We start from the raw sequence: 56,402 nt of genomic DNA, 5'->3' as shown, positions 1-56,402 counted from the left end.
CCGAGAACGTCGCGCTCGGCGACGACGATCCCGACACCACCACCGTCGCACGGGCCCTCGCGCTCGCGTGCGCCGAGGACATCTCCCCCGAGCGGATGCTGGGGGTGCAGGGGGCGGGACTCTCCGGCGGCCAAGCGCAGCGCGTCGCCGTCGCCCGGGCCGTGTACCGGCTCCTCCGCGGGCGCGCACGCGTGCTGGCACTGGATGAACCGAGCGCGGCGCTGGATGCCGAGACGGAGGCGCGCCTCTGGTCCGCCGTCCGCGCGCTCGCCGATGACGGCGCGTGCGTTCTGCTCATCTCCCACCGCACCAGCGCCCACGCGATCGCCGACCAGGTCGTCCGCCTGCACGCCGACGACGACGCCACCGCTACCGCCGCCGGCGCGCGAGAGGTGACCGCATGACCGCGCGCTCCCGCATCGCCGCGCCGACGAACACCCCCGCCGGTGTCCTCCGCGGCGCCGTCCCGCCCGCCCCGCGCCTGGTGCCCGCCCTCGCCTCCGGGTTCGCCTCCGAGGCTTCGGCGGTGGCGCTCCTCGCCGTGAGCGCCTGGCTGATCGTCCGGGCCAGCGAGCAGCCCCCGGTGCTCTTCCTCACCGCCGCTGTCGTGGGCGTCCGCTTCTTCGCGATCTCGCGCGCGGTCTTCCGCTACCTCGAGCGCCTCACCGGCCACGACGCCGCGCTCCGGCAGCTCGCAGCGACCCGCTCCGCGCTCATCCGACGCCTCGTGCCGCTCGCCCCCGACGGCCTGACCCGCTCGCGTCGCGGGTCGATGCTCGGGGCGCTCGTCGACGACGTCGACGAGCTCCAGAACCTCCCCTTGCGCGTCATCCAGCCGCTCGCCGCCTCCGCCACCGTCGCCCTCGGCGCGGTGATCCTCGTGAGCATCGTGTGGTGGCCCGCGGGCCTCACGCTGCTGGCCTGCCTCCTCGCCGCCGGGTTCGCCGCCACCGCCTGGGGATGGGCCTCCGGCGCGCGGGCGGAGCGCGCGATCGCGCCGTTGCGCGCAGAGCTGTCGGATGCCGTCCTCGACCAGCTCGGAAGCCTCGACGTCCTCTCGGCCTACGGTGCGGAAGCGGCCGGGCGCGACCGCATCGCCCGCGCGGACCGGGCGCTCCGTCGCGCGATCCTCCGCCGCGCGAGCGCGCAGGCCGGCACCGCGGCGATGGTGTCGCTCCTCGCCGGTGCCGCCAGCCTCGCCGCGGTCCTCGTGACCGCCGGGCCCGTCGCCGCCGGCACCGTCTCAGCCCCGGCCCTGGCCGTGGTGATCCTCGTCCCGATGGCCGTCTTCGAGGTGTTCGCCGCGGTCCCGCTCGCGGCCGCGGCGTGGCGTCAGGTGCGCGCGAGCGCCGAGCGTGTCGCGGAAGCGGTCCCCGCAGACATCCCGTCGGGACTCGTCGCCGAGGACCCGGAACCCACCGGACTCGGTCCCGCGCTCGGCGACGGCATCCGCCTGCGCGGTGTCTCCGCCCGCTGGCCGGGCGCCTCCGCGCCCGCCCTGCACGACGTCGACCTGCACGTCGCGCCGGGCGAACGCCTTCTCGTCGTGGGCTCCAGCGGCGCGGGGAAGTCGACGCTCGCCCACGCACTCGTGCGCTTCCTCGACGTCACCGGCGAGTACACGATCGGGGGTGTCCCGGTCGAGACGCTGGCCACGGACGATGTCCGTCGCACCGTGGGCCTGTGCGAACAGAGCCCGATGCTCTTCGACGAGGACATTCGGCAGAATCTCCTGTTCGCGCGCGACACCGCCACGGATGCCGATCTCGAGGCCGCCCTCGAACGCGTCGGTCTCGGACCCTGGCTCCGCGAGCGCGGCGGCCTGGATGCGCGTGTCGGCGAGCGCGGTGCCCTCGTCTCGGGCGGACAAGCGCAGCGGCTCGCCCTTGCGCGGGCGCTGCTCCGCGGGTTCCCCGTCCTGGTCCTCGACGAACCGACCGCGGGAGTGGATCCCGCGGCCTCCGACGCGCTGCTCCGCGATCTACTGGAGGCGGTCGGCGATGATCAGGCGGTGGTGCTCATCTCCCACGTGACCGTACCGGAGGGCCTCATCGACCGCACCGTGCACGTGCGTGCGGGCACGCTCGTCAGCGCGTGACGGTCACCGGCTGCGCCGACGCCTCGACATCCATCTCGGCGGTGGCGGCGATGCGACTCGCCATCCCCGAGAAGATGAAGCCGTGGAAAGGCAGCACCGCCAGCCAGTAGAGGCGGCCGGCAAGCCCCAGCGGGAAGAACACCGCGCGCTGCTCGTAGCGGGAGCCGTTCTCCTCCGCCACGGCGCGGAGCTCGAGCCACGCGAGCCCCGGCACTTTCATCTCGGCCCGGAGCCGCAGGAATGAACCCGGCTCGAGGGCCTCCACGCGCCAGAAGTCCAGCGCGTCGCCGACCTGGAGACGCTCGCGGCTGCGGCGACCGCGCGCCAGACCGATGCCGCCGACGAGACGGTCCATCCAGCCGCGGATCGCCCACAGGATGGGTGAGGAGTACCACCCGTTGGCGCCGCCGATCCCCTCGATGACGCGCCAGAGGGCCGCCTGCGGCGCCGAGGTGTGCGCCGATCGGGCGTCGACGAACACGGTGCGCCCGGCCCAGTCGGGGTCGCTCGGCAGCGGATCGCTCGGGACGCCGAGCACTTCGGCATCCAACCAGCTCGTCTCCACGCGGTCCTCCTGCTCGCGGCCGAGCGCGAGGCGGACGGCGTGCCGATAGCTGGTGAGACCGTCCTCGGGCGGCGGGATCAGGTCGTCGATGTCGTGGTCCTTCATCACGCATTCGTTCTGCAGCGACTCCACGAGCGGCCGCGCGATCGAGCGGGGAATGGGCGTGACGAGGTTCACCCAGTGCGAGGCGAGCCGCGGCGTGAGGACGGGAAGCGCCGCGATCGCGCGCTGCGGCAGACCCGCCACGACGGCGTAGCCGTTCATCATCTGGCCGTAGCGGAGGACGTCGGGCCCGCCGATGTCGACGGCGCGGTTCACGTCGGGAGCGATCTTCGCCGCTCCGAGCAAGTAGTGCAGGACGTCGCGGACCGCGATCGGCTGAATGTGGTTGCGGACCCAGCGCGGGGCCGGCATGTAGGGCAGCACCTCGGTGAGATGGCGGACCATCTCGAAGGATGCCGAGCCCGACCCGATGACGACGCCCGCCTGCAGGACGAGGGTCGGCACGCCCGAGGCGAGGAAGACCTCCCCGACCTCCACGCGCGAGCGCAGGTGCGCCGACAGGGGCGCGTCCTCGGGGTGGAGACCGCCGAGATAGACGATGCGCGACACTCCGGCGCCCGCCGCCGCGTCGGCGACGGTGCGCGCGGCACGGCGGTCGGCGTCCTCGAACGCCGCGCCCGCGGACATCGAGTGCACGAGGTAGTAGAGGACGTCGACGTCCGCGGTCGCCTCCGCCATCGCCTCGGCATCGGTGGCGTCGCCCTGCACGGACTCGACGTCGGCTCCCCACGTGAACGCGCCGAGCCGCGATGTGTCGCGCGCGAGGACCCGCACGCGGTAGCCCGCGGCGAGGAGGCGGGGGACGAGACGACCGCCGATGTAGCCGGTGGCGCCGAGCACGAGGACACGCGGGGGCGTGCCGTCCTCGGCGGGGACGGCCACCAGGGCCGCTTCTCGTCCGGTCGGTGTGGAGAGATCATCCATGACGGAAGGCTACGCGCGCGGTCGGTCCTGCGGACCCGTTTGACCCGAATCCGCCTCGCCGTCGAACCGGTGCGCCGCGGCGACCGCGGCCGCGAAGCGGGAGCGCGGGGCGGCGAGCACCTCGGCGACGGCGCCCTCCTGCACGAGGGCACCGTCCTCGACGATCACGAGACGCTCGGCGATCCCGACCGCGTCCGCCGCATCGTGCGAGACGACGACCGAGGTCACCCCGGTCGTGGCGAGCTGTGCCCGCAGGAGCACGCGGATCTCGGCGGCGGTCGCGACGTCCAGAGAGGTGAGCGGCTCGTCGAGGAGCAGCAGTCGCGGTTCGACGGCGAGCGCCCGCGCGAGCGCGACCCGCTGCTGCTGTCCGCTCGACAGGGCGTCGGGGGCGAGCTCGCCGGTGCCCGCGAGCCCCACGCGCTCGAGCCAGACCTCGGCGTCCGCGCGGGCCGCGCGAGCGGCCACCCCGCGGGCCCGCGGACCGAAGGCGATGTTCTCCCGCACGCTCAGGTGCGGGAAGAGGCGGGGATCCTGCCCGAGAAGGGAGATCCCGCGCGCGGCGGGATCGCGGTGCACCCCCGACGGCCCGCCGGCGAGGAGGTCGCCGCCGAGCCGGATCGCTCCGGCGTCCAGTCGGACGAGTCCGGCGAGGGCCTGGAGGAGCGTGGACTTGCCGGCCCCGCTCGGACCCATGACGGCCAGGGTGCCGCCCGCGGGCACCTCGAGTTCCACGTCCACGGTGAATCGACTCCGCGCGACGACGACGTGCGCGTCCAGCGCCGCCGCCGTCATGACGGCACCCCCTGTCCGGTCGGACGCCAGGCCCGCACGAGGAGGAGCACCCCGACCGCGGTGAACAGCAGCAGCAGCGACAGGGCGATCGCCGTCCCCTGTGTGACGCCCGCCCCGTTGAAAGCGGTGTAGATCGCCAGCGGCATGGTCTGGGTGACGCCCGGTGCGTTTCCGGCGAACAGGGCGGTGGCCCCGAACTCGCCGATGGCCCGTGCGAAGCAGAGGACGACACCTGCCACGATCCCGGGAGCGGCGAGGGGAAGGGTGATGCGCCGGAGGATCGTCCAGCGGCCGGCGCCGAGTCCGGCGGCAGCCTGCTCGTAGCCGACCCCGGTCGCGCGGAGGGATCCCTCGACGGCGAGGACGAGGAAGGGCAGCGCGACGAAGGTCTGCGCGATCACCACCGCGGGCGTGGAGAACGGCAGGCGGATGCCGAGGTCGGCGAGAACGCCGCCGAGCCACCCCGTTCTGCCGAACAGGTACAGGAGCGCAACGCCGCCCACCATCGGGGGCAGGACGAGCGGCACCGTGACGAGCGCGCGGAGGAGTCCCGCGGTGCGTGCGGAGCTCCGCGCGATCACGATCGCGAGCGGGATGCCGAGGATCGTGCACACCCCGGTGGCGACGATCCCGGTCGAGAGCGACAGCCCCAGTGCGGACAGCGCCTGCGGGGAGGTGACGTCGGCGACGAGCGACGACCACTGCACCCGGGCGACGAGCGCGACGAGCGGGACGAGGAGGAGCGCGAGCGCCACGACAGCGGGGAGGACGAGGATGCGCGGGACGAAGCCCGCAGCCTGTCGGGATCCGGGCCGACGTCGGCTCACGGCGATCCGAACCCGTCCTCGGCGAGGACCGACCGGCCGCCCTCGCCGAGGACGAAGGCCACGAACGCCGCGGCGACCTCGGGATCGGCGGCGTCCTCGAGCGCGACGATCGGGTAGCGGTTGACGACATCCGCGGCACCCTCCGGGATGATCACCTCGACATCGTCGCGCCCGGCGACGTCGGTGGCGTAGACGAGTCCGGCGTCGGCCTCGCCCGCCGCGACCTTCGTCAGCACCGCGGTGACGTTCTGCTCGGAGCTGGCCGGGATGACGCGGACGCCCCGATCGGCGAGCAGGATCTGCGACGCCGCACCGCACGGCACCTCGGGCGCGCAGAGCACGACGCGCGCCGCGGGATCGGAGAGATCGGCGAGACCCGTGATCTGTGCGGGGTTCCCCGCCGGCACCGCGATGACGAGGGTGTTGGCGGCGAACAGCGCCGGTTCCGCGGCGAGGCCCGCCTCGACGACGCTCGCCATGGTCTCCTCATCGGCCGAGGCGAAGACGTCGGCGGGTGCGCCCTCGACGATCTGGGTGGCGAGCGTGCTCGATCCGTCGTAGGAGATCGGGCGGACGTCCACGCCCGGGTAGGCCTGCTCGAACTGTGCGGCGATCTCATCGAAGGCGACGGCGAGGGACGCCGCGGCGAAGATCGTGACCTCTCCGGTCAGCGCGTCGGCACCGCCGCCGGGCGTCTCCCCCGCCTGCGGATCCTCCGTCGGAGACGAGGCGCACCCGCCGAGCAGAAGCACGCACGCGGCAAGCGCGGAAAGGAGAGGAAGCGAGCGGGAGCGCGGCACGTCAGTCCTTCGGGGTCTCGACGATGACGGTGGTGGCCTTGACGACGGCCACGGCGAGCGACCCGACTTCGAGGCCGAGGGCATCCACCGCCTCGGCGGACATCAGCGACACCACGCGGTGCGGGCCGGACTGGATGTCGACCTGCGCCATCACCGTGTCCCGCACGATGCGGGTCACGAGCCCCGTGAAGCGGTTGCGCGCGCTGGAGAGGACGTCGGTCGGGTCGTCCGGCCGCGCCGCGAGGGCGACCGCGCGCTCGGCGAGGGCCGCCCCGGGAATCTCCGCGGGGCTCGCGCCGGTCGTCGGGAGGGTTCCGGCATCCACCCACCGCCGCACGGTGTCGTCGCTCACGCCCAGGAGACGCGCGGCGTCCGCGATCTTGTAGGCGGTCATCGCGTCACGATATCACCGTGGATGCGGTGGAGAGGCGGTGAATTCTCCGCACCTGCGGATCCCGGCATCCGACCGGTGCTCGCGTCGTAGCCTGAGGGGGTGCCCCTTCCCCCGCTGGTCGCGCCCGTGGACGCCCTCGATCCCGCCGAGGCCTCCCGCACCGCCCGCCACGCGGTCCTCGCGGGATTCGGCGAGATCGGTCAGCGCCGCCTCGCCGCCGCCCACGTCGCGGTGATCGGAGCGGGCGGTCTGGGGTCGCCCGTGATCCTCGCCCTCGCCGCAGCCGGTGTCGGCCGCCTCACCGTCATCGACGACGACGTCGTGGAGGTCTCCAACCTGCAGCGCCAGGTGCTGCACCGCCACCGCGACGCCGGCCGCCCGAAAACGGCGTCGGCGATCCGGGCGGCGGCCGATCTCTCCCCCGGCACCCGCGTCGACGCCGTGACCGAGCGGATCGCACCCGGCAACGCCGCCGCGCTCCTCGCGGACGCCGACGTCGTGATCGACGGCAGCGACACCTTCGCGACGCGTCGCGCGGTCGCGGACGCCTGCGAGAGCCTCGGCATCCCCCTCGTCTGGGGCGTGGTGCAGGAGTTCCACGCCCAGGTGACGATCTTCTGGACGCCGACGGATGCCGCGCTCCCGGCCGTCCGCCTCGCCGACCTCTACCCGGAGGGCAGCGAGGGCGATGTCCCCACGTGCGCCGCGGTGGGGGTGCTCGGATCGCTCTGCATCCAGGTCGGCGGCATCCTCGCCACCGAGACCGTCAAGCTGCTCACGGGGATCGGGGAGCCCCTCCTCGGCCGCGTCCTGGTGGTGGACGCGCTCCGCGGGCGCACGTCCGAGGTGCCGCTGCGGCCGAGCCGGATGCCTGTTCCGGTCGTCTCGCCGGCGCCCCCGCCGACGCACGCCCCGGCACCCGCACCGGCCCCGGTGCCGGACGTCGACCTGGAAGCGGCGCTGTCGGCCTCCCGCGCGGGCGCGCTGCTCCTCGACGTCCGCGAGCCGGCCGAAACCGCCACCGGGACGATCCCGGGGTCCATGACCATCCCGCTCGCCGACCTGCTCGCCGAACCGGCCCGGGTGACGGCATCCTCCGTCGTGGTGATCTGCCACGCGGGCGGTCGTGCCCGCCGCGCCGCCGAGGTGCTCCGCTCCCGCGGCATCGATGCCGCGGTACTCACCGGCGGGCTCTCGGCGTGGCCGCACGCGACGGACCCTTCGCCAGCGCCGAGCACGATCGCCGAGGAGACCTCCGCGTGACCGATGACCTGATCGACCTCGACGCCCACCGCGCGACCGTACTCGCCGCGGCGCCCCTCCTCGCCTCCGAGGTCCTGCCGCTCGCGGCGGCTCTCGGACGCACCCTCCGGAACTCCGTGCACGCGGCCGTCGACCTCCCCGTCTTCGACAACTCCGCGATGGACGGTTTCGCCGTCCGCGGCGAGGACGTCGCCGGCGCGAGCGACGACCGCCCCGCCCGACTGCGCGTCGTCGCCGACATCCCCGCCGGATCGGGCGAGGACCCTCCCCTCGGCCCGGGCGAGGCGGCCCGCATCATGACCGGAGCGCCGATGCCGAGCGGCGCCGACACGATCGTCCCGTTCGAGAGCACCGCCGGCGGGCTCGCCGATTCGCTCGGGGAGGTGCTGGTGGTCGCCGCTCCCGCGCCGGGGGTCCACGTGCGTCGCCGGGGCGAGGACTGCGTCGCCGGAGCCGAGGTCCTCGCCGTCGGAACCGCACTCGGCCCGCTCCACCTGGCCTCCGCCGCGGCGGCCGGGGTGGCCGCGGTGACGGTCTCCCGCCGTCCGCGCGTCGCGGTGGTGTCCACCGGCACCGAGCTGGTCGCGCCGGGGACGCCGCTCCGCCGCGGCGAGATCCCCGAGTCCAACGGCATCCTGCTGGAGATGCTCGCGCGCGAGGCCGGCGCCGAGATCGTCGTCCGCGAGGTCGTCGACGACACCGTCGGCGGCCCGCTCGGGGCGATCGCGCGCGCCGAGGACGCGGGCGCGGACCTCGTGATCTTCTCGGGCGGGGTGAGCGCCGGCGCCTACGAAGTGGTCAAGTCGACCCTCGGCGCGTGGATGACCTTCTCGAAGGTGCGGATGCAGCCCGGCAAGCCGCAGGGGTTCGGGGTCTCCCCCGCCGGAACGCTGCTGTTCGGGCTTCCGGGGAACCCCGTCAGCGCCGCGGTGTCGTTCGAGGCCTTCGTCCGCCCGGCGCTCCTCGCGATGCAGGGACGGAGCGACCTCGCCCGCCCCGTCGTGACCCTCCCCGCCGCGCGCGGGTGGCGGACGCCCCCGGGACGCGCGCAGTTCCTCCCGGTCCGGATCGATCGCGCCGATCCGGCGCAGTGGCGCGCGGTCCCGGCCACGAGCGGCGGGTCGCACCTGGCGGGCGGACTCGCCCGCGCGGAGGCGTACGCGATCGTGCCCGCCGAGGTGGCCGCGGTCGAGGCGGGCGATCTCGTCGATGTCATGCTGATCCCATGAGTTTCACCCACCTGGATGCCGCCGGCCACGCCCGCATGGTCGATGTCACCGAGAAGGTCCCCACCGTCCGCTCCGCCACCGCACGGGGTCTCGTGCGGTGCGCCCCCGAGGTCGTCGCCGCGCTCCGGGACGGCACCGTCCCCAAGGGCGACGTCCTCGCGGTCGCCCGCATCTCGGGGATCCAGGCCGCCAAGCGCATGCCGGAGCTGCTCCCGCTCGCGCACGTAATCGGCGTCCACGGCGCAACGGTGGACCTCGTGATCACGGACGCCGGCGTCGAGATCGAGGCCACGGTCCGCACCGCCGATCGCACGGGCGTCGAGATGGAGGCCCTCACCGCGGTGACCGTCGCCGGTCTCGCCGTGATCGACATGGTGAAGGCGCTCGACAAGGGCACGTCCCTCGAATCGGTGCGCATCACCCGGAAGACCGGCGGGAAGAGCGGCGACTGGGTCCGACCCGAGGAATCGTGAGCGCCGGGCCGCGCCTCGGCGCCATCGTTCTCGCCGGCGGCCGCGCCACGCGCCTGGACGGAGCCGAGAAACCGCTGCTGGACGTCGGCGGTCGCTCTCTCCTCGCTCGGGCGGCGGATGCCGCGGTCGCCGTCGGCGCCGCCGATCTCACCGTCGTCGGCCCCGAGTCCCCGCTCGACGCGGTGGGAACTCCCGTGCGCTGGGTGCGCGAGGATCCTCCCTTCGGCGGTCCCGCCGCCGCGATCGTCGCCGCCCTCGCCGCGACCGCCGCGGCGGAGGCGCCCGAGTGGACCCTCGTCCTCGCCGGCGACCTCCCGCACGCGGACGAGGCCGCGCGCCTGCTCGTGGCCGATCTGGACCTCTTCCCCGCCGACACCGACGGCGTGTGCCTCGCCGACGCATCGGGACGACCGCAGTGGCTCACCGGGGTCTACCGCACCCGGGCGCTGCGGGAGGCGGCATCCGCTCTCCCCGATCGGGGTCGCGACGCCGCCGTCCGCGCCCTCCTCGACGATCTCGCCGTCGCCGTCCTCCGCGCCCCGGCGCACGTGACCGACGACGTGGACACGTGGGAGGATCTTCACCGGGCGCGGCGCCGGTTCGCCTCCGCGCCGTCCCCGTCCACCGCCGAGGAGGCGCCGCGATGACCGAACGCACCCTTCCCCCCGAGGCGCTGGACGCGTGGGCGACGGTTCTCCGCGATCACTTCGCGCTCGCCCCCGACGACGTCCCGATCGCCCTGGTACTCGACCTCGCCCGCGACGTCGCGCCCGACGTGGCCCGCCCCGCGGCCCCTCTCAGCGCCTTCGTGGCCGGCCTCGTCGCCGGGCGCGCCGGCGGATCCGCCGACGACATCGCCGCCGCCGTCGCGGCGATCACCGGACTCGCCCGCGCGCACGCGCAGGACGCCGCGGGAGGGACGCCGTGACCCGCGTCCGGTTCTTCGCCGCCGCGCAGGAGGCCGTCGGCACCGACGCGGCGGACTACGACGTCGCCACGATCGGCGCCCTGCGCGCCGAGCTCACCGCCGCGCACCCCGCGCTCGCCGGCATCCTGCCGCGCTGCGCGGTGCTCGTCGACGGCGCGCGCGTGGGCGACGACACCCCGCTCACCGGCGCGCAGACCGTCGACGTGCTGCCGCCCTTCGCGGGCGGGTGACGCGGGCGGGTGACGTTCAGCCGCCGAGGCCGAGCCAGGTCGCGGTGCCGTCGACCTCGACCTGCTTCTTCCACACCGGGAGGTCGGTCTTGATCGCCTCGATGAGGGTGCGGCAGACCTCGAACGCGGTCGCGCGGTGGGGGCTCGCGACTGCGATGACGACCGCGATGTCCCCGACTCCGAGCGTCCCCACCCGGTGACTCACGGCGACCCGGGCCTCGGTCTCCCCCGCGGCCGCGGTCGCGATCCGCTCGAGCGCGGCGGCGGCGTCCGGGTGCGCGGAGTACTCCAGCGCCGCGACCTCCCGCGCGGCATCCGGGTCGTGATCGCGCACCCGCCCGACGAAGGTCGTCTCGGCGCCCATCGCCGGGTCGGCCACGGCGTCCAGGTGTGCGGAGAGATCGAGGGGCGCGTCGCTGATGTCGGCGCGGACGACGACGGCCATCAGTGGTCCCCGCCGGCGACCTGCTCGATGACGTGGGCGGCGATCGAGACGATGACCGGCATGCCGTCCCGGACACCGCCGGGCGACCCCGGGAGGTTCACGACGAGGGCGCCGTGCGGATCGACCACTCCCGCGACGGCACGCGAGATCATGCCCGTGGGCATCTGCGCGGTGCCGATGCGCCGCAGCTCCTCCGCGATCCCGGGGATCGGGCGCGTGAGGACGCGGGAGGTCCCCTCGGGGGTCTCGTCCCGCGGACCGAGACCGGTGCCCCCCGTCGTGACGATGAGGCGCACGCCCGCGAGGACCTGCGCGGTGATCGCCCGCTCGACGCTGTCGGCGCCGTCCGGGATGATCAGCGCCTCGTCGCAGGAGAAGCCCGCGTCCCGCAGCGCCGCGACGGCGACGGGCCCGCTGCGGTCCTCGCGCGTTCCGGCGGCGGATCGGTCGGACACCGTCAGGACGGCTGCGCGGATCATCCCCTCAGCCTAGGGCTGCGCCGTCACCGCCGGTCGGAGCGGGCCGATCAGGACCAGGAATCGATCGTCCCGGCATCCGCGGAGCCGGCCGACGCACGGCGGGCACGCGCGGCGAGGGCGAGAGCCTCCGGGCGATCGAGGGCGTGCAGCGCCGACGGCCCGATCCGCCGGTCCCACAGGGCTGCGAAGGCCTCGGCATCCGCGCGGCGCCGACCGATGAGCGCCGGCACCGGCAGGTAGCGGGCGTCCTCCTCCGCGCCGGCACCCCCCAGCAGACGTCGGACGATCCACGTCCGCCCGCCGCGACCGACCTCCATCACGTACCGGGGCGTGCGGACCGCGCCGAACAGCTCCGCGAGCGCCTCGGCGAGGAGCCGCTGGTCGGCGAGGGTGGCCTCCGGGAAGCCGATCGACACGTCGATGCGGTCCGGGGACCCGCGGTCCTCGACCACCGACGGTGCGCCGACCGCGCCCCGGGTGCGGCCCGCGGCCTCCAGACTCGCGCCGACGACCGCGGCGATCCGCGTGTACAGCTCGACACCGTCGCCGCGACTCGCCCGCCACGCCGACACGAGGGGCGGCAGCGCCCACAGGCCCGCGCCGCCGAGGACGATGGCGCCCACGATCGCCGCGAGCGGTCCGGCCGTCGCGGCCGCCGCGATCCCCGCCGCGACCAGCGTCGCGATGCCGCCGATGGCCCCGCCGAGCACGCGCGAGGTCCGTCGCCGAGTGCGGAACACGGGCGTCCCCGGCCGACGGGCGAGGAGGGCGCCGGCCGCCTCGCGATCGACGTATGGTTCGCCGACACGCCATTCCGCCCGCGTGGCGGCACGGTCGCCCAGGTCGGACGCGGCGTTGAGGGCGGACACCGGAACGTCCCGCCGGTGCTCCACGAGGTCGGTGAGCAGGGTGCGCTGCCGCTCCGGCGCCGCGGCGGCGAGTCCTCGCACCACGCGGGACCGGTCGTCGCGGTCGAGCCCCCACAGCCGCGCGTGCTTGCGCCGCAGCCGATCCACATCCGGTGCCGCGCGCAGGGGCACGCCGGCGGGGAGGACCGCGGTGACGGTCCAGTTGTGCGCCACTTTGTCGGGCCACGCCGGATCGCACCGGAGGGTCCGGCCGCGCAGCTGCTGCACCGCGGATGCCGTGGCCACCGCGGACAGGTCGATGAGGGTGTTCACCGCGGGGCAGTCCCACCCCTCGCCGAACAGCCCCCGCGTGCCGACGACGACCCGGACCGGGCCGTCGGAAAGCAGCGCGGAGACGGCGCGCACCATCCCCGCCGCGCCGACACCCGGTGCGTGCACGCGCGACACGACGCCGCCCTCGAGGGGGGCCGCGGCCACCGGCACCCCGAGCGCGCTCTCGAGGGCGGGGAGGAGCACGTCCTCGTCCCGCGTGGCGATGTGGGTGCGGGAGCCGGTGACGAGCACCGGATACAGGCCGCGGACGGCGACGTCTGCGGCCACGACGTCGAAGGTCCGCAGGGCGCCCGCGGCCGAGACGAGCCCGCCGTGACGGTTGCCGTGGCGTTCGAAATCGGCGACCACCAGCGCCCGAAGCCGGTCGTCGCCGATCTCCCCGCGTTCGATCCGCAGGATGTCGCACACCGCGTGGTCCTTCGCCAGCGACGAGGCCAGCAGCGTGTCGATCGGATCGCGCGAGCGTCGCACGCCGCGATCGGTGAGGCTGTAGCCGAAGTCCGCGAGCGCCCGACGGATCCGCTCCCACTGCTCGGAGCGGGCGGGGTCGGGGAGGATCCGCTCCACCGCGTGGCGGCCGAGCAGCCGGAGCGCCTCCTCCGTGGTGGGCGGTCGCCGCGCGGCGTACGGCAGCAGATCCACCAGCGGATGCTGTGGCGCGACGGTGCAGAGCATGGCGGCCGCGGCCTCCGCGCCGGCGAAGTCCGCCCCGAAGGCGGCCGCCAGACGGGCATCCGCCTCCCCGTCGACATCGGCGGGCTGCAGGGCGTCCACGAGGTGCGCGAGGCCGGCATCCCGCGAGAACGTCGACCGCAGGAGCACGTCGAGTCCCTCGGCGTGGGAGCCCAGGAACGCCAGCTCCTGTTCGGTGGGTTCGACGAACCGGACGAGGTCGCGGAAGGGGGCGAGGTTGCCCTCGCGGACGACCGCGGGCACGGGCACCTCGTAATCGACGTCGCCGAGGAGCGAGGTGTAGTTGTCGTACTCGTCGGCGTCGTCGGGCGACGGCAGGGTCGCCGTCAGCCCGATGACCAGCGGCCGCCGGCCGGCGTCGCGCAGGCGGGCGACGAGGGCGGCGACCACGAGCGCCCAGTGGTCGAGCAGGTGATGGCACTCGTCGAGGACGATCGTGTCGATCCCGTGCGCGACGAGGCGGTCCAGCAGATCGCGCGCCCGGGGATGGAGGGCGGCGACGAGGAAATCGGCGTCCTCGCGGGCGAGGCGTCGGCGCAGACGCCGGGAACGCCGCGCGATGCCCGAGCGGTAGGCATCCGGGTTGGTCCGGGCGAGGTCGGCCACCCAGGCCGCGGCTGCCTCCACCGACCGCCCCTCGGCCTCGAGCTCCTCGCACCAGCGGGTGCGGGCGAGCCCGGCCAGCGGGTTCGCCGTGTCGAGGACGCTCAGGACCTGGTAGGTCAGGGCCGTCAGGTCCGCGAGAACGTCGGGGTCCTCGGAGACCTGAGCGGGATCGGGACTGAGCGCGGTCGCGGCGTCCGCCCACTGTCGCCGCACCGTGAGCGTCGGGGCGAGGACCAGGGTGCGCGCGCCGCGCTCCACCGCGAGGAGCAGACCCAGGAGGGTCTTCCCCGACCCCGGCGGCGCGACGATGTGGAGCGGATCCTCCGTCCGCACCGACACCCGATCCAGGACGTCCGCTTGATAGTGGCGGAGCTCCCCGGAGAACGTCCACCCCGCGAGCGCCGCCCGTGCCGCCGGCATCCGCTCAGCGCGCGCCGGTCGCGGCCGGGCTGCGCGCCGGCTCGAGCCGGATCACGACCGACTTCGACGTCGGGGTGCCCGAGACGTCGGCGACCGAGTCCAGCGGCACCAGCACGTTCGTCTCCGGGTAATAGGCCGCGGCGTTCCGGCGCGGGGTGTCGTACGCGACGAGGCGGAACGACGGAGCACGCCGCTCCTGGAGCCCGTCGGGCCCCTGCCACTCCGACACGAGATCGACCAGGTCGCCGTCGGCGAAGCCCTGCTCGCGGATGTCGTCGATGTGGGCGAGGACGACGCGACGGCCCCCGTGGATACCGCGGTAACGATCGTCCTTGCCGTAGATCGTGGTGTTGTACTGATCGTGCGAGCGGAGGGTCTGCAGCAGCAGACGACCCTCCGGGATCCGTGGGTACTCCAACGGATTGACGGTGAACCGCGCCCGCCCGTCGACGGTGTCGAAGCGGCGCTCGTCGCGCGGCGGATTGGGCAGGAAGAACGTGCGGCCCTTCGCGATGCGCTGCTCGTAGTCTTCGAAGCCCGGCACCACACGGGAGATGTGCTGACGGATGCCGGCGTAATCACCCTCGAGCGAGGTCCAGTCCGCGCGCGGGCCGGTGGCGCCGTCGAAGAGGAGGGCGCACAGCCGTGCCACGATCGCCACCTCGCTGAGCAGTCCCTCCTCCGGCGGTGCCAGGCGCCCGCGCGAGGCGTGGACGGCCCCCATCGAATCCTCCACCGTCACGCGCTGCTCGGCTCCGCCCCGCCGATCGCGGTCGGTCCGTCCGAGGGTGGGGAGGATGATCGCCCGCCGACCGGTGACGACGTGCGAGCGATTGAGCTTCGTCGACACCTGCACGCTGAGGTCGACCCGCGCCATGGCCGCTTCCACGACCGCGGTGTCGGGGGTCGCCGAGACGAAGTTGCCGCCCATCCCGAAGAACACCCGCACAGCGCCGTCGCGCATGGCGCGGATCGCCTGGACAGTGTCGAACCCGTGTTCCCGCGGCGGCGCGAAGGAGAACTCCGCCGCCAGGGCGTCGAGGAACGCCGTCGACGGCTTCTCGTAGATCCCCACGGTGCGGTCGCCCTGGACGTTGGAGTGCCCGCGCACGGGGCACACCCCCGCCCCCGGTCGGCCGATGTCGCCGCGGAGCAGCAGCACGTTCACGACCTCGCGGAGCGTGGGCACGGAGTGCTTGTGCTGGGTGAGTCCCATCGCCCAGCAGACGATCGTGGCCGACGATCCGGCCACGACGTCGCCGAGCGCGCGGATGCGGTCCTCGGTGAGCCCGGTGGCGGTGACGAGGTCGTCCCAGGCGAGGGCCGACAGCGCGTCGCGGTAGGCGGCGAACCCGCTCGTGTAGGTCTCGATGAAGGCGCCGTCGAGGATCGCGGCATCCGTCTCGGCCCGCTCGAGGAGATGCTTGCCGATGCCCTGGAAGAGCGCCTGGTCGCCGCCGAGGCGGATCTGCACGAAGTCGTCGGCGAGCGCGGTGCCTCCGAAGGCGATGCCCCGGGGCGTCTGCGGATTCTCGAACCGAAGGAGCCCGGCCTCCGGCAGCGGGTTGACCGCGATGATCCGGGCTCCGCGCTGCTTCGCCTTCTCGAGGGCCGAGAGCATGCGGGGGTGATTCGTTCCCGGGTTCTGCCCCGCGACGATGAGCAGGTCGGCGGCGTGGATGTCGTCGATGGACACCGTGCCCTTGCCGATCCCGATCGTCTCGGACAGGGCCGCGCCGCTGGATTCGTGGCACATGTTCGAGCAGTCGGGGAGGTTGTTCGTCCCGAGCCCCCGCACCAGCAGCTGATAGAGGAACGCCGCCTCGTTGGACGTGCGCCCCGAGGTGTAGAACACCGCCTCGTCCGGATCGTCGAGGGCGGACAGCGCTCCGGCGATCTCCCGGAGCGCGTCGTCCCAGGCGATCGGACGATAGTGCGAGGCCCCCTCGTCGAGGATCACCGGGTGGGTGAGGCGTCCCTGCTGCCCGAGCCACCAGTCGTCGTGGGCGGCGAGGTCGGCGATGCTGTGCCGGGCGAAGAAGTCCGGACCGACGCGGCGCAGCGTCGCCTCCTCGGCGACGGCCTTGGCGCCGTTCTCGCAGAACTCGGCGACGTGCCGCTTGTCCTCCTCCGGCCACGCGCACCCGGGGCAGTCGAACCCGTCCTTCTGGTTCACGCGCAGGAGCGTCTGCGCCGTCCGCGCAACACCCATCTGCTGCTGCGCGATCTGCAGCGCGTGGACGACGGCGGGGACTCCCACGGCAACCGTCTTGGGGGCGCGGACGGACAGGTCGGACTCGTCGATGTTCTCCCGCGGTGCCTTCGTCGCCATCGCCCCAGGCTAGCCGCCCGGGTCGCGACCTTGCGTGCGGGCGCGTCTCACGCGTCGTCACAGATTCGAAACACAGGAGAAGGCCCGGGGCAATCCGGTACCGGTAACGTCACGCGTGTTCGCGCCGGCCCCCGACGGCGCGCAATTGGAGGACGCGATGAGCGCAGCAGCCGTCGAACGTCTCCCCGAGCGAGGACTCGGGTTGGCGCTGGACATCCTTGAGCAGGTCGCCCGCAGCGGCGGCGGTCTCAGCGCGGCGGAGATCGCCCGGCACGTGCGAGCCGCCCGCGCCACGGTGTACCGCGTGGTCAACGCCCTCGCCCGCGACGGCTACCTGATGCGTCTCGACGACGTGTCGGGGTTCGTCCTCGGCCCACGCGCCCTGGATCTCGCCGATGCGATGGACGAGAGTCGCCTCCGCGTGCTCCCCCGCCCCCTGACGGAGGACGTCTGACCAGAGCGGCGAGGGCTCAGCGGCGACCGATGCCGAAGACCCCGCGGATGACGCCGTCGAGGATCTTCCCCGTCGCCGGAGACCCGAGGATCTCCTCGAGCGGCGAGGACGACCGCGACGTCCGTCGGGTCCGCGAGGTCCCGGCGGTCTTCTTCAGCAGACGCTCGTACTCGCGCTGCGCCTTCTTCTCGGCATCCTCCGCCTTCTTGCGCTCGGCCGCCTCCGCCTTCTCGATCGCCGCGCGCTGACGGGCGATTTCCGCGTCCGTCTTCGCCTGCTCGCGCGCGGCTTCGTCGGCGGCGGCGCGGGCGTCGGCGGCCCGCATCTTCGCGGTCAGGATCTCCCGCGCGGACTCGCGGTCCACCGCCGTTCCGTAGGTGGGCAGGAGCGGGGATGCGGCGACGGCCGCGACGATCTGCGGCTCCGGCGTCGGCGACATCGAGCCCCGCGGGGCCTGCAGCCTCGTCCAGGCGACCGGCGACGGCGCGCCCTTCTCGTTCATGACGGTGACGATCGCCTCGCCGGTGCCCAGCTCCTGCAGCACCCGCTCGAGGTCGTAGCCCGACGTGGGGTAGGTGCCGACGGTCGCGCGCAGCGCCTTGGCGTCGTCCGGGGTGAAGGCGCGCAGCGCGTGCTGCACGCGCGAACCGAGCTGCGCCAGGACGTCGGCGGGGACGTCCTTCGGCGTCTGCGTGACGAAGAACACCCCGACGCCCTTCGAGCGGATCAGGCGCACGGTCTGGACGATCGCGGCGAGGAAGTCCTTCGACGCGTCGCGGAAGAGCAGGTGCGCCTCGTCGAAGAAGAACACCAGCTTCGGCTTGTCGATGTCGCCGACCTCGGGCAGCACCTCGAACAGCTCGGCGAGGAGGTACATCAGGAACGTCGAGAAGAGCGCCGGCTTGTCCATGACGCCGGGCACCTCGAGCAGGCTGATGATGCCGCGACCGTCCGCGGCGGTGCGCAGGAACTCGCGCACGTCCAGCTCGGGCTCGCCGAAGAAGACATCCGCCCCCTGGTCGGCGAACGTGATGAGCTGGCGGAGGATGACCCCCGCTGTCGCGGCCGAGAGCCCGCCGAGGGCCTTCAGTTCACCCTTGCCCTCGTCGCCGGTGAGGAAGGTGAGCACCGCCCGGAGGTCGGAGAGGTCGACGAGCGCGAGCCCCTCGCGGTCGGCGTAGTGGAAGACGAGGCCGAGGCTGGATTCCTGCGTGGCGTTGAGCCCCAGGACCTTGCTCAGAAGGAGCGGCCCGAACCCCGACACGGTCGCGCGGACCGGGATGCCGTGCCCGACGCCGCCGAGCGCGAAGTACTCCGTGGCGGATGCCGCAGGCTGCCAGTCCTGGCCGATACCGCGCGTGCGGGCGAGGAGCTTCTCGCTCGCCTCGCCCGGGGTCGCGACCCCGGAAAGGTCGCCCTTGATGTCGGCGGCGAAGACCGGCACGCCGTGGGCGGCGAGCTGCTCGGCCAGGCCCTGCAGCGTGCGGGTCTTGCCGGTGCCGGTCGCCCCCGCGACCAGGCCGTGCCGGTTCATCATGGCCAGCGGGATGCGCACCTGCGCCTCGGGCACGGGATCGCCGTTCACGAGGGCGCCGACGGCGATCGCCGGACCCTCGAAGGCGTACCCGCGGACGATCGCGGCGACCTCGTCGCTCGTGAGGGGACCGGCGTCGTCACTGGGGAGGGGACCCGCGTCGTCACGGGCGGGGGCACTGGCCTCGGCGGGTGCGGCAGGCGCGGCAGGCTCTTCGGGCGCGGCAGGCTCGTCGGGCGTCGCCGGCGCAGGCGGCGCGACCTGTCCCGCCGACGCCACGCCCGCTCGCGCCCGTGCCGCCTCGACCTCCGCGGCCGCCAGGGCGGCCTTCGCCGCAGCCGCCTTCGCCGCCGCCTCCGCGGCCTCCGCCTCGGCCCGGAGCCGCGCGAGTTCGGCCTCGGCGAGGGCGGCGTCAGACGAGTCGGGCGCGGTCATGGCGCTCAGCCTAGCGAGCGCGCTCCGTCGCACCACCGGATCCGGCGCCGGCGTCGGCATCCGGCTCGTCCTCCGGGATCTCCCGGGCCAGCGGTCGGGCCATCGCGCCCGCGAGGACCAGGACGACACCGACACCGACGAGGATGCCGGCGAGGGTGTCCGACAGCCAGTGCGCGTGGACGGCCGTGCGGCTGAACGCCATGAGCAGCACCCAGGCGGCGCCGACGAGGATGACCCACAGGCGGGGGAAGAGCACGAGTGCGACGGCGGCGATCGTCGCGGCGTTGGCGACGTGCCCGGACGGGAACGATCCGTAGTCGGCCACGACGAGGATCTGCTCGGGACGCTCACGTCCGAAGGTCTGCTTGAGCAGCTGCACCGTTCCCGCGGAGAGGATCGAGGCCGCGAGGAAGAACACCGCCCCCCACCGCCGTCCGAAGAACCACAGGGCCACCGCGCCGCCGATGGGGACGACGAACACGCCGAACCAGCCGCCGCCGAGGAAGTCCATCGCCTGGGACACCGCGACGAAGACCGGAGAGGCGAGGGCGACGAGGAGGTCGTTCCACCACAGGTCGATGGCGAAGGGCGCGTTCCCGCGCGCGAAGGTCCACGCGCCGAGGCCGACCGCCGCCGCGACCATCACCGCCCCGAGGATGATCCAGCTCACGCGCGCCCGCGCGGCGACGCGTTCCGCTTCGACGTTGACCTCGCCGTCCTTCGACCCGTTGCTCATCGGGCCATTCTGCCCCGGATCAGGGAGTGAGCTGCTCGACACGGCGGGGCTGGACGATCGCCCACAGCGCCACGACCCCGATCACCGCGCAGCCGACCATCACCGTGGCCATCGTCGTGGCGGTGATGCCCGTGCCGACGGCGAGCGCGCCGACGAGCGGGGAGACCACGCCGGCGACGCCGAAGTTCGCCGCGCCGATGATCGACTGGGCGGTGCCCGCGGCCTTGCCGTGCCGGTCGAGGGCGAGCACCTGCGCGCACGGGAACGTGAACCCGCACGAGGTCATGAACAGGAACAGCGGCACGATCGTGCCCCACATCCCGAGGCCGAGCTGGTCGCCGACGATGATGAGGGCCGCGGAGACCAGCAGCGCGCCCGTCGACCAGGCCAGGACCCACTGCGGTCCGTACCGGGCGGCCAGGCGCGATGCGATCTGGACGCCGACGACGAGGCCGACCGAGTTGACGGCGAACAGGATGCCGTACTGCTGAGGGGTGAAGGCGTACTCGCCCTGGAAGAGGAACGGCGAGGCGGAGAGGTAGGAGAACAGGCCGCTGAACGCCATCGCCCCGATGATCAGGACGCCGATGAAGACGCGGTCGCTGAAGACGGACCGGTACCGCTGCCAGATGGTCGTGGTGCCCTGCGCGTGGCGGCGAGCCGGCGGCAGCGTCTCGGGGATGAGGAAGAACGCGGAGAGGAGCATGACCGCACCGTAGATCGCCAGGACGATGAAGATGCCGCGCCACGGCATGACCAGGAGCAGGACCGATCCGATCAGCGGCGCGACGACCGGCGCGGCTCCCGAGACGAGCGCCAGACGCGACAGCATCACCACGAGGCGACGTCCGCCGAACAGGTCGCGCACGATCGCCGCAGCGACGACGCCGCCGGCGGCGGCTCCGGCCCCCTGGAAGACGCGCGTGATCGACAGCAGCTCGAGCGTCGGCGCGACGGCCGCCGCGACGCTCGCGACGACGTGGAGGGCCGTCACCGCGAGGAGCGGGACGCGTCGCCCGACCTTGTCGCTCAGCGGGCCGACGATGAGCTGACCGAGGGCGAAGCCGAGCATCGTGCCCGTCAGCGTCAGCTGGATCGCGGCCGCCGTGGTCTGGAAGTCGGCCTCCAGGACGGGGAAGGCGGGGAGGTAGAGGTCGATCGTGAACGGGCCGAGGGCCGTGAGGGCGCCCAGCAGGATGATGTACAGCACCCGACGCCGCGGCGGGATCGAATCCCCCGGGTGGAGCATAATCGGCGCCGTGGCGGGGTTCGACCCGAGCGTGCGGATGGCGCCGGTGGAGCGGTCCACCCCGGTCCGGTGGGTGGCGGTGGGGTGCGAGCCGGTCTGCGGCGCGGTGGGGACGGAGGGGGTGTGGGGCACGGCAATCGTTTCGGCGACGAGGCGGAGGCGTCGGCGCCGGCGTACCGGCTCAGGCGCTCAGGGGGAAGGGAACCGGATGCGGGGCTTCGCGTGACGCCAAAAGCGGCGCATCGAATCGATTCGAGAAGCCATGATACCGGAAACCTCCTCGCCCGCGAATCGCGCGTGGAGCCGCGCGCTGTCGGCCCGCTCCCAGGACCGGGGCGCATGCGTTCGAATAAGATGACCGGAGCGTCCCCCCGTCCGCCAGCCCGCCCGGGCGCCGAGCCGAGATCAGCACATGACCCCGACATCACCGCCGTCCGAGCCGCGCAAGAGCGGCAACCCCGCCAAGCAGGCCGAGATCAACCTCACGGTCAAGCAGCAGCGCGAGCAGAAGCGCCAGGAGAAGCTGGCGCAGTACCAGAAGGACCTCGCCAAGCGCCGTCGCGGCAAGGTGGTGTGGTGGACGGTCGGATCGGTCGCCGCCGTCGCCGTCATCGCCGGCATCGTGGCCTCGATCGTCTTCTCCCCCGCGCCCGCGCCGACCCTCCCCCGCGGCGACGGCGACGGCAGCGCCATCTCGGGAGTGGAGACGTTCTCCAACACCGCCAACCACGTCGAGGGCGCCGTCGACTACCCCCAGAGCCCGCCGGCGGGCGGCGACCACAACGCGGTGTGGCTGAACTGCGGCGTGTACTCCGAGCCGGTGCCGAACGAGAACGCGGTGCACTCCCTCGAGCACGGCGCGGTGTGGGTCACCTACGACCCCGCGGCCCTGTCGTCCGAGGACGTCGACGCCCTCCGCGCGCAGCTCCCCTCGACGTACACGATCCTCTCGCCCTACGAGAGCCTGGACTCCCCCGTCGTCCTGAGCGCATGGGATGCCCAGCTCGCGGTGGACGGCGTCGACGACGAGCGCATCGGCGAGTTCCTCGCCTCGTACTGGCGCAGCACCACCGCCCCCGAGCCGAACGCCCTGTGCTCGGGCGCCCTGGACGCCCCGGGAAAGCAGTCCTGACCCTCCCGTGACCTCCGACATCCCGACCGCCGACCACCCGGCCGCCGACCCCGCGACACGACGGCCCTGGTGGGTCCTCGTCCTCGCGATCCTCGGCGTCGCGGGACTCGCCTTCGCGATCGGCCGCTTCTCGATGTTCGGAAGCGCCGGGCCCCTCCCCCCGGGAGAGACCTCCGCGGAGGTCGGCTTCTCGCGCGACATGCAGGTGCATCACGCGCAGGCGGTCGAGATGGCGATGGAGATCTACCGCAAGACCGACGACCCCGAGCTCCGCGTCCTCTCCTACGACATCGCCACAGGCCAGTCGGCGCAGCGCGGCGAGATGTTCGACTGGCTGGTCCAGTGGGGCGTGCCGCAGGGCGGCGGCGACATGATGGCGTGGATGTCGGCCTCGGATGCCGGACACGACCACGGCGTGCCCGCAGGGTCGGCGCCGCTCGGACAGAACGAGGCGATGGAGCTCATGGGGATGGCGTCGGGCGCCCAGCTGGAGCAGCTCCGCGCCGCAGAAGGGCAGGAGGCTGACTGCCTCTTCCTCGACCTCATGATCCGCCACCACGAGGGCGCGCTCCCGATGGCCGACGCGCTCCTCGAGCTCGGCTCCGACCCGCGTGCCCTCCAGCTGGCCGCCACGATCCGCAGCGGGCAGAGCGCGGAGCTCGACGCCATGGCCTCGATCCAGCAGCGCCTCGGCTGCGGGTGACCCGACACCCGCCCTCGCCCCGCGACGGCTCCGCCGCTACTGTGGGGGCGTGACGACCCAGGCCCCCGCGCGACGGCGCCCCCCGACTGTGACGGCCGCGGTCGTGATCGTCTACGTCGCCGCGTTCCTGAACGTCGGGCTCGGCATCCTGGTCATGCTCAGCCGCTACCAGGCCGAGAGCGCCGAGGTGCTGTGGGTGTCGCTCCTCGGGGCAGCGATCATCCTCCTCGGCCTGCTCACGCTGGGTCTCGCGTCGGGCCTCGCCCGCGGAAGCCGACTGGCGCGGATCGGGATCACCCTCTACTTCGGAGTGCTCATCGTCCTGCACGTGCTGAGCATCATCACGACCGACGGGTCGGACTGGTCCTCGATGATCCAGCTCGCCCTTCAGGTCGCGGCGCTTCTTCTCGTCTGGACGCCGCCGGGCTCACGCCACTTCGCGCGGATCGACGCCGCCTGACGCCGCGCGGATCACCCGCTCCACGTACCGGCGGTGGAAGAAGCGGACCACTTCGATCCCCCCGATCGCCGCGATCGTCACGGCGACCAGGAGCCACGCCGCCTCCTCGCCCGGATCCACGAGCTGGAAGAACGCGGTCAGCAGCGGCACGGTGAAGATGATCAGCAGTGCGACGAACATCGCGCCGATCACGAGCGCCTTGAAGCGCGTGACGGGCCGGGAGAGCACGGTGAGCACCCAGATTCCGACGACGGCGAGGATGATCGTCGTTCCCGTGCGCAGCTCGGGTTCGGGGACGCCGAGCGCCATGGCGCCGAGGGTGTACCCGACGAGGGCGGCGGCGATGATGAGTCCCGAGGGGATGGCGAAGCTCAGCGAGCGTTTGAGGAAGCCGGGGACGTAGCGCTGGGTATTCGGCAGGAGCGCGAGGAAGAACGCCGGGATGCCGATCGTCAGGCCGTCGGTGATGGAGAGCTGGCGAGGCAGGAACGGGAACTCCAGCATCATGATCCCGAACGCCAGGGCGAGCGTCGTGGCGTAGGCGGTCTTGGTGAGGAAGAGCATCGAGACCCGCTCGATGTTGGCGATCACCTGCCGCCCCTCGGCCACGACGTCGGGGAGGTGCGAGAACCGGCCGTCGAGGAGGACGAGGCGCGCGACCGCCTTCGTGGCGGCAGAGCCCGAGTTCATCGCGATGCCGATGTCGGCGGTCTTGATCGCCAGGGCGTCGTTCACCCCGTCACCGGTCATCGCCACGACGTGCCCGCGTCCCTGGAGCGCCACCACCATCCGCTTCTTCTGCTCCGGGGTCACCCGCCCGAAGACCTGGTGGGTCTCGAGCACCTCCGACAGCGTCGCGTCGTCCTCCGGGAGGTGACGCGCATCGTATCCCTCGGCGACCTCCAGCCCCACCTCGCGCGCGATCGCGGCCACGGTCCGCGGGTTGTCCCCCGAGATCACCCGGATGCCGACCCCCTGGGCGGCGAAGTAGGACAGCGTCTGCGCGGCATCCGGTCGCACCTGCTCGCGGAAGGTGAGCACCGCCACCGCGGTCAGTTGCCCGACCAGGCGCTCGGCCTCGACATCCGCGTCGTCGAGGAGGAGCGCGGAATGGGCGAGCACGAGCGTCCGGCGCCCGGTCGAGGCGAGCGAGACGACGCTCTGCCCGAGCGCGGTGTCCGAGTCGCTGGCCTCGTCACCGAACACCATCTCGGGGGCTCCGAGCACCCACGTCCCCGCGGGGCCGTCCGCGAAGGACGCCGCGCTCCACTTCCGCGCGGAGGAGAACGGGATGACCGCGTCCGGGGCGACCTCGCGCCGGACCGGGTAGGCGTCCGCGAGGCACCGCGCGGTGGCGTTGGCGTCGGGCGCGGCGCCGTACCAGGCCAGGGCGTCCTCGTACCCGTCGACGGCGGCGAGCACATGTCCGTCGTCGAAGGCGATGTCGCCCGCGGTGATGGTGCCGGTCTTGTCCAGGCAGATCATGTCGACGCGTGCGAGTCCTTCGACCGCAGGGAGCTCGTTGACGAGGACCTGTCGGTTCGCGAGCTTCGCCGCCCCCACCGCGAAGGTGATCGAGGAGATGAGGACGAGTCCGAGCGGGATCATCGCGGTGATCGCGGCGATCGCGTTGACGACCGCCTGGACCCATTCGCCCGACTCCCACGCCGATGCCCAGCCGCCGAGGGCGACCATCTGCGCGTTGACGACGAGCAGCCCCACCGGGCCGATGATCCAGCTCATCCACTTCAGGACGCGGTTGATCGACGAGCGGACCTCGGAGGCGACGAGCGAGAAGCGCTTGGCCTCCGAGGCGAAGGTGTTGGCGTAGGAATCCGCGCCGACGCGCGTCGCCTGCGCGAGGCCCTCGCCCGACACGACGATCGACCCGGACAGCGCATCGTCGCCCGGACGCTTGTCCACGGCATCCGACTCCCCCGTCAGCATCGACTCGTCGACCTGGAGGGCGCGCGCGTGGACGATCACCGCGTCCGCCGGGATCTGGTCGCCCGCGCGCAGGACAAGGATGTCGTCCTGCACGACCTCCGCGGGCACGATCTCGACGTCCTGCCCGTCGCGACGGACGCGGGCGCGCGGGGCGTTCAGCAGGGCGAGGCGGTCCAGCGCCGCCTTCGCGCGGAACTCCTGCCAGCAGCCGATGATCGAGTTCGCGAACGCGGCGAGGCCGAACAGCGCGTCCTGCCAGCGTCCGAGCACGAACAGCACGAAGAAGCACGCGAAGATGATGCCGTTGAACAGCGTGAACACGTTCGCGCGGACGATGTTCGCCACGCTCCTGCTGGTGTCGGCGGCGAAGGCGTTCGTCCGTCCGTCCGCGATCCGCTCCGCGACGTCCGCGGCCACGAGCCCCACGGCGGGATCGACCTCCGCCCGTTCGCGGGCGGGGACCACGGCATCGGGGGGAGCGGCATCCATGCATCACAGTATGGCGATGCGCTCGCATCCGAATCGAGGATGCCGGAGAATTGATCGTCGTGACCTCTTCGCCGCACACCCCCCACGCCCTGCTCCACCTCCGCACCGCCGGCGTCTCGCTCGTGCTGGACGCCCGCCACGGCGCACTCCCCTCGGTGATCCACTGGGGGCCGGCGCTCGTCGACCTGGACGGTGACGACCTCGCCGTCCTCGCCGACGCCGTGGAGCCCGTCATCGGGTCGAACACGCCGGAGACGCCGCTGCGGCTGGCGGTTCTCCCCGAGCACCACGCGGGCTGGTCGGGTCGCCCGGGGGTCTCCGGCTCCTTCGACGGACCGGGCTGGTCTCCCCGCTTCGCCACGACCGCGCTCACTCTCGACGGCGCACCGGTCGGCGGCGACCGGACGGCGGACGCGGGCACCGTCGTGGTGGATGCCGTCGACGACAGCGGACGCCTCGCCCTCCGTCTGGAGATCGAACTGACCCCGCAGGGCCTCGTCCGCACCCGCGCGGAGATCGCAAATCGCCACGACGCCCCCTATCGCCTCGACGACCTCTCGATCGCCCTCCCGATCCCCGCGGAGGCGAGCGAGCTCCTCGACTTCACCGGTCAGCACAACGGCGAGCGGATGCCGCAGCGGTCCACGCTCGTCGACGGCGTCCACCTCCGGGAGAACCGGCGCGGGCGCACCGCCGCCGACAGCGCGTTCCTCCTCCACGCCGGAACCCCCGGCTTCGACTTCGCCGGCGGAGCGGTGTGGGCCGTCCACACCGCCTGGAGCGGCAACCACCGCCACTACGCCGAGCGGGTGTTCTCCGGCGAGCAGGTCCTCGGCGGCGGTGAAGTGCTGCTCCCCGGAGAAGTCGCCCTGGCTCCGGAGGAGTCCTACCGCTCCCCCTGGGTGTACTTCGCGTTCGGCACCGGGCTGGACGCGCTCGCGCACCGTTTCCACGCGCACCTGCGGGCGCGACCGGATGCGCCGGACAGCCGCCGACCGGTCACGCTGAACGTGTGGGAGGCGGTGTACTTCCGGCACGACGCCGACGAGCTCATCGCCCTCGCGGAGCGAGCCGCCGACCTCGGCGTCGAGCGCTTCGTGCTCGACGACGGCTGGTTCGGCGACCGACGGCACGACCGCGCGGGGCTCGGCGACTGGACCGTCTCCGCCGACGTCTGGCCCGACGGTCTCCACCCGCTCATCGACCGGGTGCACGCGCTCGGGATGCAGTTCGGCCTGTGGTTCGAGCCCGAAATGGTCAACCTCGACAGCGACCTGGCCCGCCGGCATCCGGAGTGGATCATGGCCGCCCGCGACGACCTGCCGGTGGAGTCCCGATTCCAGCACGTGCTGAACCTCGGGATCCCCGGCGCGTACGCGCACGTCCGCGACCAGATGCTCGCGATCCTCGACGAGTATCGGATCGACTACATCAAGTGGGATCACAACCGCGATCTGATCGAGGCGGGCGACCGGACGCGCGGCGGGCACGCTGCGGTGCACGCGCAGACCGAGGCGTTCTACCGCCTGCTCGGCGACCTCCGCCGGGCCCACCCGTCCCTCGAGGTCGAGACCTGCTCCTCCGGCGGCGGCCGGGTCGACCTCGGCGTCCTGGAGCACACCGATCGGATCTGGGTGTCCGACAACAGCGACCCCCACGACCGCCAGGGGATGCTGCAGTGGACGCTCCAGCTCGCCCCGCCGGAGTTCCTCGGCGCGCACATCGCCTCGCCCCGCTCGCACACCACCGGTCGACACATGGACCTCGCCTTCCGGGGCGGCACCGCGGTCTTCGGACACTTCGGCATCGAGTGGAACCTTGCCGAGGCGACGGAGGCCGATCTCGCCGCCGTCCGCGGGTGGATCGACTTCTACGCCGCAAACCGCGCGCTCCTCCTCGCCGGCGACGTCGTCCGGGTCGACACCCCCGACCCGCGGATCGTCGTCCGCGGGGTCGTGGCGCCCGACCGCTCGCGCGCGATCTTCTCCGCCGCGGTGCTGGACACCGTCCACCCCGACCCTCCGGCGCGCCTCCGCCTGCGCGACCTCGACCCGGAGCGTCGGTACCGGGTCACCCCGGTCCTGCTCGGGACGCTCCCCTCGGGACTCATCGCCCCGGCGTGGTGGGGCGAGGCGAGCGATGCCGCGGCGCACGCGGCCCAGGAGTACTGGGACCACGCGCCGCGCGTGGACGTCACGTTCCCGGGGGCCGTCTTCCGCGGCCAGGTCCTGCACACCGTCGGTGTCGCGTCGCCGCGCGTGCACCCCGACCAGGTCGTCCTCTACCGCGTGGACGCCCTCGACTGACGCAGACGCGAAGAGGAGGGGCCCGGCATCCGCTCGGATGCCGGGCCCCTTCGTGTTCGTGCAGGTCGGTTACTTCACCGAGCCCGCGGTGAGGCCCCGGACGAAGTAGCGCTGCAGGGCGAAGAAGATCACCAGCGGCACGATGAGCGTGATGAACGAACCCGCCGCCACGCGCTGCCAGCCCTGGCCATACTGACCGAGGAGCGTGTACAGCCCCTGAGTCAGGACCTGGTTGGGCCCGGACTGGATGAAGATGTACGCCACGAGGAAGTCGTTCCACACCCACAGGAACTGGAAGATCGCGAACGACGCGAGCGCCGGCACCGACATCGGCACGATCAGCCGCCAGAAGATCTGGAAGTGCGTCGCCCCATCCACGCGCGCCGCCTCGATCAGCGAGACCGGGAGGGTCTGCATGTAGTTGCGCAGGATGTAGATCGCCAGCGGCAGCGCGAAGGTCGAGTGCACGATCCACGCCGCCGGATACTGCCCGATGATCTGGATGCCGGTGGTGTTCCCGAACCACACGAACAGCTGCAGGATCGGGATGATCGCCAGCTGGATCGGCACGACCATGAGGCCGAGCACGATGGCGAAGTACACCTCCTTGAACTTGAACTGGAAGAAGGTGAAGCCGTACGCCGCCATCGCCGCGACCATGATCGGCAGGACCGTGGCGGGGATGGTGACGGCGACGGAGTTCCAGAACGTCTGGCTGACGTTGAGGGCCTCCCATGCTTGGGCGAACGGCTCGAACGTCCACTGCGTCTGGAACGGGTTCAGCAGCGCCGACCACCACCCGGTCGCCTCGACCTCCGACCGCGGGCGGAGGCTCGTGACGGCCAGCCCCACCAGCGGGAACAGCCAGGATACGGCGATGACGCCCATGATGATCGTGATCAGGACCTGGGGCTTCTTCTTGTCGCCCGTGCGCTCGCGCTTGCGCGACGCCTTCTCGACGTTGACGACCTCGCGACGGCCGTCGTCGTCGACGACCGGGGTCGGGATGGCGGCGCTCATCGGAGTTCCTCCTGCGACTTGTAGCTGCGGACTTGGTAGACGATCAGGGGCACGACGGCGATCATCAGGACCACGACGACCGCCGCGGCCTTACCCGGGTTCTGGAAGCTGAACAGCTGGTTGTAGAAGTCCACCGCCAGGACGCTGGTGTTGTACTGGCCGCCCGTCATCGCGTAGATGATGTCGAAGATCTTCATCACGAAGATCGTGATCGTGACGAACACCGCCAGGATCGTGCCGCGGATCTGCGGGACGATGACGCTGAAGAAGAGCTTCCGCTCCCCCGCACCGTCGAGGCGACCCGCTTCGATCGTCTCCTCCGGCACGCCCTTGATCGCCGCCGAGAGCAGGACCATCGCGAAGCCGACCTGCAACCAGATCGCGATGAACATGATGAGGAAGCTGTTCAGCCGCCCCGCGTCGAGGGTGAGCCACGGAACGGGGTCCTGACCGGTCACCGAGGTCCAGATCGCGTTCAGAAGGTAGATCTGCGGGTTGCCGGGAGGGGCGTAGAAGTAGATGAACCGCCACGTGACCGCGGCGGCGACACCCGAGATCGCCATCGGCAGGAAGATCATCGCCTTGAAGGTGGTCTCGCGCTTCTTGCCGAGCTTGTCGGTGAGCACCGCCACCAGCAGACCGATGAGCACGGCCCCTGCCGGCACCACGAGCACCCACAGCAGGTTGTTCAGCAGGATGCCGATGAAGCTGGAGCTCGTGAACAGGTCGATGTAGTTGTCGAGTCCGACGAACGTGGCACCTTCGCCGCGTCGCTGGCTCTGCTCCATGAAGCTCTCCACGAAGGTGCGGATCGCCGGGTAGAGCAGGAACACCGAGACGAGGATGATCACGGGGAACAGGAAGACGTACGGCAGGAGCCGCGCCTTCCATTTGTCATTCGTGCGTTCGACCAGCCAGTTGAGGCTGAAGAAGATCAGGAACGACACCGTCAGTCCGAGGACGACGGAGAGTAGAGCACTGAGAATGGCCATCGATACCGCCTGACGTCATTGTGAGGGTGAGGGAGATGCTAGCGGGGAGCGGTGCCGGTTGACGAGAGCCGGCACCGCTCCCCGCTGAATCACTCGGTGAGGTGGTGCGATGGATTACCGGGGCCAGGAGGCGTCGATGTTCTGGAACGCCTGCTCCATGGACTGCTGACCGGCGAACCAGCTGGTGAGCTCGGTCCACTCGGTACCCGCACCGACTTCACCGGGCATCTGGTCCGACGCGTCGAAGCCGAACAGCTCCGATGCGGCGAGCAGCTCCTGGGCCTTGACCTGGAACTCCGTGGTGTAGAACGACGTGTCGAAGTCGTTGTGGGGCGAGAGGAAGATCGCCTGGCTGGCGTATCCGTTCGTCCCGAACTCGGCACTGGTGATGTACTCGACCACCGCGGCGGTGGCCTCGTTGTTGGTGAAGGCGCCGACCAGGTCGCCACCGCCGAGCATCGCCGTCGGGGTGCCGTCGGGCGACGGCAGCTGGAAGAAGTCGATGTTCGACAGGTCGCCGTCGGCGATCTGCGCCTTGATGTCCTCGGGGAAGAAGTCCGCGATGAACGAGCCCTGACGCATCATGAAGCACTGACCGTTGTCGACGCCCTCGACGAACAGCTGGTTGCCGGCGGTCTGGAAGGACGTCGTCGCCGCGGCGGGTCCGCCGCCGTTGATCTTGCCGGGCTCGAGCAGCTCGGTGGCGACCTTGTCGCCGGCCTCGTTGACCAGGGGGCTGTCGAAGAGCACGTCGCCCGCAATCCAGGCGTTGTACTCGTCGAGGCCGCCGTAGCGGAGGACGTACTCCTCGAGCCAGTCCGTCGCCGGCCATCCGGTGCCCGCGCCCGACTCCAGGCCGACGCACCACGGGTAGCCGAGGCCCTCGTCGATGATCTGCTGCTGGAGAGCGGTCAGCTCCGCGTCGGTGGTGGGCACTTCCAGCCCCGCCGCCTCGAACGCCGCCGGGTTGTACCAGACGAGCGACTTGACGTTGATCGAGTATGGCAGGCCGTAGGTCTGGCCGTCGACCTGGGCGATCTGCCCGAGGCCGTTGGCCTGGTCGGCGGTGATCGCGTCGATGTCCAGGCCGAGCTCCTCCAGCGGGTAGAGGGTGTTCGTCTGGCTCTTCAGCACGCCCGGCTGCGGATAGATCGCGATGTCCGGCGGGTTGCCGGCGGTCGCGCGGGCGACCACGGCGGTCTGGAAGTCGGTGTTGCCGTCGTAGGTGACGGTGATGCCGCTGGTCTCCGACCATGCGTCCAGGTCGGCCTGGAAAGCGGCGGCCTGGGCATCGGTGAAGGCGCCCATGATCGAGACGGTCTGGCTGTCGCCGCCGCCTCCGTCGTCGCCTCCGCCGCCACCCGAACAGGCGGCCAGAGCCATGCCGACGACCCCCAAGCCGACGACCGGCACCAGGATCCGCCGGTGCTGTGACATTCCCATGTGATGCTCCTCCTCGAGTCACGTTCTGCGCAACGGCCCCGTGTCGGGAACCGTTCCCACACACGGTAGACGAAACATCGCCGCCCGCACAACCATGAAGGATCACGAAACGGTAAAGGCCCGGAATTCCGCGGCTGCACAGACGGAGATCGGCCGGGAACCGCTCCCACTTTGCGCCCGCCTTCGCTATGCTGTCCCGGAACGGACGCACGGTGGCGTCGGAAAGGACGGACTCGACGGTGAGCGGTATCTCGGAAGTCGCACGGCGCGCCGGCGTGTCGAAATCGACCGCCAGCCGGGCGCTCGGCAGCACCGGCTACGTCTCCGAGGACACCCGCGAGCGCGTCGCGCGCGCCGCCGCCGAGCTCGGCTACGTGCCGTCCACCAGCGCCGTCAGTCTCGCCACCGGGCGCACGAAGAACATCGGCGTGGTGATGCCGTATCTGAACCGATGGTTCTTCGCCGAGGTCCTGGAGGGGATCCAGGAGGCGCTGCTCGAGCACGGCCTCGATCTCACGCTCTACGACGCGAATCCGGGGAGCGAGGGACGGGCGCGGATCTTCGACGACTACCTCGCGCGCAAGCGATTCGACGGGCTCATCGCGGTGGGACTGGAACCCGACCACCGGGAGCTGGAGCGGCTGGTCGCGATCGGGCGCCCCATGGTCAGCGTGGTGGGCTCAGGCGAGACGACCTCCCTCGTCGCCATCGACGAGGAGGATGCCGCACGACGGGCCACCGAGCACCTCCTCGCTCTCGGGCACGAGCGGATCGCCTTCCTGGGCGGGCGCCCGGACCAGCACTGGGCCCAGGTGGACCGGCGACGACTCGGCGGGTACACCTCGGCCATGGAGGACGCGGGCCTCGGTGCCGGCATCCGCCACATCCACTCCGACGTGACGCTCCCCGGCGGGTACGCCGCGGCCGTGAACGTCCTGGGCGATCTCCGCGAGCGCCCGACGGCCATCGTGGCCACATGCGACGAGGTCGCCATCGGCGCCATCATCGCCGCACGACGACTCGGCGTGCAGGTCCCCAGCGCCCTCTCGGTCATCGGGATCGACGATCACGAATACGCGGAGATGTTCTCCCTCACCACCTTGAAGCAGGACCCGCGCGCGCAGGGGCGCGCGGCGGTCGATCTGGTGCTCGCCCACCTCCAGGACCCCCACCGGCCGCACTCGATCCTGCGGCAGCGGGCGACGATGGTCGTGCGCAGCTCGACCGCGCCCCTCGCCCCCGACCGTTCCGCGGCCGTCACCGACGCCCGGGCATGACAGAAGCCCCGGATGCCTGAGCATCCGGGGCTTCTGTCAGTGACTATTCGGCGCATCAACGCTGCTGCGCAGCGGTGATCCGCCTCGGCTCACTTGAGGGTGACGGTCGCGCCGGCCTCTTCGAGGGAAGCCTTGGCCTTCTCGGCGGTCTCCTTGTTGGCGCCCTCCAGGACGGCCTTGGGGGCACCGTCGACGACGGCCTTGGCCTCGCCGAGGCCGAGCGAGGTGAGCTCGCGGACGACCTTGATGACCTGGATCTTCTTGTCGCCGGCGGCCTCGAGGACGACGTCGAACGAGTCCTTCTCCTCCTCGGCGGCGGCGTCACCGGCTCCACCGGCGGGGGCGCCGGCAGCGGCGACCGCGACCGGGGCGGCGGCGGTGACGTCGAAGGTCTCCTCGAACGCCTTGACGAACTCGCTGAGCTCGATGAGCGTGAGCTCCTTGAACGCGTCGAGCAGCTCCTCAGTGCTGAGCTTTGCCATGATGATTCTCCTTGTTGGGTGGGTTTGTCAGCCGGGCCTGTCTCAGGCCGCGGACTCCTGCTTCTCGCGCAGTGCGTCGACCGTTCGAACGGCCTTCGACGGCAGTGCGTTGAAGACGTAGGCCGCCTTGGTCAGCGAGGCCTTCATCGCACCGGCGAGCTTCGCCAGCAGGACTTCACGGGTCTCGAGATCGGCGAGCTTGTTGACCTCTTCAGCGGTCAGGGGGTTTCCGTCGAAGAAACCGCCCTTGATGACCAGAAGAGGGTGTGCCTTGGCGAAGGCGCGCAGACCCTTCGCGACGGCGACCGGGTCACCGTGCACGAAAGCGACGGCCGACGGACCCTTGAGGTCGTCGTCCAGCGCCGTGATCCCCGCGTTGTTCGCGGCGATCTTGGTCAGCGTGTTCTTCACCACGGCGTATTCCGCGTCCTGACGGATGGTGTTGCGAAGCTCCTTGAGCTCGGCAACCGTCAAGCCGCGGTACTCGGTCAGCAGAACGGCGGTCGAGTCCTCGAAATTCTTCGTGAGCTCGGCGACCGATGCTTCCTTCTGCGCCATGGCCACTCCTTGTGTATGCGAGACACTTCGCGATGGCGAAGCGCCGGCCGAGGGCATCCGGTGTCTCCCAGCTCGGAAAACGAAAAAGCTCCGGCGCAAGCGCACGGAGCTGAAGGACGGAAGTCCGGTTCGTGACACCTGCGCGGGCCCCTGTTTCCAGAGCTTCGATCGCCTCACGCTCTCACGCACGACGATGACCGGCGGTCTTCGGTTGGACACAGCCTACGACAGCACGGGGAGTCCGCCAAATCGCGCGCGTGCGGCAAATGGTTAGGCTAACCTAACAACGACGCCTCGCGCGTCGCGCCCCCTCCCCTGACGAAGGACGATCCGCCATGCCCTCTCGCCGCTTCCGCCTGACGCCCCTCGCGCTGCTCGGCGTCGCCGCGTTGACCCTCACCGCCTGCGCCGGCGCGGACGCCCCGGCCGAGACGGCGGACGAGACCGCCGAGGGTCCGCGCACCCTGACGGTCTACTCGGGCCGCGATGCCGAACTCGTCGACCCCCTCATCGAGATGTTCGAGGAGCAGTCCGGCATCACCGTCGAGGTCCGCTACGCCGGGACCACCGAGCTCGCCGCACAGCTGCTCGAAGAGGGCGAGCGCACGCCCGCACAGGTCTTCCTCTCCCAGGATGCCGGAGCCCTCGGCGCCGTCGCGGAGGCCGGGATGTTCACGACCCTGCCGGACGAGATCACTGAGCTCGTGCCCGCCGAGTACACCTCCACCGACGACTCCTGGGTGGGCCTGACCGGCCGGGCCCGCGTCATCGCCTACGACAGCGAGAAGTACACCGCCGACGAGGTCCCCGGCGACGTCCTCGAGCTGACAGAGCCGGAATGGGCGGGGAAAGTCGGGATCGTTCCGAGCAACGCCTCCTTCCAGGCGTTCGTGACGGCCCTCCGCGTCAGCGAAGGCGACGAGGTCGCCCAGGCATGGCTGGAGGGTCTCGTGGCGAACGACTCCCCGGTCTACGCGCGCAACGGCGAGCTGCTCGAAGCGGTCAACGCCGGCGCCGTCGACCTCGGCCTCATCAACCACTACTACTGGGCCCGCTCCGAGCAGGACCCCACGACGCTGCGCGCGCAGCTGAAGTTCGGCGACCCGGGCTCGATCTCCGCACTCGTCAACGTCACGGGAGCCGGGATCCTCACCGGCGCCGCCGACTCGCCCGAGGCGGCCGAGTTCGTCGAGTTCCTCGTCTCGGAGGACGCCCAGACCTACTTCCTCGAGGAGACGTTCGAGTACCCGCTCGTGGGCGACCTCCCCGGCCCCGAGGGCGTGCCGGCCCGCGACGAGCTGGGCGGCCCCGACATCGACCTCTCCGACTTGTCCTCGCTGGAGGAGACCGTGGCGATGATCACCGCGGCGGGACTGCTCTGACCACCGCCCTCTCGTCCCCGCGACGCTCCGTCGAGCGCGGGAGCGCGCCCTCTCGGCGCGCTCCCGCGCTGCTGGTGCTCGCGGCGGCCCTGGTCGCCGCAGCCGCGGCCGCGCCGCTGGTCCAGCTGCTGACACGGGTGGCCGGCGGCGGCGCCGAGGCCGCGGCATCCGCGCTGCTGCGTCCGCGGACCGCGGACCTCCTCGTCGACACGCTCGCCTTGACGGCGACGGTCAGCGCCCTCGCGCTGGCGCTCGGCATCGCCCTCGCGACCGCTGCCGTCCGGGTGCGCCTTCCCGGCCGCCGGCTGTGGTGGATCGCCCTGTGCCTTCCGCTCGCGGTGCCGAGCTACGTCGGCGCCTTCGCGTGGACGGCGACCTGGCCGACGGTCGACGGTTTCTGGCCGCTGGTGATCGTGCTGACCCTGTGCACCGTGCCGTACGTGACGCTGCCGGCGATGGCGGCCCTGTCCACCCTCGACGACGGGCTGGTCGACGTCGCCCGCACCCTCGGCCGCGGGCGGGTGCGGGTCTACATCACGGTGGTCCTCCCCCACGTCCTCCCGGCGGCGGCCGCCGGCGCGCTCCTGGTCGCGCTGTACGCGCTGTCGGATTTCGGAGCACCCGCGATCCTCCGTGTCGAGACGCTCACGACGGGCGTCTACGCGCAGTTCAGCAGCGGATTCGACCGGACGCTGGCCGCCACCACGGCCCTGCTGCTCGCCGCCGTGGCCGTCGTGTGCGTCGCCAGCGAACGGCTCATCCGCCCGCGGACCGTGCGCACCCGGACCACCGCGTCCGCCCGCCCCGCGGTGGAACTCGGCCGCGCGGGCACCGCCGCGACCATGACGGCCCTCGCCGCCGTCACCGCAGCGAGCGTGCTCTTCCCGGTCGTCGCGCTCGGCATCCGGATGCTCCGCAGCGACCGCTACGCCTCCACCCCGGTCGACCTCGCGGGGGCCCTGGGGACGACCGTCGGCATCTCGGCGCTCGCGGCGACCGTGGCGGTCGCCGTCGCCCTGCCGGTCAGCATCCTCGCCGCCCGGTACCGCGGCGCGCTCGTCACGGGCCTGGAATCGGTGTCCTACCTCGGGCACGCCCTCCCCGGCGTGGTGGTCGCCCTGGCGCTGGTGACGCTCTCCCTGCAGTTCTTCCCCGGCGCCTACCAGAGCGCCCTCGTCCTTCTCGCCGCCTACGGCATCCTGTTCCTGCCGAAATCGATCGGGGCGTCCCGCGCGGCGATCGCGCAGGTCCCGGAAGAGCTCGAGGAGACCTCGCGCACCCTGGGTCGGGGGCCCGTGCGCACGTGGCTGCGCGTCACACTTCCCGGAGCGCTGCCGGGCATCCTCGCGGGATGGGTGCTGGTGGCCACCGCCGTCGCCAAGGAACTGCCCGCCACCCTCATGCTCCGCCCCATCGGGTTCGACACGCTGGCCACGGAGCTGTGGAGCAAGACCTCGCTCGGCGCGTACGGCGCGGCGGCCCCCATCGGGGTGCTCCTGATCCTCGCCGGCATCGCACCCGCCCTTCTCCTCGCGCGCGGACTGGAGCGGCGCCGGACGACGTCCGGGAGAATGGAACCGTGACCACCCGAGTCGAGAAGGCCCGCGCCGCGTACGCGGACCACGACGTTCTCCACGACGTCGACCTCGACATCGGCGCCGGCGAGCGCGTCAGCGTCCTCGGCCCGTCCGGCAGCGGGAAGTCCACGCTCCTGCGCGTGATCGCGGGCCTTCACCCCCTCCGCTCGGGACGCGTCGTGATCGACGGCGAGGACGTCACACGCCGGGCTCCCGAGTCGCGCGGCATCGGCCTCGTCCCGCAGGAGGGGGCGCTGTTCCCGCACCTCGACGTCGCCGCGAACATCGGGTACGGCATCCGCGGGCTGCGCCTGCGCAGCGCGCACCGCGACGCCCGCGTCCGGGACCTCGCGGACGTCGTCGGCCTCGGAGAGCTCGTCCGGCGTCGACCGCACGAGCTCTCCGGCGGGCAGCGCCAGCGCGTGGCCGTCGCCCGCGCCCTCGCGCACGAACCGCGCCTGGTCCTCATGGACGAGCCCTTCAGCGCCCTCGACGCCGGCCTTCGGCAGCAGGTCCGCGACGACGTGGCCCAGATCCTGCGCGACCGCGGGGTGGGGGTGGCCCTGATCACCCACGACCAGGAGGAGGCCCTCTCGCTCGGCGACCGGGTCGCCGTGCTCCGGGCGGGCCGGATCGTGCAGGTGGGGACGCCGCGGGACGTCTACACGGCACCGGCGGATGCCTGGACCGCCCGCTTCCTCGGCGAAGCCCTCATCCTCCCCGCCGAGGCCCACGGCGACCGCGCGATGAGCGGACTCGGGGACATCGCCCTGTCGGCACCCGCCCGGGGCGCCGTGTCGATCGTCCTCCGCCCCGAGCAGATCCGACTGCACGCCGCTGACGGCCACGCCGGCTCGGGCGAGGTGACCCGCATCCGCTATTTCGGCCACGACGCACTGGTCGACCTGCGCCTGGACGCCGGCACGGATCTCACCGTGCGCGTGGGTCCTGACATCGACGTCGCGCCGGGCGAGCGGGCCGCCGTCTCGGTGCGGGGAGCCGCGGCCCCCCTCCCGCCCGAGTGAGCGGCGCAGCCGGCGGGATCGGGTGTCGCGTGCGGTGCGCGCGCGGGGTCCGGGTTAGCCTCGAACGGTGACCCCGGAACTCGCCGCCCGTATCGTCGCGGACTCCCGCGATCGGGTCGCGTGGGTCCGCGCGCGCTCGCGCGGGATCACCGCGACGGATGTCGCCTCCCTCACCTCCGAGCGGTCGATCGCACGCGCCGCCGACGCCAAGCTCCTCGGCTCCGGCTTCTCGGGCAACGCCTACACCGCGCACGGCCGGGCGCGCGAGCCCGAGATCGCCGCGTGGGTGGCGGCGACGCACGGCATCCAGCCCTCCTCGGCGCTGTTCCACGCCGTCGTCGAGAAGCGTCACCTCGCCACGCCGGACGGTGTCGGGCTCGACGCCCGCGGACGCGTGGTGCTCGCCGAGATCAAGACGACGAACAAGTCCTGGCGGTCCATCCCCCGGACGTACCTCCGCCAGGTGTGGTGGCAGCAGCACGTGCTCGGCGCCGAGCGGACCCTCGTCGCGTGGGAGCAGCACGACGGGTTCGTCCCGATCGACGACGAACCCCGATGCGCGTGGGTCGACCGCGATGACGCGGAAATCGCCGGGCTGGTGCGCCTGGCCACCGCGCTCATCGACGAGCTCTACCACCGGACGACGCACGGCCGGAGCGCCGTCGCGGCGAACGCCGCCGCCGCGGAGCGCCGACGCGTCGCGCGCGAGCCGTACCGCGCCCTCGCCCTCGCCGACTGACCCGTTCGGGAATAGTTGACGTGGATCAAGCATTTCCTTATTGTTGACTCAGATCAACAGTTGACCCAGATCAACGAAGGATGCCGTGACCACCTCTTCCGCCCCCGCCACCCCGTCCGTCCTCCGGCCGCTGTCCGGCCTTCTGCTGGGCATGTTCGTGTCGATGCTCGCCTCGACGGTGGTCTCCACCTCGCTCCCGGTGATCCTCCACGATCTGGGCGGCGACCAGTCGGCCTTCACGTGGGTGGTCACCGCGACGCTCCTGACCACGGCGATCTCGACGCCGATCTGGGGGAAGCTCGCCGACCTGTTCCCCCGGAAGCTCCTCATCCAGATCGCCATCGTGATCTTCGTCCTCGCCACGGCCGCGGCGGGCTTCTCGCAGACCCCGGAGATGCTCATCGCGTTCCGCGCCGTGCAGGGGATCGGCGCGGGGGGCCTCGCCGCCCTCAGCCAGGTGATCATGGCCGACATCATCAGCCCACGCGAGCGCGGGCGCTACATGGGCCTCTTCGGCGCCGTGATGGCCGTCGCCACCGTCGGCGGCCCTCTCCTCGGCGGCGTCATCACCGACACGCTGGGGTGGCGGTGGAACTTCTTCGTGGCCCTCCCCTTCGCCCTGGCGGCCCTCGTCATCCAGCAGCGCACCCTCCACCTTCCGAGCCAGCCCGCCCGGCGCGTCCGCATCGACTACCTGGGCATCGTCCTGCTCTCCACGGCGGTCTCGCTCCTCCTCGTGTGGATCACCGGCGCCGGCTCCACCTTCGACTGGTGGAGCGTTGAGACGCTGCTGATGGCGGGAGGGGCGGTCGTCGCCGGCATCCTCTTTGTCCTTGTCGAACTGCGCGCCCGCGAGCCGCTCGTCCCGCTGGACCTCTTCCGCGACCGCACCTTCACGCTCGCGACCGTCGCCTCGATCTCGACCGGCATCGCGATGTTCGGCACCTCGGTGTTCCTCAGCCAGTACATGCAGATGGCACGCGGGGCCACCCCCACTGAGGCCGGGCTCATGACCATCCCGATGATCGCCGGACTCCTGGTCGCCTCGGTCGTCGTCGGCGCCCTCATCAGCCGGTTCGGGCGGTGGAAGCCGTACCTGGTCGCCGGCTCGCTCCTCCTCACCGTCGGGAGCTTCGCCCTGTCGACCATCGAGTACGACACGAACTTCGCACTGGTGTCGCTGTACATGGTGCTGCTCGGCGCCGGTGTCGGCATGACGATGCAGAACCTCGTCCTCATCGTCCAGAACACCGCCGACCCGCGGCGCATGGGGGTCGCCAGCTCCGGCGTGACCTTCTTCCGGAGCCTCGGCGGGACCGTGGGCGTCTCTGTGATGGGCGCCGCGCTCGCGAGCTCGGCCACGGGCCTGCTCGCCGACCGCCGGTCGGACCTCGCGAGCGCGATCGAAGGGCTCGGTGCGCACGGCGCGGAGGTGGCGGCGCAGCTGCAGTCCGGCACGATCCCCCAGGTCTCCGCGCTCCCCGAGAGCGTCCGCGTGATCATCGAGGACGTCTACGCCCAGGCGATCTCGCACTCGTTCCTGCTGGCCGTGCCGGTCGCGGTCCTGGCCGTCCTCGCGATCGCGTTCCTGCCGAACGTGCCGCTGAACCGCATGACCACCCGCGAACGCGCACACGCGCTCGAAGCGGACCTGGCCACCGTCAGCGTCGACACGGGCGTCGTCCCCGCGGCACCGCGCGCGGGCGGACGCACCGCCGAGTAGGGTCGAACGCGATGAGCGACCACGACACCGCCGCCGACCGGGCCGACGCCGTCCGGGCGCTCGAGGCGGAGTTCGGCGAGTTGATCGGGCGCTTCCGTCGGATCATCGCGGAGAACGCCGACCGGGTCTCGCCGGGGCTCCTCCCGGGGCCGTACAAGGTCTTCACCACGATCGTGCGGCGGGGCCCTCTGACACTCTCGGCCCTCGCGGAGATCCTTCTGGCGGACAAGGGGCAGATCAGCCGCACCGTGCGGGAGCTCGAATCGCTCGCGCTGATCCAGCGGACGCCCGATCCGAACGACGGCCGGTCGCACCTCCTCTCCCCGACCCCCGAAGGGCTCGAGCGCCTCGCCGCCGCGCGCGCCCCGCAGGAAGGTCTCCTCGTCGACGCGCTGGCGGAATGGTCGGTGGACGACATCCGCTCGCTCGCCCGGTTGCTGCACGCCCTGACCACCGGCAGCACCCCGGGCGGAGACCCTTCTCCCCGCGGTAGCACCGACGTAACACGGGCGAGACAATCGGACGCTTGACTGGGTCCTCCACACACCCCTCGACACGCGTGCTGCCGACGACGACAGACACCGGAAGGAGCGACCGATGAGATTCCGGCCGCTGCGCTCAGGCTCCACCCCGATCGCACACCCCGCCCCTTCGTCCGACCCGTCGGTCGAGGTCCCCGCGACCATGCGCGCGACGGCCATGACGGCCGCGGGAGAACCCTCCACGCTCCAGACGATCGACGTCCCCACACCGAGCCCGGTCCTGAGCGAAGTTCTCGTCCGCGTGGTCGCGGCCGGCGTGAACCCCATCGACGCGAAGACCCGGCGGGGCGCCGGGGTGTCGGGGGCGATCGCCACGCTCCCCGGCGTCCTGGGCTTCGACTTCAGCGGCATCGTCGTGCGCGCGCCCTACGAGGCGCACCCCTTTCCTCCAGGCACGCCCGTCTACGGCATGGCCTCCTTCCCCCGCACCGGCGGCTCCTACGCCGAGTACGTCGTCGCCCCCACCCTCTCGGTCGCGCGCAAGCCCGCGTCGCTGTCGCACGTCGAGGCGGCCGGTGTGCCGCTGGCGGCCCTGACCGCGTGGGGGCTGGTCGTGGAGACCGCGCACGCGCACGAGGGCCAGCGGATCCTCATCCACGCGGGGAGCGGCGGCGTGGGGCACTTCGCCGTCCAGCTGGCGGCGTACTTCGGCGCCCACGTGACGGCGACCAGCTCGGGACGCAACGCTGCGTGGCTGCGCGAGCTCGGGGCCGCCACCGTCGTCGACTACACCACGACGCGCTTCGACGAGGTGATCGACGAGGTGGATGTCGTCATCGACCTCATCGGCAACGTGCACGACGACACCGGCACGCGGTCGCTCTCGGTCCTCCGACCGGGCGGTCTCTACGTCCTCGTGCCGACGGGGTCCTGGCCCGGATTCGCGGAGGCCGCGGCATCCGCCGGTGTGCGCTCGACGTCCTACAAGGTCATCCCCGACGGCGGCGCGCTGGCGACGATCGGACGCCTGCTCGACTCCGGCTCGATCCAGGTCTACATCGACCAGGTCGTCGATCTCGACGACGCCGCGCGCGCGCACGCCCTGATCGAGGAGGGGCACACCCGCGGCAAGGTGGTGCTGCGCGTCAGCGACGACTGACCGCGTCCGGCGACGGCGGGTCCAGCGCACGGCGGGCCTCGCCGATGATCTCCTCCGCCACCGCGTCCAGCAGCGGCGAACGCAGGTTCCACTGCTGCCAGTACAGCGGCACCTCGACATCCTCGCCGCCGAGCGCGACGAGGTCGCCCCGGGCGAGGGCGTCGTCGGCCTGGAAGGTCGGGAGGAGCGCCCACCCCAGCCCGAGCAGGACCGCGGTGGCGAAGTCGTGCGACGCGGGCACGAGGTGGCGCGGCGGCGCCGACACCACGCCGTGGGAACGCAGCCACGTCCGCTGCAGCTCGTCGCGTCGATCGAAGTCCACGACCGGTGCACGCTCGAGGGCGCCGGCATCCGCTCCCTCCGGCAGCCACCGCGCCGCGTACGACGGGGCCGCCACGGCGCGGTAGCGCATCGAACCGAGCGCGGTGACGCGGCATCCGGCGACCGGGCGTCGCTGCGAGGTCACCGCGCCCAGCACCGCACCGGTCTCCAGGAGCCCCGCCGTGAAGTCCTGGTCGTCGCGATGGATCTCGAACACCACGCCGTGCCGCTCGGTCAGCCGCGCGAGGGGCGGCAGGAACCACGTCGCCAGCGAGTCGGCGTTGACGGCGAGGGCGACGGACGCCGTCTCGTCCGCGCCGATGCCGAGCGCCGCGCGTGCGTCGGTCTCGAGCTGTGCGGCCTGTCGTGCCAAGCGCACGATCGCCTCCCCCGCCGCGGTCGCCCGCACGGGCTTGGACCGGACGAGGAGGACTTGCCCCACGAGGTCTTCGAGCGTACGCACGCGCTGGCTGACGGCGGACGGAGTGATGTGCAGCCGCGCGGCGGCGGCATCGAAGGTCCCCTCCGCGACCACGAGCGCCACGGTCTCGGCGAGATCGAAGGGGATCCTCATAAGCAGAGCTTACGCAGATGCAGATTCCTGAACTGGGCTTATCTCGCGGCAATCCCTACCGTAAAAGGGTGCTTCCCGTCCTCCTCGCCGGTTTCGGCCTCGGCCTCTCCCTCATCATCGCCATCGGCGCGCAGAACCTCTTCGTGCTGCGGCAGGGGCTCCGTCGCGAACACGTTCTCGCGGTGGCGACCGTGTGCGCCCTGTCGGACGCGGCGCTCATCGCCCTCGGCGTGTCCGGCGCGGGCCTCGCGCTGACCGCGCTTCCGGGGCTGATCGACGGGGTCCGGTGGGCGGGAGCGGCTTTCCTCACCGCCTACGGCATCCTCGCGCTCCGACGGGCGTGGCGGCCGGCCGCGGTGCTGCGCGTCGAGGAGGACGCTCCGGACGACCGCGGGACGCCGGCATCCGTCGCCGTCGGGGTCTCCACGCGGGCGCGCCTCGCACCCGTCCTCGCCACCTGCCTCGCCCTGACGTGGCTGAACCCCCACGTGTACCTCGACACCGTCTTCCTGCTGGGCTCGGTCGCCGCCACCCACGGCGAATCGCGGTGGACGTTCGCCGCCGGCGCGATGGTCGCGAGCGTGGTGTGGTTCTTCGCGCTGGGCTTCGGCGCACGCTACCTCGGGCGGTGGCTCGCGACGCCACGCGCCTGGCGGATCCTCGATCTTGCCATCGGTGTGGTCATGATCGCCCTCGCGGTCAGCCTCGTGCTCCCGCTCGCGTGATCGTCCACCCCACGACGGACGACGAGGGCCCCACCCTTTCGGATGAGGCCCTCGTGACGCGTACGCGAGATCAGATTGCGTTGACGTCCAGCGGGATGCCGGGGCCGAACGTGGTCGACACCGCACCCTTCTGGATGTAACGGCCCTTCGAGCTCGACGGCTTCAGACGCACGATCTCCTCGAGCGCGGCCGAGAGGTTCTCGTCCAGCTGCTCGGTCGAGAAGGACGCCTTGCCCACGACGAAGTGGACGTTGGCGTGCTTGTCGACGCGGAACTCGATCTTTCCGCCCTTGATCTCCTCGACGGCCTTGGCCGGGTTCGGAGTCACGGTGCCGGTCTTGGGGTTGGGCATGAGGCCGCGGGGACCCAGCACCTTGCCCAGGCGACCGACCTGGCCCATGAGCTCCGGGGTGGAGACGGCGGCGTCGAACGAGGTGTACCCGCCGGCGACCTTCTCGATGAGCTCGGCGCCGCCGACCTCGTCCGCTCCGGCCGCGATGGCGGCCTCGGCCGCGGGGCCGGTGGCGAAGACGATGACGCGAGCGGTCTTACCGGTGCCGTGGGGCAGGATGACGGTGCCGCGCACCATCTGGTCCGCCTTGCGGGGGTCGACCGAGAGCTTGAGGGCGACCTCGACGGTGGAGTCGAACTTCGCCGAACCGGTCTCCTTCGCGAGGGCGACGGCCTCGGTCGGGGTGTAGAACTTGTCCGCCTCGATCTTGGCGGCAGCGGCCTGGTAGGCCTTGGACTTGGTAGCCATGTTTCCTATCCCCCTCAGTCCTCGACCGTGATGCCCATGGAGCGGGCGGTTCCGGCGATGATCTTCGAGGCAGCGTCGATGTCGTTCGCGTTCAGGTCGGGCTGCTTGGCCTCGGCGATCTCGCGGACCTGGTCCTTGGTGAGCTTGCCGACCTTGACGGTGTGCGGCGTGGAGGAGCCCTTCTGGAGGCCGGCGGCCTTCTTGATGAGCTCGGCGGCCGGGGGCGTCTTCAGGATGAACGTGAAGCTGCGGTCCTCGTAGACGGTGATCTCCACGGGGATGACGTTGCCGCGCTGCGACTCGGTCGCGGCGTTGTACGCCTTGCAGAACTCCATGATGTTGACGCCGTGCTGACCGAGCGCGGGGCCGATCGGCGGCGCCGGGTTGGCGGCGCCGGCGTTGATCTGGAGCTTGATCAGGCCGGTCACCTTCTTCTTGGGTGCCATATCCTTTTCCTTTCCTCGAACCGGGTGCCGCGGCATCCGGTTCTCCCGCCTCTCGGGCCGTTCCCGAGCGCGGTGCGTTGCGCGCAGAGCGCAAACCACCCAAGAATACCGCATCCGTCGCCCTCACCCACACTCGATTCCCCGGGCACGATGACGGACATGCGCACGATGACGGATGCCGCGGCCCCGAGTGGTCCGTGATCGTGCGCATGTCCGTCATCGTGCGCGGTGGAGTCCCTGCGCGACGGCGCGCACGATCACGTCGTGCACCTCGCTCCAGCGGGTCATGATCTGCACGTAGTCGATGCGGATGACGTGGTACCCCAGGAGCTTCAGCCGAGCGTCATGGGCGATGTCGCTCCGCCGCTGCGCCCCGACGTGGTGACCGCCGTCGACCTGGAGGACCAGGCGATCGCCGATGACGAAGTCGACCGCGTGCCCCGCGAGCCACACCTGCTGGCGGATGGGCAGGCGGAGGAACCGCAGGCGCACGGGGATGACGGTCTCCAGGCCCGAGTCGGAGTGCAGCGAGCACTCCTCGAGCAAAGCGCGGGCCAGCGGCGCCAATGGCAGAAGCCGGAGCGACTCCCGCACCACGAGGCCCTGCCGGAGCGCCGACTCCCAGACGGCGCGGGCCTGCTCATGCGGTCGACAGCGCGCGACGACCGCCAAGACGTTCTCGACCGGGTCGACGAGGACGTCCGGATGCCGCGGCACGAGCGGGCGCGCCCAGTGCACCCGGGTCGCGTCGCTCACCTCCCCGATGTGCCGCTTCGGCGGCGCCGCCACGTGAACGCAACCGTCGCCCTGCACCCAGAGCCCGAGACGCTCGGCCTGCGTGAGGCAGGAGAGCACGACGCCCGCCCGCGCCGCGGCGACGAGCAGCGGGTCGGCACCCGGCAGCGCGACCCACCCGTCGCGCGGACGCGTCAGCATGTGCGTGGCGAGCCGTCGCTCGATCGCGCGACGCGACCACCCGCGGGACCGGAGCGCGGACACGCGCACGACACCACCGGCCTGGGATACGGCATCCGTCAGCTCATCCATCCCCGCGAGCCTCGCCGACGAGGGCGCCCCGCGACCGCGTCGCCCCCCGTTCTGGGGACAGCACCCGGTGCATCCGCGCCTGGGGAGGAGGCGCGCCCCGCGCAAGAGTGCGGACATGTGCACAATGACGGACACCTCGCGGGCCCGGCATCCGTCATCGTGCACATCTCCGCGAACGTGAACGGATGCCGCGGCACAGCGAAAGCGCCCCGTCGGGAGACGAGGCGCTTTCGCGAGAGGGTTGCTCTTACAGCTTCGTGACCTGGTCGAACGACAGCTCGACGGGGGTCTCGCGCTCGAACAGGGAGACGAGGACCGTGAGCTTGCCGCTCTCGGGCTTGATCTCGCTGATCGTTCCGGGAAGCCCCGCGAACGAGCCCTCCTTGATGGTGATCGTCTCGCCGACCTCGAAGTCGACCTCGGCGGGCAGCACGCGCGCGGCGGCCTGCTGGCCCTGCTTGGCCGCAGCGCCCTTGGCGGGAGCGACATCCTTGACCTCGACGAGGGACTTCAGCATCGTGAAGGCCTCCTCGAAGCGGAGGGGGGTCGGGTTGTGGGCATTGCCGACGAAGCCGGTGACGCCGGGCGTGTGACGCACGACCGACCAGGTGTCCTCATTCAGCTCCATGCGCACGAGCACGTAGCCGGGGATCCGGACGCGCGTGACCATCTTGCGCTGTCCGTTCTTGATCTCGACGACGTCCTCCATGGGGACCTCGATCTGGTAGATGTCTTCCTCGACCTCGAGCGTGGACTTGCGCTGCTCGATGTTGGCCTTCACCTTGCGCTCGAAGCCGGCGTAGGAGTGGATGACGTACCACTTGCCCGGGAGGCTGCGCAGCTCGGTGCGGAACGCCTCGTAGGGGTCCTCGTCCTCGTCGGATGCCTCGTCCTCGACGGATGCCGCGTCCTCGTCGTCGCCGTTCACGTCGGGCCCGTCGTACGGGGTGACGTCGTCAGCGTGCTCGGCGGCGTACTCCTCCGCCTCTTCGGCGATCGAGTCGTTGAGGACCTCGGCCGCGGCCTCGGCCTCGGCGGCCTCGTCGATGTGCAGGGCGTCGTTCACGATGGCGTCGGCCTCCGGGTCGGCGATCTCGATGTCGTCGAGGTCGGTCGTGTCCTCTTCGGGCTGGTCCTCGACGATGTGGATGGCGACGTGCTCGGCGGGCGTCACCGCGAGCTCCTCGGCGGCCAGCTGGTTGCCCTCCTGCGCCTCGTCGTCCTCGGAGGACTGCTCGGCCGCGGTCGCCCAGTCGGCGTCGTCGACATATCGTTCCGTCACGTGCGTTCCATCTCCATCCGTCCGCGCGGGCGTCGCCGCCCCTCGCGTCGAGGCCCGCGAGATCGCGGGCGTGTGCGTGGGCTCAGGCGCCGCCGGGGATCCCGAACACGTACTGCGTGATCATCACGAACAGCACGTCGAGGCCGTAGACGATGGCCATCATCACCACGACGAAGCCGAGGACGACTCCGGTGTACTTCACCAGCTCCTTGCGGGTGGGCGTGACCACCTTGCGGAGCTCGGCGAAGACCTGACGGATGAACAGCGCGATCCGCGCGAACACGTTCAGCTTCTTCCCCTGGGAAGTGCTGCCGCCCGCGGGGACGAGCTCGCCGTTCGGGTCGTCCTGAACCATCGATGCCACCTGATTACCTTCCGTGTGTCAGCTTCCGCTGACGCGCAGGGCGGACAGGAATCGAACCTGCAACCTGCGGTTTTGGAGACCGCTGCTCTGCCAATTGAGCTACCGCCCTAGAGACCCGGAGGCCTCGGGCGAAGTCTTCATCCCCTCCGAAACCGCGGCGGGCACGGCGAAGATTGCAGACTTCTACTGCACGCACCAGTGTACGGCATGCCTCCGCGCCCGACGAACCGGCGGTCGACGCCCGTTCCGTCCGGCGCCGTTCAGTACTGCTGGATGCCGTAGCGGTCGGGTTCGGGTCCACGGTCGAACGCGCGCCCGGTCACCACCGTCGGCTCGACGCGGACGTAGGTGTACTTCAGCGTCGGGATCCAGGGCTTCAGCCCCATCCCGTCCGCGCGCTCGACGGACGCACTGTCATCGAGGGCCCGCGCGTGTCCGCGCACCACGACGCTCCACGCGTGCTCGTCCGTGTGATGGTCCACCTCGAACAGGACCTCGTCGTTGACGGTGAGCTCGAACAGCTTCGAGCCCTGCGCGGTGCGGAAGAGGATGCTTTCGCCGTCGACGACGTAGTTGACGGGGAAAATGTCCAGCACCTCCCCCACGCGCGTGACGAGCCGCCCGAGCTCCTCCGTGCGCAGCCGCTGCCAGCAGGCCTCGTCGTCGAGGACGGTCACGGGGCTGTATACGCCTTCCATGACCCCATCCTCCCGGCTCGACGGAGGATCCGCCAGGGACCTAGGGCCCGACTCGGACGGATGTCGCGAGCCGGGCCGATCCGTCAGCTCGCCGCGCGGATGAGCTTCTTGTTGACGAACTCGTCGGCGGCGAGGAGTCCCATCTCCCGCGAGGTGCCGGAGCGCTTGACGCCGCCGAAGGGCAGCGCCGGCTCGTCGGCGAGGACGAGGTTGATGTAGACCATGCCCGCGTCGATCCGGTCGGCGATGCGCGAGGCCTGATCGGCATCCGTCGTGAACACATAGGAGCCGAGACCGTAGCTGGTGTCGTTGGCGATCTGCACCGCCTCCTCCTCCGAGGACACACGGTAGACGACGCCCACGGGGCCGAAGAGCTCCTCGCGGTACACGTCCATGTCGGGGGTGACGTCGGTGAGGACGGTCCCCGGGTAGTACGCCTGGTCGCGGGTGCCGCCGGTCACGAGCCGCGCACCCTGCGCCACGGCGCGGTCGACCTGCTCGGCGAGGCGCTCGGCGGCGGCGAGCGAGGAGAGCGGCCCGAGCACCGTGTCTTCGGCGAACGGGTCGCCCACCTGCGCGCCGGACATCGCCGCGGTGAACTTCTCGAGGAACGCCTCGTACAGCTCGTCGATGACGATGAAGCGCTTGGCGGCGTTGCAGGACTGACCGTTGTTGTCCAGGCGCGCGTCCACGGCCGCCTGCACCGTGGCGTCGAGGTCGTCGGTGGACAGGAGGATGAAGGGGTCGGATCCGCCGAGCTCCAGCGCCACCTTCTTCAGGTTCCGCCCGGCGATCTCGGCGACCGCCGACCCCGCCCGCTCGGAGCCGGTCACGGAGACGCCCTGGACGCGACGGTCGGCGATGACGGTCGCGGCCTGCTCGTTGGTGGCGTAGAGGTTGATGTAGACGCCCTCGAGACCGGCATCCTCGTAGATCTTCTGGATCGCGGCGGAGGACTCCGGGCACTGCGGCGCGTGCTTGAGCAGGATCGTGTTGCCGATCATGATGTTCGGCGCGGCGAAGCGGGCGACCTGGTAGTACGGGAAGTTCCACGGCATGATGCCGAGCAGCACCCCGAGCGGCGACCGCCGGATGAACGCCGGGCCCTCGCCCTCGATCTCGAGCGGCTGGTCGCCGGTGATCTTCTCCGCCTGGTCGGCGTAGTACTCGGTGATGTCGGCGGCGAAGTCGACCTCGCCCTCCGCGGCGGCCAGCGGCTTGCCCATCTCGCGCACGATGATGGCGGAGAGCTCGTCGCGCCGCTCGCGGTGGAGCTCGGCGACGCGGCGGAGGCGCTCGGCGCGCTCGGCGACGGGGACGTCGCGCCACTGCCGGTACGCACTGTCGGCGGTCGCGATCGCCGTCTCCAGCTCGGCGTCGCTGATGGTCGGATAGGTGGCCAGGGTCTCGCCCGTGGCGGGGTTGACGACGGCGTAGTCACTCATGTTGTTCTCTCCGATCGTTTGGGTACAGTCTGCCGTCACCGGCGCGTGCGGCGCAGGCTCGCGGGGGCGTCCATCGACAGGGTCTCGCCGCGGAAGAACGCCGGGCGCTTGATCGACTGCCAGATCATGATGACCACGCCGAGCAGGATCACGGTGACGCCGAGGATGAACACCAGGCCGACACCGGCGATGTTCGATCCGCTGCCGTAGTCGGGGTCCATCGAGTCGACGAGGGTCTGCACGAACAGCACCAGCAGGATGACGCCGCCCACGAGCGGCAGAAGCATCGTGAAGAAGAACCCGCGCACCGAGTCGAACCACTGCTTGCGGAAATACCAGACGCACGCGAACGCGGTGATGCCGTAGTAGAAGCAGATCATCATGCCGAGCGCGGTGATGGTGTCCCACAGCACGTTCTCGCTGATGAAGCGCATCACGGCGTAGAACCCGGAGGCGACGATCGCCGAGACGATGGTCGCGTAGCCGGGCGTGAAGAAGCGGGGGCTGACCCGGGCGAAGGATGCCGGGAGGGCGCCGTAGTGCCCCATCGACAGGAGGGTCCGCGCGGGCGAGACGAAGGTGGACTGCAGCGACGACGCCGAGGACGTCAGCACCGCGAGCGACACCAGGAACGCCAGCGGCCCGAGCACCTGTCCGGAGAGCGCGAAGAAGACGTTGCTCTGGATGTCTTCGTTCCCGAGCCCGTACTCGCCCGTCCCGACGCCGGCGAACATGATGAGCGAGACGGCGAGCAGCAGGTAGAGCGAGACGATGATGAGGACGGTGAGGGTCGCCGCGCGCCCCGGGGTCTTCTCCGGGTCCTTCGTCTCCTCGTTCATCGTGAGGGTGACGTCCCAGCCCCAGAAGATGAAGATCGACAGCGAGAGCCCCGCCACGATCGCCGAGAAGTCGCCGACGGCGAAGGGGTTGAACCACGAGAAGTCGAAGGGCGTGGCGTCGAAGGCGTTGCCGGTGAGCATCTCCACGATCGCGGCGATCGCGAAGACGAGGAGCACCAGCACCTGGAAGCCGACCAGGAAGTACTGCAGCTTCTGCGTGGTCTGCATGTCGCGGTACGACACCAGCGTCGCACCGAGGACGAAGAGGAGGCAGACGGCGACGTTGATGAACGGGTTGAAGGCCAGCTCGGCGATCCCCGGTTGCCCCGTGATCTGGGCGATGAGGAGGAAGAGGAACTCCACCGCGATGCCGGCGAGGTTCGACAGCACGAGGATCGTCGCGGCGATGAGGCCCCAGCCGGCCATCCAGCCGACCCACGGACCGAAGGCGCGCGCGCCCCAGGTGAACGACGTGCCGGCATCCGGCATGGCGCGGTTGAGCTCTCGGTAGCCGAAGGCGACCAGGAGCATCGGGATGAACCCGAGCAGGATGATGCCGGGGACCTGCACGCCGACGGCCGAGACCGTGGGGCCGAGCGCCGCGGTGAGGGTGTAGGCCGGGGCGATGCAGGAGATGCCGATGACGACGGCGCCGATGAGGCCGACGGTGCCGGCGCCGAGGCCCTTGCTCGACAGTCCGCCGGTCGGGGCGGCCTCGCCCGCCAGCGGCTTTTCGGGTGCGCTCACTTCTGGCCCTCTTCCTTGCGCGTGCGGGGCACGACCATCATGGGGACGGGGAGTTCATGGAGCATCTTCGCCGCGGTCGACCCGAGGAACAGGCGCTTGGGCTGTGCGAGCCGGCTCGAGCCGACCAGGACCATCTCGCCCGGCTCCCACTCGAGGTGGGAGACGGCGTCCTCGATGCTCTCCCCGCGGGCGACGACGACCTCGCTCGCGCTGTCGGCGCTGAGGGCCGCCTGCGCGGTCTGGAGGACCTGATCGGCATGGGCGGCGCCGGCGATGCGGATGACGCCCGTGTCGACGGATGCCGGAAGGTCGACGGTCACGAGCGAGAGGAGTCGCACCGATGCGCCGGTGGCGGCGGCGAGGGTCGCCGCTTCGTCGATGAGCGCATCGGCCCCCGGACGGGTGCCGATCGCGACCGTCAGACGCGGGAGCCCGGCATCCGCCGGGGCCTTGCGCGCGCCCTTCGGCACGAGGATGACGGGGATGTCGGAGACGTGCAGCAACTCGTTCGTCGTCGTGCCGAGGCGGTGCCGTCCGCGGCGTCCGCCGTCGGCGGCGCCGACGACGATGTGCGTGGCCGACAGCTCCTCCGCGGTCTCCAGGAGCCCCTCGCCGAAGGACTCGGCGTAGCGGACGTGCTCGGCGTGCTCCACTGTGTCCGGGACCGCGGATGCCGCCTCGGCCAGCCACTCCCGCGCCTGGCCCTCGAGGTACCGGTCGTACGCGGCGTTCGGCGGGGTGATGACGCTCCGCCCCTCCGCCGGCAGGATCTGCACGAGGTGGAGGTCGGCTCCGGATGCCGCGGCGAACCGCGACGCGAAGGCGACGGCATCCTTCCCGGCCTTGGTCGCGGTGTAGCCGACGACCAGGCGCAGCCGCCCGGTCACCGGCGGGCCTCGTCGAGGATGTTCTGCGCGACCAGGCGTCCCATGCGGATCGCCCCGTCGACGTGCTGATACCCGGCGCCTGCCATGTCGCTGCAGGCGAAGTGGATCGGGCCCACGGGGGTGCGCAGGTCCGCGCCGTACCGGGTGAGACCGCCGAGGTCGAAGCTGGCTGCGTACGCGCCGCGGGTCCACTCCTCCGCACCCCAGTCGCTCTCGTAGTAGACGAGCGGGTCCTTCGCCTCGGGGCCGAAGTAGTTCGCCAACGACGCGAGGATGCGCTCCTTGCGCTCTTCGGCGGACACGCGGAAGAGGTCGTCGGCGTTGCGGTCGGAGACGAATCCCACGAGGGTGCCGCGCTCGTCGCCGTGGTTGGTGTTGTCGTACGCCTCGTGCGACAGCTCGTACGGGCTGAACGCGGTGCCCGACAGGCCCTTGTCGCGCCAGAACGGACGGTCGTAGACGGCGTGGACCTTGATGACGAAGCCCATCGAGATGTGCTGGTGCAGCTGCTGCTTGAGGCGCGGCAGAGGCGGATCGAACTCGATCCACGGGTACAGGATCGGCGCGTGGGCGAGGATGACGTACCGCGCGCGGACGACCATGCCGTTGTCGGTCACGATCGTGACGCCGTCGCCGGCGGTCTTGACCTCGGTGACCGGCTGCTCGAGGAAGACGTCATCGCCGAGGCGCTCGGCGAGGAGGAGCGGCACCTGCTGGAGTCCGCCCACCACGCGCTCGTCGAGGATGTAGTCGGCGTCGACGAGGTGCGAGAAGCTCCCCGCGCTCGCGGCCATCAGCAGGGCCTGCAGAGCCGAGAAGGCGTAGGCGGGCTTGGTGAGCATGGCCCCCGCGATGAAGAGGGCGATGTTGTCGCGCGCCTCCTGGTCGTCGGTCTCCTGCTCCAGCCACGCCTCGAACGAGATGCGGTCGAGCTCCTCGGCATCCGGGCGGTCCCACGGACGGTCCGGATCGGTCTCGGCGACCATCGCGTCGAGCTTGTCGATCAGGCGGACGAGCTCCTTCTCGGTCTCGGGCTTGACCGGGAAGATCTCCCCGGTGAACAGCGTCCGCTCCCCGGCGGCGTTGATGTAGACCGACTCGCCCTCGCGGTAGCGGGAGTAGGTCTCGAGTCCGAGCTCCGCGATCGTCTCTTTCAGCGCCTCCTGGTCGGGCGAGACCCATTGGCCGCCGATCTCGAGCATGGCGCCGTCGATGACGTCGGTCCACAGCCGCCCGCCGACCCGCTCGCGGGCCTCCAGCACCGCCACCGACAGCCCTGCTTTGCGCAGTTCGTGGGCGGCGGTGAGGCCGGCGGCTCCGGCGCCGACGATCACGACGTCGCGCGTCACCTCGTTCATGTGCGTCTCCTCAGCTCTCCCGCGGGTGCGGGGGTCGATCGTGCGGAGACGGATGCTCTCGCCACGATGCGGGGCCAGTGGGTGGTGAAGGGAAGGCGCCGCTCAGTGGGCGGCGAGGGCGGCGGCGATGACGTCCAGGCCCTCGTGGAGCAGGTCGTCGGAGATGCTCAGCGGCGGGAGGAAACGGATCACGTTGCCGTAGGTGCCGCAGGTGAGCACGATCACGCCCTGCGCGATGCAGGCCTTCGCGATCGCGGAGGTGAGGGTGCCGTCGGGGTCTCCAGTCGAGGGCACGACGAACTCGACCGCGATCATGGCACCGCGTCCGCGGATGTCGCCGATGCGCGGGTCCGAGGCCTGCAGGTCGCGCAGGCGTCCGGTCAGGAGGGTCTCGATCTCCCGCGCGCGGGAGGGCAGGTCCTCGCTCTCGAACACCTCGATGGCGGCGAGCGCCGCGGCGCAGGCGATGGGGTTCCCGCCGTAGGTGCCGCCGAGGCCGCCGGCGTGCGCGGCATCCATGATGTCCGCGCGACCGGTGACGGCCGCGAGCGGGAGGCCCGCGGCGATGCCCTTCGCGGTCGTGATCAGGTCGGGGACGATGCCGAACAGCTCGGAGGCGAACATCGCGCCGGTGCGACCGAAGCCGGTCTGGATCTCGTCGGCGATGAAGACGACGTCGTTGCTGCGGCACCAGCGCAGGAGGTGCTCCAGGAATCCGTCGGCGGGGACGATGAACCCGCCCTCGCCCTGGATGGGCTCGATGATGACGGCGGCGAGGTTCTCGGCGCCGACCTGCTTCTCGATGACCGAGATGGCCTTGCGCGCGGCATCCGCGCCGCTGAGTCCGCCGTCGCGGAACGGGTACGACATCGGCGCGCGGTAGACCTCGGAGGCGAACGGGCCGAAGCCGCTCTTGTAGGGCATCGACTTCGCCGTCAGGGCCATCGTGAGGTTCGTGCGCCCGTGGTAGCCGTGGTCGAACGCGACGACGGCCTGCTTCTTGGTGAATTTGCGCGCGATTTTGATCGCGTTCTCGACCGCTTCGGCGCCGGAGTTGAACAGCGCCGACTTCTTCTCGTGGTCGCCCGGGGTCACCCGGTTCAGCGCTTCCGCGACCGCGACGTAGGACTCGTACGGCGAGACCATGAAGCACGTGTGCGTGAACTGCGCCACCTGCGCGGTGACGGCCTCGACGACGCGGGGGTGGGCGTTCCCGACGGTGGTGACGGCGATACCGGACCCGAGGTCGATGAGGGAGTTGCCGTCGGCATCGACGACGACTCCGCCGCCGGCGGCGACGGCCTCGATCGGCGCAGTGTGGCCGACACCGGCCGCGACGGCGGCCGCCTTCCGCGCGAGGAGCTCCTGGGAGCGGGGGCCGGGGATCTCGGTGACGAGGCGGCGTTCCTGGGGCAGAGTGGGCCCGCCCACCGGGGCGGCAACGGTGTCGATCGCGGTCATGTCGGCGAGCGTACGGGGGCGGGCGCACGGCGCACACCTGACCGGCTGTACATTTTTCCCAACCCGATGTACAACCCGTACACCCCAACGTGACTCGCGGAGGATCATGACCACGGATGCCGACGTCCCGACCCTCCGCGCCCTGCTGAGTCGGCCCGACCTCCAGCTGCGTCTCGCCGGCGATGCCCGCGACGACGCCCTGGACCGGCCTGTCCGGTGGGTCCACAGCTCCGACCTTGCGGATCCGACCCCCTTCCTCTCCGAGGGCCTCGTGCTGCTGACCACCGGCACCCAGTTCGACGGTGCGGGCGAGGAGCGCGGACCGTACCGCGACTACGTCCAGCGGCTGTCGGCGCGCGGCGTGGTGGGCCTCGGCTTCGGCACGGAGGTCGTCCGGCACGGCATCCCTCCCGCGCTGGAGGAGGCGTGCGCGGCCGCGGGGATGCCGCTGTTCGAGGTGCCGTACCGCACCCCGTTCATCGCCGTGGCCCGCGCCAACGCCGAGGCCATCGCGGCCCAGGCCTACGCCCGCCGCAGCTGGGCCCTCGCCGCGCAGCGCGCGATCGCCCTCGCGGCCCTTCGCCCCGACGGCCTGGGGGCGACCGTCTCCGAGCTCGCCCGGCAGCTGGACACGTGGGTGGGCATGTTCGACGCCGCCGGCGAGCTCGTCCGCGAGCATCCGACCGGAGGGCTGGAGGCCGCGACCGCCGCCGCCCTGCACGACGAGGTCGGCGGGGTGCTCCGCCGCGGGGCGCGCGCGGGCTCCGCCCTCCGGATCGGCGACGGGCCGTTCTCACTGCAGACCCTCGGCCGCGGCGGACACCTCCGCGGCGTCATCGCGATCGCCGCCGGCGACCTCGACCAGGAGGGACGGGGCGTCGTCACCGCCGTCATCGCGATGGCCGGCCTCGCCCTGGAACAGCAGCAGGGACTCAGCCGGGCACGGAACGCGCTGCGTGCGGGCCTCATCCAGTCTCTCCTCTCCGGTGATCCCTCCCTCGCGCGGAGGATCGCGCGCGAGATGTGGGGGGCCCTCCCCACGGCGCCTGTCGAGGTCGCCGTCACCGAGGCCCTGGCGGGCGAGGGAACGCGGACGACGGCGAGCGCCCGCGCCCGTCTGGACGCGATCACCGAGCTCCTCGAGCTGCGCGGCGACGAACGACGCGGCACGCTCTTCTTCGGTCGCGTCGAGGGGGCGCTCGTCCTTGTCGTCCACGCCGGCGAGCGCGCGGTGATCGACGAGATCGCCGAGCGGTTCGAGATCCGGGTGGGCGTCTCCGAACCGGCCGGCTACGACGGCATCCGCGCGGCCCTCGACCAGGCGCGGGTCGCGCGGGACCGGGGCACGGCATCCGTCACCGCATTCGCCGACATCGGC

53 protein-coding genes and 1 tRNA gene (2 of these 54 only partly in view) are annotated in these 56,402 nt (G+C 71.7%); 23 read left to right on the top strand and 31 right to left on the bottom strand.

All coding sequences use genetic code 11. The features are described from left to right. A protein-coding gene (cydD, locus tag LTL01_RS04095; RefSeq protein ID WP_236967507.1) for a thiol reductant ABC exporter subunit CydD crosses the window boundary here: on the top strand, positions 1–404 show its final stretch. Its footprint begins 1,318 nt before the window's first position; 404 of the gene's 1,722 nt are visible here — the last part of the coding sequence; the start codon falls outside the window, past its left edge; the stop codon is at positions 402–404. After that, positions 401–2,098 (top strand): thiol reductant ABC exporter subunit CydC, encoded by a 1,698-nt coding sequence (gene cydC / locus LTL01_RS04090; RefSeq protein WP_053548071.1) that lies wholly within the window; start codon positions 401–403, stop codon positions 2,096–2,098. Before cydD ends, cydC begins: the two co-directional genes overlap by 4 nt. Here cydC and LTL01_RS04085 read toward each other — a convergent pair. The 5 genes from LTL01_RS04085 to LTL01_RS04065 are packed head-to-tail and all read right to left on the bottom strand — an operon-like array spanning position 2,088 to position 6,466. After that, the gene (locus LTL01_RS04085; RefSeq protein ID WP_236967506.1) at positions 2,088–3,650 is read right to left on the bottom strand and encodes an SDR family oxidoreductase; all 1,563 of its coding nucleotides are present in this window, start codon (positions 3,648–3,650) and stop codon (positions 2,088–2,090) included. The genes cydC and LTL01_RS04085 overlap by 11 nt on opposite strands. A gap of 9 nt (positions 3,651–3,659) precedes the next feature. Further along, positions 3,660–4,445: a sulfate/molybdate ABC transporter ATP-binding protein gene (locus tag LTL01_RS04080; RefSeq protein ID WP_053548072.1), complete on the bottom strand. Its 786-nt coding sequence runs from the start codon at positions 4,443–4,445 to the stop codon at positions 3,660–3,662. After that, complete coding sequence (locus LTL01_RS04075) at positions 4,442–5,272, bottom strand: ABC transporter permease (RefSeq protein ID WP_236967505.1); 831 nt, start codon at positions 5,270–5,272, stop codon at positions 4,442–4,444. The genes LTL01_RS04080 and LTL01_RS04075 overlap by 4 nt, the downstream gene beginning before the upstream one ends. Next, complete coding sequence (modA, locus tag LTL01_RS04070) at positions 5,269–6,072, bottom strand: molybdate ABC transporter substrate-binding protein (protein WP_236967504.1); 804 nt, start codon at positions 6,070–6,072, stop codon at positions 5,269–5,271. Before modA ends, LTL01_RS04075 begins: the two co-directional genes overlap by 4 nt. Before the next feature lies 1 nt (position 6,073). Then, positions 6,074–6,466: a TOBE domain-containing protein gene (locus LTL01_RS04065; RefSeq protein WP_236967503.1), complete on the bottom strand. Its 393-nt coding sequence runs from the start codon at positions 6,464–6,466 to the stop codon at positions 6,074–6,076. Between the two features lie 99 nt (positions 6,467–6,565). Here LTL01_RS04065 and LTL01_RS04060 point away from each other — a divergent pair, with 99 nt between their 5' ends. From LTL01_RS04060 to LTL01_RS04035, 6 genes are read left to right on the top strand one after another with little or no spacing between them, the layout of a single operon-like run. Continuing rightward, positions 6,566–7,729 carry a HesA/MoeB/ThiF family protein gene (locus LTL01_RS04060; protein ID WP_236967502.1) on the top strand — a complete coding sequence of 388 codons (1,164 nt, stop codon included), beginning with the start codon at positions 6,566–6,568 and terminating at the stop codon, positions 7,727–7,729. Then, complete coding sequence (locus tag LTL01_RS04055) at positions 7,726–8,958, top strand: molybdopterin molybdotransferase MoeA (protein WP_236967501.1); 1,233 nt, start codon at positions 7,726–7,728, stop codon at positions 8,956–8,958. The genes LTL01_RS04060 and LTL01_RS04055 overlap by 4 nt, the downstream gene beginning before the upstream one ends. Then, complete coding sequence (moaC, locus tag LTL01_RS04050) at positions 8,955–9,431, top strand: cyclic pyranopterin monophosphate synthase MoaC (RefSeq protein ID WP_236967500.1); 477 nt, start codon at positions 8,955–8,957, stop codon at positions 9,429–9,431. The genes LTL01_RS04055 and moaC overlap by 4 nt, the downstream gene beginning before the upstream one ends. Next, positions 9,428–10,078, top strand: coding sequence for a molybdenum cofactor guanylyltransferase (gene mobA / locus LTL01_RS04045; protein ID WP_236967499.1), 651 nt, complete (start codon positions 9,428–9,430; stop codon positions 10,076–10,078). Before moaC ends, mobA begins: the two co-directional genes overlap by 4 nt. Continuing rightward, positions 10,075–10,359 (top strand): DUF6457 domain-containing protein, encoded by a 285-nt coding sequence (locus tag LTL01_RS04040; protein WP_236967498.1) that lies wholly within the window; start codon positions 10,075–10,077, stop codon positions 10,357–10,359. Before mobA ends, LTL01_RS04040 begins: the two co-directional genes overlap by 4 nt. Then, entirely contained in the window at positions 10,356–10,589 is a 234-nt protein-coding gene (locus LTL01_RS04035) for a MoaD/ThiS family protein (RefSeq protein WP_236967497.1), read from the top strand. Before LTL01_RS04040 ends, LTL01_RS04035 begins: the two co-directional genes overlap by 4 nt. Before the next feature lie 16 nt (positions 10,590–10,605). Here the strand turns inward: LTL01_RS04035 and LTL01_RS04030 are convergent, their stop codons facing one another. The 4 genes from LTL01_RS04030 to LTL01_RS04015 are packed head-to-tail and all read right to left on the bottom strand — an operon-like array spanning position 10,606 to position 16,766. Further along, entirely contained in the window at positions 10,606–11,034 is a 429-nt protein-coding gene (locus LTL01_RS04030; RefSeq protein WP_236967496.1) for a molybdenum cofactor biosynthesis protein MoaE, read from the bottom strand. Further along, a complete protein-coding gene (locus LTL01_RS04025) occupies positions 11,034–11,513 on the bottom strand; it encodes a MogA/MoaB family molybdenum cofactor biosynthesis protein (RefSeq protein WP_236967495.1) in 480 nt (159 codons plus the stop codon). The genes LTL01_RS04030 and LTL01_RS04025 overlap by 1 nt, the downstream gene beginning before the upstream one ends. Positions 11,514–11,560: 47 nt before the next feature. Then, positions 11,561–14,434: a DEAD/DEAH box helicase family protein gene (locus LTL01_RS04020; protein WP_236967494.1), complete on the bottom strand. Its 2,874-nt coding sequence runs from the start codon at positions 14,432–14,434 to the stop codon at positions 11,561–11,563. 4 nt (positions 14,435–14,438) lie between these two features. Continuing rightward, positions 14,439–16,766 carry an FdhF/YdeP family oxidoreductase gene (locus tag LTL01_RS04015; protein ID WP_236967493.1) on the bottom strand — a complete coding sequence of 776 codons (2,328 nt, stop codon included), beginning with the start codon at positions 16,764–16,766 and terminating at the stop codon, positions 14,439–14,441. A gap of 157 nt (positions 16,767–16,923) precedes the next feature. Here LTL01_RS04015 and LTL01_RS04010 point away from each other — a divergent pair, with 157 nt between their 5' ends. After that, positions 16,924–17,220, top strand: a complete 297-nt coding sequence (locus LTL01_RS04010; protein WP_236967492.1) for a helix-turn-helix domain-containing protein — start codon at positions 16,924–16,926, stop codon at positions 17,218–17,220. A 16-nt stretch (positions 17,221–17,236) separates the two neighbouring features. Here the strand turns inward: LTL01_RS04010 and LTL01_RS04005 are convergent, their stop codons facing one another. From LTL01_RS04005 to LTL01_RS03995, 3 genes are read right to left on the bottom strand one after another with little or no spacing between them, the layout of a single operon-like run. Continuing rightward, positions 17,237–19,189, bottom strand: coding sequence for a helicase HerA-like domain-containing protein (locus LTL01_RS04005; RefSeq protein WP_236967491.1), 1,953 nt, complete (start codon positions 19,187–19,189; stop codon positions 17,237–17,239). Positions 19,190–19,199: 10 nt separating this feature from the next. Beyond that, positions 19,200–19,925 (bottom strand): phosphatase PAP2 family protein, encoded by a 726-nt coding sequence (locus LTL01_RS04000; RefSeq protein WP_236967490.1) that lies wholly within the window; start codon positions 19,923–19,925, stop codon positions 19,200–19,202. Between the two features lie 19 nt (positions 19,926–19,944). After that, a complete protein-coding gene (locus tag LTL01_RS03995) occupies positions 19,945–21,306 on the bottom strand; it encodes a multidrug effflux MFS transporter (RefSeq protein WP_372461287.1) in 1,362 nt (453 codons plus the stop codon). 280 nt (positions 21,307–21,586) lie between these two features. On the opposite strand from LTL01_RS03995, the gene LTL01_RS03990 reads away from it, so the two are divergent. From LTL01_RS03990 to LTL01_RS03980, 3 genes are read left to right on the top strand one after another with little or no spacing between them, the layout of a single operon-like run. Next, positions 21,587–22,306 (top strand): thioredoxin-like domain-containing protein, encoded by a 720-nt coding sequence (locus LTL01_RS03990; RefSeq protein WP_236967489.1) that lies wholly within the window; start codon positions 21,587–21,589, stop codon positions 22,304–22,306. A 7-nt stretch (positions 22,307–22,313) separates the two neighbouring features. Continuing rightward, on the top strand, positions 22,314–23,009 hold the full coding sequence (locus tag LTL01_RS03985) for a DUF305 domain-containing protein (RefSeq protein WP_236967488.1): 696 nt from the start codon (positions 22,314–22,316) through the stop codon (positions 23,007–23,009). 49 nt (positions 23,010–23,058) lie between these two features. Beyond that, on the top strand, positions 23,059–23,469 hold the full coding sequence (locus LTL01_RS03980; protein ID WP_236967487.1) for a hypothetical protein: 411 nt from the start codon (positions 23,059–23,061) through the stop codon (positions 23,467–23,469). Here the strand turns inward: LTL01_RS03980 and LTL01_RS03975 are convergent. Further along, positions 23,437–25,905 carry an HAD-IC family P-type ATPase gene (locus LTL01_RS03975; RefSeq protein WP_236967486.1) on the bottom strand — a complete coding sequence of 823 codons (2,469 nt, stop codon included), beginning with the start codon at positions 25,903–25,905 and terminating at the stop codon, positions 23,437–23,439. The two genes, LTL01_RS03980 and LTL01_RS03975, sit on opposite strands and share 33 nt — an antisense overlap. Positions 25,906–25,964: 59 nt before the next feature. On the opposite strand from LTL01_RS03975, the gene LTL01_RS03970 reads away from it, so the two are divergent. After that, positions 25,965–28,211 (top strand): alpha-galactosidase, encoded by a 2,247-nt coding sequence (locus LTL01_RS03970; protein ID WP_236967485.1) that lies wholly within the window; start codon positions 25,965–25,967, stop codon positions 28,209–28,211. A gap of 69 nt (positions 28,212–28,280) precedes the next feature. Here the strand turns inward: LTL01_RS03970 and LTL01_RS03965 are convergent, their stop codons facing one another. From LTL01_RS03965 to LTL01_RS03955, 3 genes are all read right to left on the bottom strand, one after another. Further along, positions 28,281–29,231 carry a carbohydrate ABC transporter permease gene (locus LTL01_RS03965; RefSeq protein ID WP_082334707.1) on the bottom strand — a complete coding sequence of 317 codons (951 nt, stop codon included), beginning with the start codon at positions 29,229–29,231 and terminating at the stop codon, positions 28,281–28,283. Continuing rightward, a complete protein-coding gene (locus LTL01_RS03960) occupies positions 29,228–30,223 on the bottom strand; it encodes a carbohydrate ABC transporter permease (RefSeq protein ID WP_053548090.1) in 996 nt (331 codons plus the stop codon). Before LTL01_RS03960 ends, LTL01_RS03965 begins: the two co-directional genes overlap by 4 nt. A gap of 114 nt (positions 30,224–30,337) precedes the next feature. After that, a complete protein-coding gene (locus LTL01_RS03955; RefSeq protein ID WP_236967484.1) occupies positions 30,338–31,666 on the bottom strand; it encodes an ABC transporter substrate-binding protein in 1,329 nt (442 codons plus the stop codon). 239 nt (positions 31,667–31,905) lie between these two features. Here LTL01_RS03955 and LTL01_RS03950 point away from each other — a divergent pair, with 239 nt between their 5' ends. Beyond that, the gene (locus LTL01_RS03950; protein WP_053548232.1) at positions 31,906–32,943 is read left to right on the top strand and encodes a LacI family DNA-binding transcriptional regulator; all 1,038 of its coding nucleotides are present in this window, start codon (positions 31,906–31,908) and stop codon (positions 32,941–32,943) included. 89 nt (positions 32,944–33,032) lie between these two features. On the opposite strand, the gene rplL is transcribed toward LTL01_RS03950, so the two are convergent. Both rplL and rplJ read right to left on the bottom strand, forming a co-directional pair. Continuing rightward, complete coding sequence (gene rplL / locus LTL01_RS03945) at positions 33,033–33,425, bottom strand: 50S ribosomal protein L7/L12 (RefSeq protein ID WP_053548092.1); 393 nt, start codon at positions 33,423–33,425, stop codon at positions 33,033–33,035. Between the two features lie 42 nt (positions 33,426–33,467). Continuing rightward, the gene (gene rplJ / locus LTL01_RS03940; protein WP_053548093.1) at positions 33,468–33,983 is read right to left on the bottom strand and encodes a 50S ribosomal protein L10; all 516 of its coding nucleotides are present in this window, start codon (positions 33,981–33,983) and stop codon (positions 33,468–33,470) included. A gap of 335 nt (positions 33,984–34,318) precedes the next feature. On the opposite strand from rplJ, the gene LTL01_RS03935 reads away from it, so the two are divergent. The 7 genes from LTL01_RS03935 (at position 34,319) to LTL01_RS03905 (ending at position 42,070) form a co-directional block, all read left to right on the top strand. Then, positions 34,319–35,365 carry an iron ABC transporter substrate-binding protein gene (locus tag LTL01_RS03935; protein ID WP_236967483.1) on the top strand — a complete coding sequence of 349 codons (1,047 nt, stop codon included), beginning with the start codon at positions 34,319–34,321 and terminating at the stop codon, positions 35,363–35,365. Between the two features lie 74 nt (positions 35,366–35,439). Beyond that, a complete protein-coding gene (locus LTL01_RS03930; protein WP_236967482.1) occupies positions 35,440–36,948 on the top strand; it encodes an ABC transporter permease in 1,509 nt (502 codons plus the stop codon). Continuing rightward, positions 36,945–37,967: an ABC transporter ATP-binding protein gene (locus LTL01_RS14805; protein WP_236967481.1), complete on the top strand. Its 1,023-nt coding sequence runs from the start codon at positions 36,945–36,947 to the stop codon at positions 37,965–37,967. The genes LTL01_RS03930 and LTL01_RS14805 overlap by 4 nt, the downstream gene beginning before the upstream one ends. Before the next feature lie 67 nt (positions 37,968–38,034). Beyond that, positions 38,035–38,706, top strand: coding sequence for a YqaJ viral recombinase family protein (locus LTL01_RS03920; protein WP_236967480.1), 672 nt, complete (start codon positions 38,035–38,037; stop codon positions 38,704–38,706). 151 nt (positions 38,707–38,857) lie between these two features. Then, complete coding sequence (locus tag LTL01_RS03915; RefSeq protein WP_236967724.1) at positions 38,858–40,429, top strand: MDR family MFS transporter; 1,572 nt, start codon at positions 38,858–38,860, stop codon at positions 40,427–40,429. 11 nt (positions 40,430–40,440) lie between these two features. Continuing rightward, positions 40,441–40,959: a MarR family winged helix-turn-helix transcriptional regulator gene (locus LTL01_RS03910; RefSeq protein WP_053548098.1), complete on the top strand. Its 519-nt coding sequence runs from the start codon at positions 40,441–40,443 to the stop codon at positions 40,957–40,959. Positions 40,960–41,026: 67 nt separating this feature from the next. Beyond that, positions 41,027–42,070: an NADP-dependent oxidoreductase gene (locus tag LTL01_RS03905; protein ID WP_372461286.1), complete on the top strand. Its 1,044-nt coding sequence runs from the start codon at positions 41,027–41,029 to the stop codon at positions 42,068–42,070. On the opposite strand, the gene LTL01_RS03900 is transcribed toward LTL01_RS03905, so the two are convergent. Then, positions 42,057–42,965 carry a LysR family transcriptional regulator ArgP gene (locus tag LTL01_RS03900; RefSeq protein ID WP_236967479.1) on the bottom strand — a complete coding sequence of 303 codons (909 nt, stop codon included), beginning with the start codon at positions 42,963–42,965 and terminating at the stop codon, positions 42,057–42,059. The genes LTL01_RS03905 and LTL01_RS03900 overlap by 14 nt on opposite strands. A gap of 68 nt (positions 42,966–43,033) precedes the next feature. Between LTL01_RS03900 and LTL01_RS03895 the strand changes: the two genes are divergently transcribed. Continuing rightward, the gene (locus LTL01_RS03895; RefSeq protein WP_236967478.1) at positions 43,034–43,690 is read left to right on the top strand and encodes a LysE/ArgO family amino acid transporter; all 657 of its coding nucleotides are present in this window, start codon (positions 43,034–43,036) and stop codon (positions 43,688–43,690) included. 70 nt (positions 43,691–43,760) lie between these two features. Here LTL01_RS03895 and rplA read toward each other — a convergent pair whose 3' ends face one another. From rplA to gabT, 12 genes are all read right to left on the bottom strand, one after another. Beyond that, positions 43,761–44,450 carry a 50S ribosomal protein L1 gene (gene rplA, locus LTL01_RS03890; protein ID WP_236967477.1) on the bottom strand — a complete coding sequence of 230 codons (690 nt, stop codon included), beginning with the start codon at positions 44,448–44,450 and terminating at the stop codon, positions 43,761–43,763. A 14-nt stretch (positions 44,451–44,464) separates the two neighbouring features. After that, entirely contained in the window at positions 44,465–44,896 is a 432-nt protein-coding gene (gene rplK, locus LTL01_RS03885) for a 50S ribosomal protein L11 (protein WP_236967476.1), read from the bottom strand. A 216-nt stretch (positions 44,897–45,112) separates the two neighbouring features. After that, on the bottom strand, positions 45,113–45,943 hold the full coding sequence (locus LTL01_RS03880; RefSeq protein ID WP_236967475.1) for an endonuclease domain-containing protein: 831 nt from the start codon (positions 45,941–45,943) through the stop codon (positions 45,113–45,115). A gap of 247 nt (positions 45,944–46,190) precedes the next feature. Continuing rightward, the gene (gene nusG / locus LTL01_RS03875; RefSeq protein ID WP_053548105.1) at positions 46,191–47,225 is read right to left on the bottom strand and encodes a transcription termination/antitermination protein NusG; all 1,035 of its coding nucleotides are present in this window, start codon (positions 47,223–47,225) and stop codon (positions 46,191–46,193) included. A gap of 82 nt (positions 47,226–47,307) precedes the next feature. Continuing rightward, positions 47,308–47,580 (bottom strand): preprotein translocase subunit SecE, encoded by a 273-nt coding sequence (gene secE / locus LTL01_RS03870; RefSeq protein ID WP_053548234.1) that lies wholly within the window; start codon positions 47,578–47,580, stop codon positions 47,308–47,310. Positions 47,581–47,625: 45 nt separating this feature from the next. Further along, positions 47,626–47,698 (bottom strand) — tRNA-Trp (locus LTL01_RS03865). A gap of 151 nt (positions 47,699–47,849) precedes the next feature. After that, entirely contained in the window at positions 47,850–48,287 is a 438-nt protein-coding gene (locus LTL01_RS03860; RefSeq protein ID WP_053548106.1) for a pyridoxamine 5'-phosphate oxidase family protein, read from the bottom strand. 83 nt (positions 48,288–48,370) lie between these two features. After that, positions 48,371–49,732, bottom strand: coding sequence for an NAD-dependent succinate-semialdehyde dehydrogenase (locus LTL01_RS03855; RefSeq protein WP_053548107.1), 1,362 nt, complete (start codon positions 49,730–49,732; stop codon positions 48,371–48,373). Positions 49,733–49,767: 35 nt separating this feature from the next. Further along, entirely contained in the window at positions 49,768–51,318 is a 1,551-nt protein-coding gene (locus LTL01_RS03850; RefSeq protein ID WP_053548108.1) for an APC family permease, read from the bottom strand. Continuing rightward, a complete protein-coding gene (locus LTL01_RS03845; protein ID WP_236967474.1) occupies positions 51,315–52,205 on the bottom strand; it encodes a universal stress protein in 891 nt (296 codons plus the stop codon). Before LTL01_RS03845 ends, LTL01_RS03850 begins: the two co-directional genes overlap by 4 nt. Beyond that, positions 52,202–53,563 (bottom strand): flavin monoamine oxidase family protein, encoded by a 1,362-nt coding sequence (locus LTL01_RS03840; RefSeq protein WP_053548110.1) that lies wholly within the window; start codon positions 53,561–53,563, stop codon positions 52,202–52,204. The genes LTL01_RS03845 and LTL01_RS03840 overlap by 4 nt, the downstream gene beginning before the upstream one ends. Positions 53,564–53,665: 102 nt before the next feature. Then, positions 53,666–55,024: a 4-aminobutyrate--2-oxoglutarate transaminase gene (gene gabT, locus LTL01_RS03835; RefSeq protein WP_053548111.1), complete on the bottom strand. Its 1,359-nt coding sequence runs from the start codon at positions 55,022–55,024 to the stop codon at positions 53,666–53,668. A gap of 106 nt (positions 55,025–55,130) precedes the next feature. Between gabT and LTL01_RS03830 the strand changes: the two genes are divergently transcribed. Beyond that, positions 55,131–56,402: the 5' portion of a PucR family transcriptional regulator gene (locus LTL01_RS03830; protein ID WP_236967473.1), read on the top strand. It continues 288 nt past the right edge of the window; the window shows 1,272 of its 1,560 coding nt (coding positions 1–1,272); it begins with the start codon at positions 55,131–55,133; its stop codon lies off the right edge, out of view.

It is taken from the genome of Microbacterium aurantiacum, assembly GCF_021654035.1.
GTDB classification, from domain to species: Bacteria; Actinomycetota; Actinomycetes; order Actinomycetales; family Microbacteriaceae; genus Microbacterium; species Microbacterium aurantiacum.
This window is presented reverse-complemented; position numbering and strand designations above follow the sequence as displayed.

Excerpts from the sequence above, each read along its gene's own strand:
- LTL01_RS04015 (WP_236967493.1), bottom strand. The coding sequence starts at position 16,766 with ATGGCGACGAAGGCACCGCGGGAGAACATCGACGAGTCCGACCTGTCC.
- LTL01_RS03905 (WP_372461286.1), top strand. The coding sequence starts at position 41,027 with ATGAGATTCCGGCCGCTGCGCTCAGGCTCCACCCCGATCGCACACCCC.
- LTL01_RS04065 (WP_236967503.1), bottom strand. The coding sequence starts at position 6,466 with ATGACCGCCTACAAGATCGCGGACGCCGCGCGTCTCCTGGGCGTGAGC.
- LTL01_RS03880 (WP_236967475.1), bottom strand. The coding sequence starts at position 45,943 with ATGGATGAGCTGACGGATGCCGTATCCCAGGCCGGTGGTGTCGTGCGC.
- LTL01_RS03855 (WP_053548107.1), bottom strand. The coding sequence starts at position 49,732 with ATGAGTGACTACGCCGTCGTCAACCCCGCCACGGGCGAGACCCTGGCC.
- LTL01_RS04010 (WP_236967492.1), top strand. The coding sequence starts at position 16,924 with ATGAGCGCAGCAGCCGTCGAACGTCTCCCCGAGCGAGGACTCGGGTTG.
- LTL01_RS03965 (WP_082334707.1), bottom strand. The coding sequence starts at position 29,231 with ATGAGCGCCGCCATCCCGACCCCGGTCGTCGACGACGACGGCCGTCGC.
- LTL01_RS04085 (WP_236967506.1), bottom strand. The coding sequence starts at position 3,650 with ATGGATGATCTCTCCACACCGACCGGACGAGAAGCGGCCCTGGTGGCC.
- rplJ (WP_053548093.1), bottom strand. The coding sequence starts at position 33,983 with ATGGCGCAGAAGGAAGCATCGGTCGCCGAGCTCACGAAGAATTTCGAG.
- secE (WP_053548234.1), bottom strand. The coding sequence starts at position 47,580 with ATGGTTCAGGACGACCCGAACGGCGAGCTCGTCCCCGCGGGCGGCAGC.
- gabT (WP_053548111.1), bottom strand. The coding sequence starts at position 55,024 with ATGACCGCGATCGACACCGTTGCCGCCCCGGTGGGCGGGCCCACTCTG.
- rplA (WP_236967477.1), bottom strand. The coding sequence starts at position 44,450 with ATGGCTACCAAGTCCAAGGCCTACCAGGCCGCTGCCGCCAAGATCGAG.
- LTL01_RS03910 (WP_053548098.1), top strand. The coding sequence starts at position 40,441 with ATGAGCGACCACGACACCGCCGCCGACCGGGCCGACGCCGTCCGGGCG.
- rplK (WP_236967476.1), bottom strand. The coding sequence starts at position 44,896 with ATGGCACCCAAGAAGAAGGTGACCGGCCTGATCAAGCTCCAGATCAAC.
- LTL01_RS04025 (WP_236967495.1), bottom strand. The coding sequence starts at position 11,513 with ATGATCCGCGCAGCCGTCCTGACGGTGTCCGACCGATCCGCCGCCGGA.
- LTL01_RS03990 (WP_236967489.1), top strand. The coding sequence starts at position 21,587 with ATGACCCCGACATCACCGCCGTCCGAGCCGCGCAAGAGCGGCAACCCC.
- rplL (WP_053548092.1), bottom strand. The coding sequence starts at position 33,425 with ATGGCAAAGCTCAGCACTGAGGAGCTGCTCGACGCGTTCAAGGAGCTC.
- LTL01_RS04000 (WP_236967490.1), bottom strand. The coding sequence starts at position 19,925 with ATGAGCAACGGGTCGAAGGACGGCGAGGTCAACGTCGAAGCGGAACGC.
- LTL01_RS03840 (WP_053548110.1), bottom strand. The coding sequence starts at position 53,563 with ATGAACGAGGTGACGCGCGACGTCGTGATCGTCGGCGCCGGAGCCGCC.
- LTL01_RS04080 (WP_053548072.1), bottom strand. The coding sequence starts at position 4,445 with ATGACGGCGGCGGCGCTGGACGCGCACGTCGTCGTCGCGCGGAGTCGA.
- LTL01_RS03860 (WP_053548106.1), bottom strand. The coding sequence starts at position 48,287 with ATGGAAGGCGTATACAGCCCCGTGACCGTCCTCGACGACGAGGCCTGC.
- LTL01_RS04030 (WP_236967496.1), bottom strand. The coding sequence starts at position 11,034 with ATGGCCGTCGTCGTCCGCGCCGACATCAGCGACGCGCCCCTCGATCTC.
- moaC (WP_236967500.1), top strand. The coding sequence starts at position 8,955 with ATGAGTTTCACCCACCTGGATGCCGCCGGCCACGCCCGCATGGTCGAT.
- LTL01_RS04020 (WP_236967494.1), bottom strand. The coding sequence starts at position 14,434 with ATGCCGGCGGCACGGGCGGCGCTCGCGGGGTGGACGTTCTCCGGGGAG.
- cydC (WP_053548071.1), top strand. The coding sequence starts at position 401 with ATGACCGCGCGCTCCCGCATCGCCGCGCCGACGAACACCCCCGCCGGT.
- LTL01_RS03935 (WP_236967483.1), top strand. The coding sequence starts at position 34,319 with ATGCCCTCTCGCCGCTTCCGCCTGACGCCCCTCGCGCTGCTCGGCGTC.
- LTL01_RS03955 (WP_236967484.1), bottom strand. The coding sequence starts at position 31,666 with ATGGGAATGTCACAGCACCGGCGGATCCTGGTGCCGGTCGTCGGCTTG.
- LTL01_RS04005 (WP_236967491.1), bottom strand. The coding sequence starts at position 19,189 with ATGACCGCGCCCGACTCGTCTGACGCCGCCCTCGCCGAGGCCGAACTC.
- LTL01_RS03915 (WP_236967724.1), top strand. The coding sequence starts at position 38,858 with ATGTTCGTGTCGATGCTCGCCTCGACGGTGGTCTCCACCTCGCTCCCG.
- LTL01_RS03975 (WP_236967486.1), bottom strand. The coding sequence starts at position 25,905 with ATGGATGCCGCTCCCCCCGATGCCGTGGTCCCCGCCCGCGAACGGGCG.
- LTL01_RS03960 (WP_053548090.1), bottom strand. The coding sequence starts at position 30,223 with ATGGCCATTCTCAGTGCTCTACTCTCCGTCGTCCTCGGACTGACGGTG.
- LTL01_RS04040 (WP_236967498.1), top strand. The coding sequence starts at position 10,075 with ATGACCGAACGCACCCTTCCCCCCGAGGCGCTGGACGCGTGGGCGACG.
- LTL01_RS03900 (WP_236967479.1), bottom strand. The coding sequence starts at position 42,965 with ATGAGGATCCCCTTCGATCTCGCCGAGACCGTGGCGCTCGTGGTCGCG.